Genomic DNA, 57,671 nt, shown 5'->3' with positions numbered 1-57,671 from the left:
ATTTGCAAACAGTTAGGATCAGCTAAAAAAAGAAATTCGAAAACAGCAATTACCGGGATGTGGCCTTTGCTAAATAATAAGGCGTACAGATATGGTATAAATTGTCATATTGTGTAGGTTTTATTTAATAAACAGTAACTAACAGCGGCTAAATTACTAACAAGCAATTTGTTATAAATGAGAATAACCCTTATTAATTACCGTAAAAATACGGGGGTATCAAAATGCAAAAAATACCTAAAGGTAGGTATTTTTTGCGCGCCCATACTTATATCCAACCTTCATTAATAGCTTTACTTACAAGCTCTACCGGGGTTTTGGCAGCAGCCTTGGCTAATATATTTTTACGGTGGGTGCTTACGGTGTGCAGGCTTATAAATAACCGCTCGGCTATTTGCCTGGTGTTATTACCTTCTACTATACATTTTAAAACTTCGCGCTCGCGTTTGGTAAAAGGATCTGCCGATCTTAGGAGCAAACCGGGGCTCTGAATATTGTAAAAAGAAGGTTCGCCATCTAAACCGATAAGGGAAAAACAGGGTATGCCTTCGGGTTTGATATGCGATATATCGGTATGGACGTGGAAACTGTGGTAAAAATTCTCGCCGTCATAATTGGAGGCCACATATTGGATAAGGATACGGTTATACCCATCGCTTTTGTTCCTGAGCCTCAGGTCGTACTGGGCCTTGTAGTTCTTGATCTTTTCTACAGGCAATCGCTTAAAAAAAGTAATGGCCTGTGCTTCGAATCCGAGGAAATAGGGCTTATCATCGGGATGAATGCGATCCATAAAACTGTATATATCAACCTCATCGGGCCGATATCCCAAAACCTCTTCTACTTCGGGGCTAACGTAGGCGATCTGGCCTTCGTAAATATTGAACAATAGGTAGTAATAGTTGCCGGCCTGGAAAATATTGAGCAGCCGCTTATAAAATCCGATGCGCTGTTGTAACTCGGCAGTATCAGACGCGTTGGCCTTCCCAACTGTTTCCCATAACCTTTTTGCAGAGCCATAAAAATCCGGGGGCGTGGTTTTCATAGTTTTTAATAATAAGATCAGATCGGTTTAGATAATAATTTGTGTTGTAAGATAATTTATTATTTCAAATAATATATACGAATAAATAGGCGACCGGATCTCTATCACCTATTTGTTACGCACGCTCCTGCCGATACCTCCGTTAAATAAAAAAGGCCGATAAAATGCATTATCACATTTTACCGGCCTATGCTACTAACAATTGCCTGTCCGAATTATTTGTGCAGTTTGCGCGCCCGCAAAAACTCTATCATTTGTTTGGGGCGGTCGGTTTGAATAAAAGTAGCACCATGGTTTATCAGCCATTCCCAGCTATCTTTGGTGTTGCCATCCTCTACGGCCAAGTCGTCTTCGTGCCCGTTGTTCAGTGATGCCCAAAGCGAGTTAAGCCAAACCCGCGAACCCTTATCAGTAATGAATTTGTTATTGGCCAGTACCGATGAAGTATCCGACCTGAAATTCATTTCGAAAGCGTATGGCTTCATATTCTGCAGGTAATCTACTATGACCTGTTTAGCTTCAGGCTTATCCAGGTTTACTATAGGCATGTAAATGATACTGTCTATCAACGTTCCGTATTTCTGCTTCAGCTCACGGTAAGTAACTTCTGCCTTAAATATGGCTTGCTTTACTGTGCCTGTTTTTTGCAGCACGGCCAGCGCCTCGCGATAGTATGAGTAGCTTTTATCCAGATTCACCTTTACGGGTTTACCTTTCAGCGCCAGCATTACTTCTTCCAGCGTGGGTATTTGGTTGCGCGTTACGCGGCCAAGCCCGTTGCGCAAACCGAATTTTCTGATCTGCTCGAAGGTATAGTCTGATGGTTTGCCTTTGCCGTTGGTGGTACGGTCAATCGTTTGGTCGTGCATGATAACTACAACGCCGTCGCTGGTTTTGGCCAGGTCAAGCTCTACCACATCTACACCCATTGCTGCGGCACTTTCAAAGGCACGCAGGGAGTTCTCGGGGTTGTTGCGCCAGTCGCCGCGGTGGGCCACTACCATTATTTTGTTTTGCGCCAGCGCCACGGTAGCATTTACCATAAGTGCAGCTAATATTATCCTGAATTTCATTTTTGTTTCTGTTAATGTGTTATTTCATATCTGCCGACGATACCCATTGGTTAGTGGTACCCCAGCTCGTATTTGGCTTGCTGCCTGCGCTTAGCACCAGCGTTCCTCCCTGCATAATTTCTTCATGCGTTAGCCAGTTGCGGCTAAGCGGTTTTCCGTTCAATGTTGCCGACTGAATATACCGTTTACCGGCACCATAATTAGCCACTTTTATAGTGAAAGCTTTGGTCCCACCCTTAAAAGACACCTCCGGAAATAGTGGTACGCTGAGATAGTAAACCGGCCAACCCGAACATGCCGGGAAAACACCTGTTGCCGCAAAAACATACCATGCCGACATAGCGCCCGCATCATCATCCATGGTGCGGATATAGGTATCAGGCGCGTTGCGGTATATCACATCCACAAAAGGGTCTATCCCGCGGCTATTATCGTTAAAGTAATATTGCACCACGGTATCGGCAGCGTACTTCTGCACCAGGTTTTGCGATTTATAGGGCTGCTGCGTAAAGTTGTACATCAACGGTGCCTGTATATCGGGCTCGTTGGCGTGGTTATAATAGTCGTTATCAAAAAACTCATCCAGCTGTTTTAGGTAGGCATCCTGCCCGCCGGCCAGTTCCATCAGTCCTTTATTATCAAATGGCACCAGCCAACGGTACTGCCAAACGGTACCCTGGTACATACCGCGCGCCGATACACGGTCGACATCGTTTTTGGTCAGATCCTTAAAATCCTTATTCCAGTACTCTTTATATTCCAGCGCTTTTTGCAGGTATTTACTGCTCAACTCTTCTTTACCCATGATGTGCAGTATCTGCGATAGCGCCCAAACATCGTAGCTCGATTCGAGGGCTTTATCGGGATGGGTAAAATCAAGCTTATTTACTTCGGCAGTGAGGGAATCAATTATCGGCGCGAACTCTACTTTATAGCCTTTGCGGTAAGCATCCAGCAATACCACAATGGCGTGTTCGGTACGTACCGTGTTAGATGGCTCGTGCTGGGTAGCATAATCTTTTTTGCTGAATTGGTACATGCGGGCTATAGAGCTCACCATATCCTGGTAACGTTTGGGGTACAGCATAGCCAGCAAAGGCAGTTGGGTGCGGTAATTATCCCAAATGGCCCATCCATTGTAGGCGGCGCCATTGGTATGCTGCAGGCTGCCATCGGTAGCGCGGTAGCTGCCATCGGTTTCGGAGATCAGATAGGGCGATTGCAGCGTGCGGTACATCAGCGAGTAAAATAGCTTCTGCTTCGCAGGGTCGCCTTTAACAGCGATCTGCCCAAGCACATTATCCCATGCTTGTGTTGCGCCTGCCGGAGTGGCCGACAAAGCTGCTAAAGCATGCTCTGTATCAACACTCGATATACCGACTATAATTTTGGCCTGAGTAGCATTATTGCTCAATTGCGCCAACAGTTTATGCGGGGCAACTTCTTTCAGCTGCACATCCGCAGCAAACTTTATAGCGTAATAAACACGGTATGTACCCACATTACAGGTAGTGCGCGAGTCTATCCAGCCACTGATGGTTTGGGCCGATACAGTGTGCTCTTCGGCAACAAAGCGATTGGCCAGCGTGTGGCTTAGGTCGATAGCGAAGCCTTTTGCCACATTTGCCGGGAAAGCATATTGCTCGGTACCGGTGTTTTTATTTACGGTGATCTGCGTTTTTATGCCGTTGGCAAAAGCAACTTTGTAATAGCCCGGGCCTGCGTTCTCTGTACTCTTTTCCAGTTTGCAGGCTTCGGCGTCGGTACCTGTAAAAGGCTTTATCAAAATATTGCCACCGCTGCCCTGGCAGCCTACGCCTTCAAAACGGTTATGGGTAAAACCTAAAAATATTTTGGCCTTATGCTCATAACCCATATGCAGTTTGGGGTAGGTTTGCGGGCCGATGCTTAACAAGCCGAAGGGAGAAGACGCCGCGGGCGACATTTGCCCATGATCGCCGCTGGAACCCATAAATACGTTCACATTTGCGGCTTGCTGTGCTTTAGAGGCCACGCAAACGCATAGTAACGCAGCAAGTAGTTGTAGTTTCATGAATATAAAATAAGTAAAAAGGAGGAAATTTCTTCCCTCCTTTTCTATTTGGTTTTAGTAACCGTCGTTTTGGTACATCTTCACCGGGTCGAGTTTGTACTCGTCGAATGGTATAGGGAAGTACCTGTCTTTAGTAGTAAAGTTGGCCAGTTTTGGAATACCGAAATCGGCCTGGCTTTTAGCTTTAAAGTACGCAACTAGTTCTGGCGTAGTAAAGGTGCGCAGCAAGTCGAACCAGCGGTGGTGCTCAAAGGCAAGCTCCACGCGGCGCTCGTGCAAAATGGCCAGTTTCAGATCGGTGTATTTGCTGCTGTAGGCAGGGTTGGCAGAGGCAACTGCGTAAAGCGGCATACCGGCACGGGCACGCACCATATCCAGGTACTGGATAGCGCCTGCGGCATCGCCAAGGTAATTGCTTACTTCGGCCAGGTTCAAGATCACATCGGCATAACGGATCAATATCCAATCGTTACCGCCGTAACCTAAGTTTGAGGCAGCAGCACTGGCATCCCTAAATTTGGTGATGAAGTAATCTTTCACGATAGGGTCATTAGCGTATTTAACCGAAAAGGCCATACGCGGGTCGCCGGTTTCGTAATCTTTGATCAGATCCGGCGTAACGTTACCACCCGACCCCGCCGATGGTTTCAGCGAGTTGATGGTTTCGCCCTTGGCCTGGTTGTTGGCCGCTATAGACGAGCTGTAGCTTGGGTCGCCTTGTTTGTTTACGATCTGCCAGATCAGCTCGGGGCAGGTAGATTTTTTAGCTACATCAAATACATCAGTATACGGGATGCTGCTCAGCGCGCCGAACGTGCGCACATTGTAGGCTGCCAACAGTGCATCTTTAGCTGCCGTAAGGTTAGCCGTACGGTTAGCCTGATCCTGCGTGGTGGCCATAGTTAAATAAACCTGGCCCAAAGTAGCGTTGATAGCTGCTTTTGAGGCGCGGCCAATACCGGCACCTGTTTGCAGGTTGGGCAGGTTGCTGTTCAAAGCATCCTTCAAGTCGGCAACGATCAATGCATAAACCGTTTCTTGTTTCTCGCGGAAGGTGTTAGCATTCAATTCATCAAGGTTGGTGAACGTAGCAGTTACCAGGGGTACATCGCCCCATGTACGCACCAACTCAAAGTACATTACCGCGCGTAAAAATTTAGCTTCGGCAATGTATTGTTGCTTCAGGTTGGCATCGGCAAAAGTTACCTTATCAATGTTATTAAGCACTACGTTGGCACGCGATACCGTATTGTATAACGATACCCAATGGCTTTTTAGGTAAGTGTTGCTTGGCAACAGCGAGAAGTCGCCGAATTGGAAGGGCTCGCCCGCGTTAGATTGGTTATCGTTACGGCCTGTATCATCAGAACGCTCATCGGTCCACAACCCGCTGTTTTCGCCAATGTTGTTGCTGCTGCGTAACGATTGGTATATACCATTTACAGCAGAAAGCACATCCTCCGGCGTGCGGAAAGCATTATTAAGCGCTACCGAGTTCGGCGGCGTTTGCTCCAAAAAATCTTTTTTACACGATACTATGGGTAACGATAGCAGGGCAACGCAGCTTATCGTAATTATATTCTTTTTCATCTTCAATTTCGTTTAAGTGGTTATTAAAATGTAACTCTCAAACCCAGGTTGTACGAGCGAACAAGCGGGTATACACCATAGTCAACACCAGGCGCAAGGTTTGTTGGCTGCGTGCTGTTACTGCTTCCGCTGGTGTAGTTATAATCTACCTCGGGGTTGTAACCTTTATATTTTGTGATAGTGAAGGCGTTTACAACCGTAGCAAAAATGCGCACATTGCTGATGCCTAACTTGGTATCAAGTATTTTTGGCAGGGTGTAGCCCAACGTGATGTTGTTACAACGCAGGTACGAACCATCTTGCAGGTAGAAGGTTGATAAACGGGTGCTGTTGCTTTGTGTACCACCCCTTGATGCACGGTAAACCACGCCATTGCCCGGTTGGGCAGCATTGCGGTAACGGTTAACTACATCAGCATATTGGTTGCCCGAGCCTTCCATGTTGTACAGGTAGTAGTCTTGGCCATCCAGTATCTGGTTGCCTTGCGAGCCGTTGAAGGCCGCGCTGAAGTCGAACTTTTTGTAAGTAGCGCTCAGGGCGAAACCGTAAGTAAAATCAGGGTAAGGGTTACCAATAACCGTTTTATCAAGGTCGTTCACTTTACCATCGCCGTTAGTATCTTCAAAATAAAGGTCGCCAACGTGCAGCGGGTTAGATTGTGAAGCCGAAGGAGCTACCTGGTTAATGTTTTCGGCAGTAACCATACCGGCAACTTTAAAGCCGTAGAACATACCCACCGGCTGGCCCTGCTGGGTAATATTGGTTAAGTACGAACGCTCGGCACCGTTAATAATGATGGTGTTGTTACCACTCAGTTTGGTAACCATGTTGCGGTTGAAAGAGATGTTACCGCTCAGGTTAAAGGTGAAATCTTTTTTGCTGATCACACGGCCATCCAACTGGAAATCGAAACCGGTGTTACGTATCTGCGAGTTACGCAGGTTGGTAAGCACGCTGGTAGAACCCGAAATTGCCGAGATAGGCTGGGTATACAATATATTGCGCGAGTTACTTAAGTAGTAGTTGGCCAATACTGATAAGCGGCCGTGGAATAAAGTAACATCGGCACCAAAGTTATACTGCGAGGTTGATTCCCAGCTCAGTTTTTCGTCGGCTATACCGTTAGAGTACGTACCCGATGCTACTGCAGCACTGTTGCCGAATACTACACCTGTAGGGCTCGATAAAGTTTGCAACCAGCCGTAGTTACCAATGTTGTAGTTACCGCTGCGGCCCCAGCTTGCACGTAATTTAACAGTTGATTGTTCGCCCAAAAGATCGTGGTAGAAATCTTCTTCCGACAGGTTCCAGCCGGCAGATACCGACGGGAAGTAACCGTATTTGTTTTGCGGGCCGAAACGAGATGAACCATCCACACGGAAAGTACCCATCAGGAAGTATTTGCCTGCATAGTTATAGTTTACACGGCCAAGGTATGATAAAAGCGTGAAGGCCGATTTACCTGTAGGCGCCAACCCGGTGGTACCTAAACCTTGTGCCAAACCTACGTTACCCTGGTACAGCCTGAAGAAGGCAGCATCAGCGCCTTTACCGGTGATCTCCTGGATGTTATCATTTTGAAAACCGGTAGCAATAACACTGATAATGTCATTGGTGTTCTTCTGCGCGGTGTAACCACCCAATACATCTAAATGGTGTTTACCAAAGGTTTTGTTGTAGTTAAGGGTGAACTCCGCCAATTGATCCAACATATCAGTAGTTTGAGCAGCAGCGGTAGCGGCAGCTATTGATTGCGGCGAGCCCGGAGGGTTGGCACCATTACTCAGGTTGGTTGGCAAGTAGTAGTCGTACTTTTCGTTGTACTTAGTAGCACCTACGTTTACTTTGAAGGCTAACTCCGGCAATATTTTGTATGTAGCGTTTGCATTGATCTGCGTACGGTAACCTTTACGGTTAATTTTAGTACGCGTTGCTAATGCTATAGGGTTCTCGATGCTTTGGAAACCATAAGCGGCCGATTGCGAGGCAGCAGCATTAGTGGCCAATGAACCATCGGCATTATAAGCCGGGAAGAATGGCATGTAGATCAGCGCACCCAATATAGGCCCGTGGTCAAAACGGCCTTCCTGTATTTCGCGGTTCTCGTTTTGCGTGTAGGCCACGTTAGCGCCAACGTGCAGTTTCTTGCTTACGTCGCCATCAACATTGGCGCGGAAGTTATAACGTTTTTGGCCCGATGATACGATGATACCATCCTGGTTTTGGTAACCACCGCTGATGTAATAACGCATATTTTCGGCACCGCCCGAGAATGATAAGGTATGGCGCTGGTAGAAAGCATTGCGGTACAATTCGTCCTGCCAGTCGGTGTTAACGGTTTGATGTATAAGCGATGCAGTGGGGAAATCGTACAAATAAGTTGGTATTTGGACGCTGCCTGCATTACCTACGTTGGCAACACGGGTTGCGTTGGGGTCGCTCATCATGGCATCGTTCCATACGTGGCCGGTGTTTTCCCAAAGGTCGCGGTAAGCATTGTTACGGCCATCGATCACCAATTGGGCAAACTCGTCCGAGTTTAGCAGATCTACTTTTTTGGCCAACTGGCTTTGGCCGGTTTGTACATCGTACTCAAATTTGCCTTTGCCTGCTTTACCTTTTTTAGTAGTGATCAATACCACACCACCCGAAGCGCGCGAACCGTAGATAGCGGCCGAAGCAGCATCTTTTAATATGTCTATGGTTTCGATATCTTCAGGGTTGATGAAAACATCGTTATTAGCAGGATAACCGTCAATAACGTATAAAGGGTCTGAACTTGCAATGAACGAGCCTACACCACGCACACGTATTTTTGTACCCTGGTAAGGCGCACCCGATGTTTGTGCGATCTGCACACCCGCAACTTTACCAACCAATGCCTGGCCAACAGTTGGCGCAACAAGGTTAAGCTCCGAAGCTTTTACGCTGGATATAGCGCCGGTAACATCGCTTTTACGCATGGTTTGGTAACCAATGGCCACAACCTCGGTAAGCATGTTTGATTGTGGCTTAAGCGATATGTTGATAGGGCCACCGGCAACGGTAACTTCCTGGTTAATATAACCTACAAAGCTAAATACCAATACAGCGCCGCTGTTAGCATTAATAGAGTAACGGCCATTAGCATCGGTACTAACGGCGGTAGTAGTACCCTTTACACGTACGGTAACACCCGGCAAGGGCTGTTTAGTTTCATCGGTAACTGTACCCGTAACCGTTTCGAATACGGCGGGCGTGTTTGAACGGGAAGCAGCCTGAACTGCGGAAGAAACTAACAACAGGATAATTAAGCTTAAACTGCCGAAAGTTCTTTTCAAAAGATCGAGGGTAATCTTTTTATTCATACTTTTAAATATTAGTTGTTGAAAGACTTATGCTGAGTTAATTGACAAGCGAATCACAGAACCGGACCATTGTTGGCGCAACTCCGGTTTTTGTGTTTTATGCCTGCCCTACGGAGAAAGATTTGTTGTAGTTTTTACATAGGCGAGTACTTAAAGGCGACGACGTTTTATTAATTTTTCACCAAAACAACACGCGGGGTATTTAAAAGATAATGTTGCCTTGAGTAGCTTGCAATAATGGCAACAAAAGTACCGCAGCTATCTTAACCCAATGGTTAATACAGGTTAATTTTCTATTAATAAAAGTTCGCCAATGTTAGCTTTGTGTAAATAATACACTATAGAGAAGAAACATTAAACGGCCCGGCAAAAACCCGGGCCATTTACTATATTACTGAAAACGAAAAGCTTGGTGATATACCAACTACCAGATGGTAGTAGTGTAGTTAACGTTGTTTTTGCGGGAAGATGTTACCGCGATACCTTTTGTTTTATCCAGGAAGGTGAAGCCCTCCAATTCGTCGGCGCGCTTATCAATATCTACCTGTTTTAGCACCTGCATCTGCCCTGCTTCAAGGGATCTTGCCATGTCGACATAAGTGAAGCGCCATTTGCGGCCTTCTATTTGGTTTTGGATGAGTACCAGTACGCCCTTATCGGCTATCCAGTGCAGGTTTTGCACCCATGGCGAGCAACTGAACTTTTTAACCAACACACCCGGCTCCGACGTTTTTTTGCAGGTGGCCAATTTTTCGGGGTCGTATAAACGCACCTCGTTGGCTTTGTTGCCATAGTCGGCAGTGGCCACGTACCATTTGTTGTTGTATTTTACATATTCGGGGCGGGTGCCTTGTATGCAGGCATCATCATCAATGGTGTTTATCAGGTTGCCATCAAGCGTGCCGGTCTTTTGCAGCCCTTCCCAGTTCACGTTATAAATAACGGCCTTCCATGCGGTACCTTCTTTATTTAAACGCACCGAGTTGCCAATAAACACCGGATCTTTGCCATTGTAGGCTATACCTGTTGGGTGGCCAATTACATCCTGCCCGTTCTCGGTAAGCTTTATTTGTTTGTTAAGGTAAACCAGTGTATCATGATCAAGGCGGTATTCGCGTATCATGCCTACTTCGCGGTCGCCGTATAAAAATATGCGGTTGCCCTGGCGCGATACGCCCTGGCATGCGCCCAGCGAATCTACCGAGGTTTCGCGGTCGAGCGTCATGCTTATTTCGTTACTTACAAATGCCGAGAGGGCAACCACTGCCATTGCGGCAGGTAACATCATTTTCCAATTCATCTTCATCTCTTATCGCTATTCATCATGGGTCCATTGGCTCATCGGCATCAATCTGCATCGATATGGCCAGCGGGTAAAATTCAAGTTCGGTATCTGATAAGCGTTTGCCCAGCGTGTATGGCACATACTTAAGCTCGTTCATGCAGCGCTTATCCATAGTGGTAATAAAATCGTTCTGGTACTTATCGGTAACAATAAGGCCCGGTTTGCTGAAAGGCATACCATAGCGGAAAGCCAAACGCGCATCGTTACGCAGGTTGGTGGTGGTATGGCGGGCATGCGGTTCAATAATAATAGCGTTGGCCGGGATGTGCAGGCGCTCGATCATGTACTTCTTCATCTCCACGGCCTCGTTGTACTTGGTTTTGTACGGATGCACATTACCTCCGGATACTACAATGAATGGCGCTTTACCCAGCAAGAATTTACGTGCAGCAGTACGGCAGCGCAGCATACCTTCACCGCTTAATGGCGTGCCGGGAACATCAGGCCCCGCGCCGGGCACCAATATGTGGGTATAAGGATAAGCCGCCCATTTAATAGTTTTTACCCTATCAGCAGCGGGCTTGTTTACGGTGGTTGCCATTGGTTCGTAATCGGCAGCGTTGCGGCGTTCGTTTACCTCGAGGTAGGTTAGCGCAGCATTCAGCGCAGGTTCGAAGAACAGGCTATTGGTGGTAAGGTTGTCAATTACCTCCGTAGTGCAATCGTACATCAATATGCCGTAACCACGGTTCTTCACGTTAAAGCTGATAGAATCGATAGCGGGGTAGTTCGCTTTTTTACCTTCTGCGTAAACAGCAATGGTATGGTTTACGGCAGCTGCGTCCTGCTCCCAGGCTTTTACTAATAATTCGGCACCGGTTGCTTTATACAAACCGTAAGTACCAGATGGTAGCAAATGAGCCGACACCAATTTACCCAGCGCATTACCGGGTTTGTATAAGGCGGTAAGCCTGTCGCTTACCAGTTTGATATCTTCGTCTGATAATCTCAGGGCAACTGGAAAACACAAAGCATCTTTGCACTCGGCCAGCGAACGGCGCACAGCATCGGCTCTGTTTTTAGAGAGGGTGGCTAAAGCTCCATCAGCCATTAATAATTTGGCAGCCTCTTTATCTTGCTTAATGAGTGTGAGCAGGTAATAGTTCTTGGCCATCACCCAATCGCCGCCCGATACAATTTTGTAGGCGGGGCTTGGCTCCTGTGCCTGTGCGGCAGTGTTGATGCAGAACGATGCTGCAAGCGCAGCACATAGTAGAAGTTTTTTCATGGCGGTGTTTTCCGGGTGCAAATAAGGCGTTTACTTATTAAATAAAAGTTAAGGATAGATTATTAACCGCACAAGGCCCGGAAGCATCAGGCAGCGACCATAAAACCATATACCACAAAAAAAGCGGGCCAGCTTTTCAGCCGACCCGCCCCTCATTTTAAATCTCAACTCTCTCTCAGTTAAGCTCTTTTTTGCCTGTTAAGTTAGGCAATTTATTTTACTACAGGGAAGGCAGATATACGCAGCCTTGCACCGCCCATAGGTACCAGTGTTAATTTTGTTGCAGCCTTATCGGTAGCAACAGGGCTTTGCGGTAACACGGCGCATAAGCCGGTTTGGTCAATAGTCCAATCGGGTATTTGCTTGCCTGTAGCAACCAATTCAATTGGCGCACCTGTATTAGTGAAAGGATTATTATCCTTTGGCCAGGCGCGGCGTACTACCTTAAACGATTTCTCGGGACGTTGCTCATCCAGCAGCAAACCGTAGTTCCATGCCGAAGCGGGGTGTATCTCGAAAGATGGCCACTTCTCCGGGTCGGCACCTGCTTGCCAGCGCGAATCGCCAATGGCGGTTTTCTTGCTATCTTCTTTAACGTATTTCTCGTCTATCTTCAACGAGTAGGTTAGCGGACCGTAGTTTACGCTTACGCTGTTTTTGTTTTTTGCCCACTCGCGCACCTTTATTTCCATTGGTAACTGCAGGGTTACCACATCACCGTTCTTCCAGGTCTTAGCCAGTTTCACGTAATCGCCCGCGGCATCAGCAACCTTTACTACCACGCCGTTTACTTTTACCGATGCACCTTTGCTCCATGCCGGTACACGCAGGTATAAAGGGAAGGCTACCGCTTTGGCAGTATTTACAGTAAAGCTAATTTGCCCTTCAAAAGGGTATTTGGTGGTCTCGGTTAGCGTTACTGCAGTACCATTACCCACTTTTGCGTTTACTTTACCTTCAGTGTAAAGCGTTGCCGCTAAACCATTATCAGGCGTAGCCATCCAGCTGTTCTCGGCATAATATACCCAGCCTGCGGCGTGGTTATGCTGGCAGCAGCGGCTGCTAAAGGGGTTCATCATCAGGAATGGCCCGCTGTTATCAATACCCGGGTTATGGTTTTTGCCATCGCTCAGCACCATGTTAGGAGCGGTTAAATAGCGCAGCGAACGGTAATCGGGCATAAAGGCAGCCGAAAAATCGTTAAAGGCTACATCTTCGCAATTCTCGGCCCAAAAGTTATCGCCGGTTATGCCCAGCAGCATTTGGTCTGATGTCATTTGCTCTACCATGCCGCAGGTTTCTACCGCCTGGCGCGGGTCATCATAACCTTTACGGGCATTTTCGTCGGCACCAAACATTCCGCCGGGTACCTGGCCATATATGGTACGTATCAGCTTAAAATCGTTATAGGTTGCGGCAAGGTCCTGCGGGTTTTTGCTTTGCAGGAAGAACTGTGCAGGCTCGCGGAAGCACTGCGCAACGTTTACATTATGCCAGTTGGGCAGATTGGTAGCCTGGCGCCAGTTGGCCGTATTTTTATCCAGTTTCTCAGCCAGCTCCAGCAGGAATTTATCGCCGGTGCGGTTATACAGCCAGTACACGCTGGAGATATTATCGCCGCCGCGGCTATTCTCCCAGTAATCTTCCAATAATTTACTATCAGGCAGGGCCAACTGGTATTTAAAATATTTGGTCATGAAGGGCAGCACGCGTGCATCTTTACTGTACTCGTAGTACGATTGCAGGCACCACAGCATCGGCATATTTGTCCACAGGTCGCGGTTACCGTTGTGTTCTACCGCAGGGCCAAAGTCGCCGTTATCACGCTGATTGTTCAGCACGGCATCTATCCAAAACTTGGCTTCGGCAATCATCTTTTTATCGCCCAGCATATAGCCGATGTTGGCGTAGCCTTTAAGCCAGTAAGGTAATTCCTCCCAGCCATACTCGCCTTTGCCTTCTTTGTTGAGCCAGGCATTATTGGTTTTTGATAGCCAAATGCTTATTTCGCCCAGGTTACCGGTGAGGCCCGCACGCTGCAATTCCAGCGCTTTTTTCAACCATCCGCCTGCTTGTATGCTACCTGTGGGCAGTTTAACCAAATAAGCGTTTTGCAAAGGAGCGCGGTTACCTACGTAGTTTGCATTTACAGCGCTGTTATCAATCTTTTTTACAGCAGCCGCTTTAACGGACTGAGCCGAAGATGTTTCCATCCCGGCCCAGTTTAATAATATCGATAAACCAATTAGCTTACCTATGTTATTTAAATAATTCATTCTTTAGTCTTATTTTGCTAATTCAGGGTTGTATAGCTTTATATTTTCGGCACGCAGCTTTTCTACCGGCATTTTTATGAATTTACGGTCGTAAGTAATAAAGCCATTCACTTCACCCTCAACATCGGTTGTTTGCGTGTAAACAGCTGCCGATAAACCCAGCTTTATCAATTGTTGTAAACGATCTGTAAAAGTAGTGTAGCGCTTCAACACATCTTCGCCATTCTTGAAGTTTTGGTAACCCCAGTTTTTGTTAGACTGCCAGTTATGGCCCTCTACCGGCCAGCCAAGGCCGCCAAACTCGCCCAATACTACTGCTCTTGTTTTGCCAAACAGTTCAGGGTCCGGCATGGCGGGGTGCGGGTAATTGTGCAAATCCACAATATCGCCGGTCACATAAAAGTTACCGCCGCTGGCGCTGTTAATTAATCGCGAAGGGTCGTTCTTCTTGGTCCATTCGCTTATTTCAACAGTTTTAAACTGGCCCCATGCTTCGTTGAACGGTGTCCATACCACAATGCTTGGGTAGTTGTGCAGTTCTTTCATAATTGCAGCCCACTCTTTGCGGTAGTAACCTTCAGATTCGGGCGTACGGGCTTTATCGCTACCCTTGTCTATTATACCGGGGCGGTTTTCCCAACCGTTGCCCAAGTCGCCGCTTGGCATGTCCTGCCAAAGCAGCATACCCACTTTATCGCAATAAGTGTAGTAACGCGCAGGCTCCACTTTAATGTGCTTGCGTATCATGTTAAAGCCCATAGCGCGTAGCTGGTCAATATCGTATATCATCGCCTCTTCTGTTGGCGGGGTATACAAACCATCCGGCCACCAACCCTGATCCAACGGGCCGTACTGAAACACAAATTTATCGTTCAGCATCATGCGCTGTATACCGTGCGCATCGGGCGCCATTGATATTTTGCGCATGGCAAAATAGCTTTTCACCTCGTCAACCGGTTTATTGTTGCGTACCACGCATACCTTCAGATCATAAAGGAAGGGGCTGGTTGTAGACCACAGCTTAGGGTTGGCAATGCTTAATACGGCGGTTGCACCGGCGTCAACAGTTTTCTCGTCAACTACGGTTTTGCCATCGTAAGCGGTAATTTTTAATTTGTCGCCGGCTTGTGCGTTAGCAACATCGGCAGATATGGTTAAGGTTTTATCGTCAATGTTAGGGGTTTGTTTAGTAGCGTCGATGTGTGTTTTGGCAACGCCTTCCAGCCAAACTGTTTGCCATATACCGGTAACCGGTGTGTACCAGATGCCTTCAGGTTTTTTTACCTGTTTGCCGCGTGGCTGCGGCCCATCGTCGGTTGGGTCCCAAACGCTGATGGTGATATCCTGCTTACCGCCTTTTAGGTAAGGGGTAATATTAAAAGTAAAGGGGTCGAAACCGCCTTCGTGTACGCCTGCGCTTTTGCCGTTCACAAAAACTTCGGTGCGCCAGTCAACAGCGCCAAAGTGCAGCAATACATCTTTGCCTTTAAGGGCTTTATTTAGGGTGATGCTGGTTTTATACCAAAGCATGCTATCCTTACCAACGGTTTTGCCAACGCCCGATAGTGCCGACTCAACAGCAAAAGGCACCAATATTTTGCCGGAATTAACGGCGGGAAATTTTTGATCTTTCGGAACGATGGTGTAGTTCCATAAACCATTAAGATTTTGCCAGTTGCCCCTTACCAGTTGTGGCCTTGGGTACTCAGGCAGCGGTGCTTTAGGATCAACTTTTTCGGCCCAGGGAGTAATAATTTTGTCTTTTATTACATGCCAGTCGCCTTGCTGGGCGTTGGCCTGCAAAAAGGCAGACAATGCGAGAGATAAACAAAGTGTAATTTTCTTCATTGCAGATAATTAGCGGTTATTATTTAAAGATTTTTTTGGAGAAAAAGAGGGGGCAGAAAAAAAAGGGAGGCCGCTCCCGCAGAAAGCAGCCTCCCGAAGATAAGTTATTGTACTGTTACTTTTGCAACAGGTGAGAATATCATATCCTCAACACCATCTATTTTAACGCCAATACGGACGAAATAATAGTTTTGGGCCGGCACAAGCTCCGGTGCGGTTATACTCATACTGATGTTGTTCAGGCTGGTAAGTGCAGAACCGGCTATAGATGTTACAATAGGAGTACCATCCGGAGCCGGTAATGAATATGCAGAGGACACAAACTGCGTTTTGCTCATATAAAGGTAAACGCGCTCGATGTTTTTTGCATTGGCATCGGTAATTACTTTCTCTAAATTAAAAGTTGCGTTGATTTTACGGCCTGCCGCTGCTGTAAAAACAGGCTGGCGAACCATATAAAATGGCGTTACTTCCAAATCTACAGTTTGATCGCCGGTTAAGTTAATAGCAACCGTGTCGCGCTTGCCCGAACCAAGTTCTTTCCAAAGAAAGGGGCCCTGGTTGGCCGACATAGTTAATTTGTAGTTACCGGCAAATGTTTTTACAGAGTACTTGCCATCCTGGTCGAAATTACCTTCAATAGGCTTGTTTAATTGAAAGCCGCTTTGGAACAGCAAGAAAGGCACGCGGCCAAATTCCACGTTCACGTTCTCTCCCTGGTAAACAAGGTGCCCGCTAAGCGTTACATTTGGTGCCTCATAGTTGTCCTTTTTGCAGCCGGTAGCTGCAAAAAGGAGTGCGATGATTATATAATGAAATTTTATTTTCATGATTTTTTTAGTTGAAATATGGCTATTGATTTGGTTGTCTTATGATTTTTGGGTTAGCCGATAAAACGTTATCGCCTATCTGCGAATAATAATTACCCAACTGGAACCTGTTAGCACCCGTAACTGCAGCCGGTTTTACTTCCTTAAATATCCATTTGCCATTATTTGCGTTACCAGGGTTAGAGTATTTATATGGCCATAACCCGAAAGGCTGGGTATTACGTTTACGCGCATCGCCAATATTTGTTAGCAGGTCGGTAGTACCCATTGCAGAACCATCCCAAACAATGTGTGCAAGCCTCCAGCGTTTCATATCAAACAAAGTATGGCCCTCAAACACCAGCTCCACACGGCGTTCGTGCACTATCCTGTCAAAATCTACAGTAGCAAGCGGGGTAGTAAAGCCGGCACGCGAGCGCACCTGGTTAATATACCCGGTAGCCGCGCCAACATCGCCAAGTTCAAATGCAGCTTCGGCAGCGTTCAGTAAAACTTCGGCATAGCGGTAACGAATAAATGCAACATCGCTACCACGGCCACGACGGCCCGAACCTACAGTTGGGTCTAAATACTTCCGGATAAAGAAACCGGTTTGTGTACGGTACTCGAGGCCGTTAGCAATACCATCTCTACCAATTACCTGTACCCGGCCCAGGCCCGGAACATCTTGCAGAAGTGTTGCATCGCCGCTGGTAATTACAGTACCATCTGCTAATTGATAACCTGCATAAACTTCGGTGCGCTTGCCTTTAAATAAACCGTTAGGTAACAATACCGTACCTGCAAGCCTTGCATCCCTGCCGGCAAAAGCGTCAAGCTGGTCAGCGTAATAAATAAAGTCGCCACCGGCAGTTTTAGTAGCTATTGGCGCGTAGGTATTGTCCAATTTCTCATAAGCCTCAACCAGGTTAAGCGACGGGTTTAAACGGCCGGCATCCAAACCTTCGTCTGATATAGAGTATGGCTGGTTGTTAGTGGTAAAGCCGTGTGTTTTACCTGCGTTAACTTTAAAATCTTCTATAAAGATAGATTCAGAGCTGTTTTTATCCAGGAAAAGGTTGGCGTAATTGTCGCTCAGGTCAGGTAATTGCCTGTACAACGAATACGTACCTGTAGCTATTAATTCCTTAGCAGCGTTAAGCGCTTTAGTATAATAACCGGTAGCCATTGATGCTGGTATACCAACTTCGCCGCCAGACAATGATACCGTAGGCGTAGTTGCGCCGTATTTGGCAATTGACGCAGCATATAAGGCAGCCCTTGCTTCCATAGCTAAAGCAGCACCTTTTGTTGCCCTTGATTTATCGGAAAGGCGTGAATCAAATAAGCCTTTGATAGCTTCCGCCTCGCTTATAACAAAGTCATAAATTTCAGACTCCTTGTTGCGTGGTTTTTGCAGCGCGGCAACGTTACCGGAAAAATCATAATCAAGCGGCTCGGTGATCAGCGGCACACCGCCCATCCTTTTTACCATTTCGAAATAATAGCTGGCACGTATAAACCGGCCTTCAGCAATAAACTGTTTTTGTAGAATCTTCTCTTCATCTGTAACCGCAGGAGCAGCTGTTATGCGTTGAATAAACAAGTTAAGCTCGCGGATATAGGTGTAATCCCATATGCCCCACTCGCCATAACCCCAGCCGTTACGCGTAACAAAACCAGAGCTTCCGTTTTCAGAAGGAAACGCTTCGCTAAAATCAACAAACGATGCCCAGCCGTTATCAAGGCTCGAAAAATCGACCATACGGTTATATAGGTCGCCTAATACGGACAATACCAAGTTAGGGTCGGTAAAAGCAACGTTCGCGTCAATGATAGATTTGGGCGGTACGTCCAAAAATTCACTGTCTTTTCGGCACGAGCCCGTGATGAACAGGCCTGCGCACATTAATATAATGGTTATTTTTTTCATGTGTTTAAACTTAAGGGATTAATTAAAAAGTTAAATTAACACCGAAGTTGAATACTTTACTTTGAGGGAACTGTAACCCGTTATCGTCTGTGGTTTCAGGGTCAACAGCATATTCTTTCAGGTTATCAAACGATAACATGTTGTAACCATTTACGAACACCCTCGCTTTTTTCATTTTTACTTTTGCAAGCCATGCGGTTGGCAATGAGTAGCCCAGCTCTATGGTTCTTGCCCTTAAATATTTCACGTTGTGCAACCAGAAAGACGAGTTACCACGGTAACTTGAAATATTTGGCCCGGGGTTATACCTGGTTGCAGGGTATTTGCCTGGTATCCATGCACTGTTCAAGTCGTACATATTCTCGCGGTGGTACCTGTCTTCAAATATAGTATTAAAGTTACCGCCGTTTTGGAAAGCCCAGCGTGTTTCCCAGTTCTGGAACCAGGTGTAACCTGCACCACCCGAGAAATCGGCATGGAAATCAAATCCTTTATAAGCAGCACCTAACGAGAAACCGAAGTTAATATTTGGTTGTTTACCATAACCATAACCAATTGGGCGGTTATCGGCACCATTTATAGCTCCGTCGCCGTTTTGGTCTTTGTAGATCAGGTCGCCCGGTAGTAATGTCCTGTTACCCTCACCATCTACGTTCACCGGGTAATTGTTTATCTCTTCGATCGATTTAAACTGGCCTACTACCTCGTAACCCCAGTCGATATTAGCATACCGGTTTATACGCGAACCAAAATATTGGTCTAACGAGTTACCCCAGCGTTCATTATAAATGCTCACTGTTTTTTGGCGGCTGTAAGAGAATGTACCGCTAATGTTATAGCTCACATCGCCCACGCGGTTGTTGTAGTTCAGCGCCAGGTCGAAGCCCGATTGCGAATCGCTGTTCAGGTTTTCTAAAGGTAAACCAAAACCAACTTCTATAGGTAATACCACATCGTCTTTTGCCTTAAGCAAGCCGGTACGTTTACGATAGAAATAATCGAAACTACCCGATAACTTATTGTTCAGGATGGTGAAATCCAAACCAACATCGGTCATCTTACTTTTCAACCACGATATATTAGTAGTAATTAAGCCTTTATCAGCCGATGTAACTAATGGGTTGCCTCCTATAATTGCCGTAGGCCTGTTGTAGTTGTAGCCCGGCAAGTATGCATAAGGTGCTACAATCGGCTGCGACGCGTTATCAGGATTACGGTCATCACCCAATATTGCGTACGATGCGCGCAGTTTCAAGTCGTTCAGGAAACTTCTGTCGCCCATCAGTTTCTTCATCCAACCTTCCTGGGTAATACGCCATCCTACCGAACCGCCCGGGAAGTAACCCACACGTTTATCAGGAGCAAACAGGTAAGATGCATCGCGCCTTCCCGAAAACTCCACGTAGTATTTGTTATCGTAATTGTAGTTAACACGGCCAATGTAACCTATACGTGCTTCTTTGTCATCGCTATCCTGGTACTGGTCAGCAGTTGGAAAATAGATCAACGGCAGGTTGTTAGATACCGGCGAAGAGTGTATCCAGTTACGCAGGTGTTGTAACTCTATACGCTCGTTAACCAAAGTTGCAGCAACCGAATGTTTACCAAAAGTGTTAATGTAGTTTAACTGTATCTGTTGAGTTTTGGCAAACTCTTTCTTCTGCTCGCGCTCCCTCCAGGGGTTTGAACTACCACCGGTAACATCATATGTATCGGTAGCCGGCTTGTAAGTGTAAGATTTGTAAGTGTATTCCTGGTTATTCAGCAAATAATCTGCAACGTAGTAAGAGTATAAACCTTTAGCGGTTAAGCCTTTTATACCCGGTATTTGGTACTCTGCACCAAAGTTGGTTTGCAATACGCGCCAGTCGCTATGGTACAAGCCCGATAACTTCTTGTTCAGGAACGCGTAGTTAGATTCGGTGTTGTTCAGCGTATTCAGGTAATCAGGGTTATCATTAGCATAAGGTCGCTCAAGCGGCGTATTCCTCAATACGGCAAACCTGGCCAGGAAATAATCATCCTGTCCCGGCACACCGGGGTTTTCGCGGGTTTCCACGCGGCCGTTAATGTTTAAGTTAACTTTTAAGCCGTTGGCCACTTTTAACGATACGTTAGATTGTATGTTAGAGCGCCCGAACTTGTACTCTTTACCCAATTGCGAAGATTGGTGCAGGTTAGTTGCCGATACGTAGTAGCTAACCCTGTCGGTAGCACCTGTAAAGTTGGCATTCACCGAGTTGATAGGTGCGTTATTATTTGCACCCAGTACATACTCGCGCCAGTCGAAGCTGCGGTAAGCAGGGTCGGTACCGGCTTTGTACTTGTCAAGCTCGGCCTGGGTAATGCTTGTGGTATGGCTATTACCATTCAATTCGGCTTCTGCCTTGAAACGCATGTAGTCGTAAGAGTTATTAGCTACAACAGGGAAACGGTAAAAGTTTTGGAAGCCCTGGTAAGCATCAATATTGATGCGGCCTTCACCACTACCTTTTTTGGTAGTTACCACCACAACACCGTTTGCAGCACGCACACCGTAGATAGCGGCCGAACCGTCTTTCAGTACCGAGATGCTCTCGATATCGTTTGGAGCAATGTTGTTAAACTGGCCTTCGTCCTGCTGTATACCGTCGATAACGTACAGCGGCGCACCCATGTTACGGATCTGGATAGATGCACTTGCACCCGGGCGGCCTTCCGACTGCCTGAACGTAACACCGGGGATTTTACCGGCCAATGTGGTACTAACGGTAGAACCGCCGTGTACACGGTCGATATCCTTAGAAGTTACGCTGGAGATAGCGCCCGTTAACGATTCTTTACGCTGTTGGCCGTAACCTGTTACTACAACCTCCTGCAGGTTGGTGTTAAGGGCCTTCATCCTTACATTAAAGTTGGTTTGGCTGCCAATGGAAACTTCCTGGCCGGCAAAACCTACATAGCTAAATACCAGCGCGGTGCTTCCGGCCGGTACTGTTAAAGTAAACTTACCGTTTACATCTGTTGTGGTACCCGTAGTGGTGCCTTTTACCTTAACGGCAACGCCCGGCAACGATAGGCCTGTGGTATCCGAAACGGTACCCGTAACCTTTTGCTGCGCAAATGCACTGCCCGATAATAGCACGCCCATAATAACGGCACACATAACAATTAATGATTTGGGGTAACGTAAGCCGTACAGCCAATGCGTACGCACATACCCCTCCTGTGTGGGAAGTAAAGATTTTCTCATACGTGAATTTGTTGTTGGTTAAATTAGTTTTAAAGCTGGCGGGAGTGCCCTCTTTAATTATTGTCAAAGAAACATGTTTTAATTTTCGGCGATTAATCAAATCATATCAATACTTAGTCGAATTGTATCAATGTGCTTTTGGCCTAAAACCATGCTGCAAATGGAGTATATTTGTTTTAACCCGACTGATTTGAAACCGCTTTACCTGATCTGTTTAACTCTTTTGCTGCCAATATTTTGCGGTGCGCAAACCTATTATTTCAAGCACTACCAGGTAGAGCAGGGGCTATCAAACAACACGGTTTATGCGGGTATACAGGATAAGAGCGGCTTTTTATGGCTGGGCACGCGCGATGGGCTTAACCGCTTCGATGGCTACAGCTTTAAAATTTTCAGGCACGATTCTACCGACCCCAAAACCTTATCAAACAATATGGTGCATTGCCTCAGTAATGATATTGATGGCACCCTTTGGATAGGCACCGACCAGGGCGTTGACCATTACGACCCTAAAACCGAAACTTTCTCGCACCTTAATATAGGCGGTTTTGATGGCGTACGCTGTATAGTGCAGGATGCCAATAACGATTGCTGGTTTATAGTAGGCCCATCATTAATGAAATATGATAAGCGCACAAAAAAAATAACCAGCTACCGCCCCTACCAGGATTTTGAAGCCACTTCCATAGTATTCAACAATGGCGACCTGTGGGTATCTACCACCGCCGGCGACCTCAAAAAGCTGAACAAAGCCAGCCGCACCTTTACCACTTATAACATGTTCGGGCATTCGGGCCAGGCGGCCTCTCATTATATCGAAAAGATATTTGGCGCGGGCAATAACAAAATTTTTGTAGGAACCACCAATCAGGGTTTTAAGGAGTTTGACTGCCTTACCGGCGATTACCGCGACATGCTGATTTACAATACCGACAAAACGGAGGTATACGTGCGCGACTTTGCCAAATACAGCGATAACGAGTATTGGCTGGCTACCGAATCGGGCTTGTTTATTTACAATGTAAGCGCCGGTACGTTCACTAATATCAAGAAACATTACAACGACCCCTACTCGCTATCCGATAATGCCATATACCTTTTATATAAGGATATTGAAGGCGGTATGTGGGCCGGTACTTATTTTGGCGGCGTAAATTACTACCCTAAGCAGCATTCGCTGTTCAACAAATACTACCCCGGCGAACGCAATACCCTGCAGGGTAACGTAGTGCGCGAGATATGTAAAGATATGTATGGCAACCTGTGGCTGGGTACCGAAGATAACGGGCTTAACAAACTCTCGCCCGACAAAAGCATCTGGACACATTACAACCCGGGGCTTACCAATGCCATCTCCAACACCAACATACACGGACTACTGCCCGATGGAAATAAGCTTTATATAGGCACCTTTGAGCGCGGATTGAATATATTCAACATAAAAACCGGCAAGGTTGAGCAACTGCTTATAGCCGGGCCCGGCGAAAACCAGTTAAAAAGTAATTTCATTGTAGGTTTCCTGAGGACGCGATCTGGGGCAATTTTAGTGGGCACCACGCACGGTTTATACATTTTTAATACCGAAAAGCACGATTTTACGCTGATAGACCGCATCCCCCCATGGGATTTTGTGTATTCGATGATAGAAGACCACAACGGCAAAATTTGGGTGGGTACCGTTAGGGATGGGATATACTGCTACGATATTAAAAACAATACAAGTTTTAAACTACAGGATACTTATAAAGTAAAGGATGCCCTGAAGATATCTATCATCAATGGCATTTTTGAGGATAGCGACTTTAACCTTTGGTTCGCTACCGATGGGCTGGGCCTTTGGCGATATGACACCGACCGCAAAACATTCAAATACTTCGACTCGAACAACGGACTACCGAGCAATTATATCTTTAAAATACTGGAAGATGACGACAAGAACCTTTGGGTGAGCACCACCCGCGGGCTGGTATCTTTAAGCCTGAACGATAATGGCATAAAGGTTTACACCAAAGCCAATGGCTTGCTTAGCGACCAGTTCAACTACAACTCGGCCTTTAAAGATAAAGATGGCACCATGTACTTTGGTTGCGTGCGCGGGATGATAAGCTTTAACCCTGCCCACTTTACCCGCAACGATTTTATTGCCCCGGTTTATATTACCGGCTTCCAGGTGCATAACAGCGAAATATCGGTTAACGGGCCGGATTCTTTATTGAAGCGGTCTATCATGTTCACCAAAAAAATCGAACTGAACCACGACCAATCTTCCTTCAGTATCGACTTTGCCTCATTGAGCTACCCTGCGCCCGAAATGACGCAGTATAAATACATGATGAAGGGGCTGGATAAAGGCTGGATAAACCTGAAAGCCAACCGGAAAGTATATTTTACCCAATTGGCACCCGGGCATTACACTTTTATAGTCAAAGCCGCCAACAACAACGGCACCTGGACCAACAAGGAAACCTCGATAGAGATAGATATTGCCCCACCCTGGTGGAAAAGCATGTGGGCCTATGCGGTTTACCTCATTTTGTTCGCCATTTTCAATTACTACGCGTTCAAATTTTACCACAACTATATCAGGCAAAAGAATTTGCGGCTGATACAGCGCCTGGAGAACGATAAAGAAAAAGAACTGTATAATGCCAAAATAGAGTTTTTTACTAACGTAGCGCACGAGATACGCACCCCGCTTACGCTGATAAAAGGCCCTATGGAAAAGGTGATACGCAAGGCCAGTGAAGTGCCCGAGATACAGGGAAGCCTGAAAATGATGGAGCGTAATACAGACAGGTTGCTGGATCTTACCAATCAACTGCTCGATTTCAGGAAAACAGAAACCAACGGCTTTAGCCTCAACTTTGTAAAAACAGATATCAGCGAGTTACTGTCCGATATCTACCTGCAGTTTAATGCCATGGCCGAGCAGAAGAATTTACGCTACGAACTTAAGCTGCCGGGCAAGCCTTTGTATGCCTATGTGGACCTGGAAGCTTTTACCAAGATCATCAGCAACCTGATAAATAATGCCCTAAAATATGCCGAATCGGTAGTAGAGATAGAGCTGCCTGAACACACTAACCTCGACGAATCTTTTAAATTCATTATCCGCAACAATGGCTATTTAGTACCTGCAGAATTGCGCCAAAGGATATTTGAACCGTTTTTCAGGATAAAGGAGACCGAGAAGCAAACAGGTACAGGTATAGGGCTATCCCTATCACGTTCGTTGGCCGAATTACACAAAGGTTCACTTTTTTTAGACGAACCGGTGGATAATTTTAATATCTTCACGTTAATATTGCCAATACACCAGGATAAGGAGTTCGACCTCCAGAATACGCCCGTTGATTACGAGCACCATGGTGTTGTAAACCGCGACGATAATTTTGACTTTATGAAGCCAATTATACTTTTGGTAGACGATAATCCGGAGATACTGGATTTTGTTGCCGATGAGCTATCCGAAAAGTATTCGGTAGTGAAGGCCTTAAACGGCCAGGAAGCGCTTGATATGATAGATATCGAGAATATCCAGTTGATCATTTCCGACGTGATGATGCCGGTGATGGACGGTTTTGAATTGTGCAAAAAAGTTAAAACCAACTTCGACCATAGCCATATCCCTATAATTTTGCTTACCGCAAAAAACACCCTACAAAGCAAAATAGAAGGTTTAGAGGTAGGTGCCGATGCTTATATAGAAAAACCATTTTCGCCCGAGCACCTGCTGGTACAGGTGGCCAACCTGCTCATCAACCGCAATAAAATAAAAGATTACTTTGCAAGTTCGCCGCTGGCCCATATTAAAACCATGGCCTACTCCAAGCCCGACGAAAGCTTTTTGGATAAACTGAACGCCGTAATTTACAAGAACATCCAAAACGCCGACCTTGACGTGGAGCACATTGCCAACTTTATGAACATGAGCAAGCCCACACTGTACCGTAAAGTGAAGGCCATATCTAACCTTACCATTAACGAGCTTATCAATATCACCCGCCTGAAAGCCGCCGCAAAACTACTGGAAGAAGGCGATTATAAAATTTACGAGGTGGCCAATATGGTGGGCTACAGTTCACAATCGCACCTGGGCCGCAACTTCCTTAAACAGTTTGGCACCACGCCAACCGAGTACCAGGCCAATAAAAAGGCTGCAAAAGTGAAGACGTTTTAGTATAATACAACACCACGTCATGCTGCTTTATTTCAGCACCCCACACGGCAGGTAGTGCCCATGGAAAGCGGCTTTGCATTGTGGCTTGCATGATGGGGTCTTGAAACAAGTTCAAGATGACGATTGGGGTTATCCCTACTTCCTCGTTTTCAACTTCGTCAACGCAAACTCCCCTATTCTTCTGCCTTCATCTACACCGTTCACTATAGATGGCATATAATGTATACCCCCATAAAAACGGCTGATAGAGGCTTCATCAGCAGCTGCTTTAAAAGATTTAAACGAACGTGCCGGAATATCAAATTGCACTTCGGTAGAATCGGTAAAGGCAGTATTAGCGCCAAAGAGCTTGCTCATCATTACTGCCGAAGCATTTGACACTACGCTGTGCCCGCTGGTATACTCGGGGAAAGGCGGGGTTTGCAATAACGGCGCCCAGCGTTCATCAATGTATTGATTGATATACGTTTCGGGGCGTATTACTTTGCTTTTGTATTTCTCGTCCCAGCAGTTAATAAAAGCATCGGCAATTACAACCGACATACAAGCGTAGGTTTCGGCAGCTTTTACATAGTCGGCTTTGTTTTGGCGGCAAACCTGGGCGGCTATGTTTATCCAATGCCCTCCCGGCGATATTTTTTTGATGGCAAACATGGTATGCCCGTTGTTATTGACCTTGAAGGGGTTATCGTCCCAAAATGTAGCTATCGTTTTTTGCTCCTCGGTTAAGTGCAGCCCTGTATCGCGCACGGCAAGGGCAAGTTTGTAAAAATAGCTTTCGGGCTTTTTAGAAAAATCCATCGCCTTGCCTGGCTTAAATTGCTGTGCCGAATCGAGCAAGAAAGGTCGGATGTCATTCCAGTGAGGCTCTACGCCCTTCATATAGGCAGGTGGTGTTGGCTTCCAGGTGGCATCGTCGGTTTGCACATCGTACTTGGCCAGCGAGCGCGTTTGTTTGTAGTTATCCTTGCCTGCCCATTTCAGTATACGGTCTGCTATTAGTTTGCCGTATTCTATCGAGTTATCGTAAACCTCCTGCGGCATGCCGGTCTCTTTAAACTCTGCCATCATTTTATCGTGATAGGCCTCTATCCGCCCTTCGGACATGATGAGGATTTTGCCGATAATAAGGGCGGCATGCGAAGCCGCCATGGTATAGCAGTATTGTTTGCCGGGCGTAGGCTTCGGTACCGAATCGAGCCCGTTCAGTTGCCCGGAAAGGGAGATATATTTTTTGTTGCCGTTAACGGCAGCCTCATAAGCAGCAACGCTTACGTAAGAGTATATGCGACTGGCCACGGGCGGCGAATAAATATCGTGCACCATTACATCGGTAACCTGCCTTATCGAACGGTGGATAAACTCGGGGTTCTCGGCAGCCTTTTGCCAGTTGCTTTTATTTTGGCACGATGCGAGTAGTAGCAACACCGCAAAGGCACCGTATATCTTCTTCATAAAATCAAGTACAAATTATCAGGTTTATCCGGCGGGCAGAAGCCCTTTGCGGAACTATCAGGCAAATATAAATTCTTAAAAGTTGATTACAGGCACCGATACGTTTTCACTAACTTTTGAGATTATTTGACGAAAGCAGTTTTTTTAAAATACATTTTCTTTACATTTAAATACCAATTATTTACAGGGCAGCAAAAGCGTTATTTAAATAGCGCCTAAGAAGCATTAAAGCTTACCCCACTCAAATTAAGATATTATCGATCAAATGTTTACCCTCAGGCCAACCCCCTACGTAGCGCTGATAAGTGCGGCTTTGCTATTGTTTACCGCGTGCTCAAAAAAAGAAAATTCTGATACCCTTTTTAAGCTGTTGCCTGCCGACGAAACCGGCATCGAATTTAAAAATACCCTTACCGAAAGCGACAGCCTTAACATACTTACCCACCCCTACCTGTACAATGGCGCTGGTGTTGGCATAGGCGATTTTAACCGCGACGGCAAACCCGATGTTTACTTTGCAGGCAATATGGTGCCCGGCAAAATGTTCCTGAACAAAGGGGACCTAAAATTTACCGACATTACCTCCGCTGCCGGCGTTAGCAGCGATGGCAAATGGTGTACAGGTGTATCGGTAGTGGATATCAATAACGATGGCTGGCCCGACCTTTATGTATGCGCTTCGTTCCGCAAAGATCCGGCTCAGCGCAAAAATATGCTCTTTATAAACCAGGGCTTAAATAAAGAAGGCGTGCCTACTTTTAAAGAATCGGCAAAGGCTTATGGGTTGGATGATGATGGCTATAGCACCCAAGCCATATTTTTCGACTACAACCACGATGGTTATCTGGATATGTACCTGCTCACCAATTTTTTGGGTAAAGATACCCCTGTCGCTTACCGCCCGAAATTAATGGACGGCAGCGCCATTAACAACGACCGCCTGTACCGCAATAATGGCAACGGCACTTTTACCAACGTTACCAAAGAAGCCGGCATTTTGATAGAGGGTTACGGCAACTCGGTATCGGTATCGGATTTCAATAACGATGGCTGGCCGGATATTTATGTAGGTAACGACTTTATATCAACCGACCTGCTCTACATCAACAACCAAAACGGCACCTTCACCAACCGCTCCTCGGAATACTTTAAGCACACAGGCTGGTCGGTAATGGGATCGGACGTGGTGGATATTAATAACGACGGGCTTGCCGACCTGATATCGCTGGAGATGCTGCCCGAAGAGAACCTGCGCAAAAAAACCATGCTGATGGGCGATAACTATATCACCTACATCAACAACGATAAGTATAAATACGACCACCAGTACATCCGCAACGTATTGCAGCTGAACCGCGGGCAGGTGGCCGGCAGTAACACCCAATTCAGCGAGATAGCCTACATGAGCGGCGTTTACCAAACCGACTGGAGCTGGACACCGCTGGTAACCGATTTTGATAACGATGGCTACCGCGATATGCTGATGACCAACGGCTACCCCCGCGACATTACCGACCTTGACCACGCCCTTTACACCAACGACCAGGGCCGCACTGTGAAAGAGAACACCACGCTTGCCGCTGCAGATTCGTTCCCGGTAGTAAAAACAGCCAGCTACGCTTTCAGGAATAGAGGTGGTTATATGTTCGATAACGAATCGAAAAACTGGGGTATTACTAAGCCAACCTTCTCTACCGGTGGCGTATATGCCGACCTGGATAATGATGGGGATATGGACCTGGTGATCAACAACATTAACGATTACGCCTTTGTTTATGAGAACACCCTGAACAGCAAAAGTAAAGTAAACAAAACCAACAATTACCTTAAAGTAGCTTTGGAAGGCGACGACAAAAATAAGGGCGGCATTGGTGCCATAGTTCGCATCTACTACCAGGGCAAACAACAATTGTACGATCAGCAGCCCTGCCGCGGCTACATGAGTACTGTTGATGCCTTGGGGCATTTCGGTTTAGGCGCTACCACAAATATCGACTCGTTACGCGTGCGCTGGGCCGATGGTAAAACGCAGTTGCTAACCAACTTAAAAGCCAACCAAACCATAAAGCTGCAATATAAGAACAGTTCGGGCAGCTATCCCGCAGGCATTCCCGCCTTTGCTAAACCGGTCTTTCAACCCGTTAATACACAAACCGGCATTAATTATACGCACGAGGAAAAAGATGCTATCGATTACAACATCCAACCTACACTGCCGCATAAATTGAGCCAGTACGGGCCTGCTATAGCCGTTGGCGATATTGATAAGAATGGCTTCGATGATATGTACATCGGCGGAGCAGCGGGTAAAAAGGGCGTATTTTTTATGCAAAATGCCGGCGGGCATTTCGCCTTGGATAACAACCGCTTCCTGAACGAAGAATTCAAGGACGAAGAAGACATGGGTGCCCTGCTTTTTGATGCAGATGGCGATGGCGACCTGGACCTGTACGTGGCCAGCGGAAGTTACGAGTTCCCAAAAGGGCACACTTCCGCTACCGACCGCCTCTATATAAATAACGGCAAAGGGCAATTTACACGCAATTTAACTGCATTACCAATTGATTACGATAATGGCTCCTGCGTGCGCGCCGCCGACTTTGACGGCGACGGCGACCTCGACCTGTTTGTGGGCGGCCGCTCGGTATCCGGCGCGTACCCTACCTCACCGGCAAGCCGTATACTTCAAAACAATGGCGGCAACTTTGCTGATGTTACCGCACAGCTTTGCCCTGCATTAGCTAAAGGCGGTATGATAACCGATGCACTTTGGAGCGATTTTAATGGCGACGGCAAACCCGACTTAGTGGTAGTTGGCGAATGGATGCCCATAACTTTTTACCAAAACACCGGCAAAGGCTTTACCAATGTTACCGAAGCAACAGGCATTAGCAGCCACGTGGGCTGGTGGAACAGTTTAGTGGCCGGAGATTTTGACAACGATGGCAAAACCGATTACATTGCCGGTAACCTTGGGCTAAACTCAAATTATGTTGCATCCGCAGAGCACCCCATGACCATTTTGGGTAAGGATGTGGATGGCAATGGCTCCTTTGATGCTATGATATTCTGCTACATGAAAGCCGAGGACGGCACGCAAAAACCCTTCCCGATGCATACCCGCGACGACCTTATTAGCCAGGTAATAGGTATCCGCAAAAAGTACCCTACCTATAGAGGTTTCGGTGCCGCCACCATGCAGGATCTTTGGAAGGACGCGGATAAACAAGGCGCACTGGAACTAAGTGCAACCGATATGCAAACCAGCTTTGTTAAAAATAACGGCGGTGGTAAATTTAGCATATCGCCTATGCCGCTTGGTGCGCAAATGGCACCGGTATACGGCATGGTAGCCGAAGACATTGATATGGATGGCAACCTCGACCTGGTAATGACCGGCAATGATTTTGGCATGGAACCATTTACCGGCCGCCACGATGCCTTTATGGGCCTTTATATGAAAGGTAACGGCAAAGGTGGGTTCAGCGAGGTGAGCATGGCGCAAAGCGGCCTGTTCATTAACGGCGATGGTAAAGGTCTTGCAACTGTGCAGTCGGGCGGTAAAGAGCTGTTTGTGGCCACGCAAAACCAGGGCCCGGTAAAAGTTTATCAAAAAACCGCTGCCGATGGTACCAAATGGATAAAACTAAACCCTGCCGATTTTTATGCGGATGTTACTTATAAAAACGGCAGCAAAAAACGTGTAGAGTTTTATTACGGCTCTACGTATCTTTCGCAATCGTCGCGTGCATTTAAGCTGGATGCAGGTGTGGCCAAAGCTACCATCACCGCATTCGATGGCAAGAAAAGAGAAATTACGAACTAACGACGGCAAACATACGGGGATATCGGTTGGATATTCCCCGCTGTTGTTAAAAACATATACCTTATGAAAATTACTACCAAAGCTGTGCTGTGCCTGTTGGCAACGGCCATGGTGCAAAACCTTGTACAAGCACAAGCCCCGCTGTTACCCACCAAATGGACCGAACAGGCCATGAAGGCCGAAGTGCCACTGTCAGAATACCCACGCCCGCAACTACAGCGCGAAGACTGGCTATGCCTCAACGGCAAGTGGGATTATATGGGCGGTAAAAACGCACCCAATGCTTTAGCTCCGGCAACTGTTGCATCATTTGATGGCGCTACGGCAAAAATACTGGTGCCCTACTGCCCCGAATCGGTACTATCGGGCGTGCAAAAGAAACAAGAAATAAACATGTGGTACCGCCGCACGGTAGAAATACCATCGGGCTGGCAGGGCAAGCAGGTTATTATGCACTTTGAGGCCGTGGACCATGATGCCACCGTGTTTGTAAACGGCAAAAAAGCCGGCAGCCACGCAGGCGGATACGATTCGTTCTCGTTCAACATTACCCCTTTCCTTAAAAAGGGGAGCAATACCCTTGTAGTTGCTGCTTACGACCCTAACGACGGCCGCGCCCCATCGGGCAAGAACGGCCCGCGTGGCGATTATACCTTTAACTCGGGCATCTGGCAAAGCGTATGGCTGGAACCCGTGAGCAAAACCTATATCAAAAACATTCGCATGCTGCCCGAACTGGAGCAGAACCGCCTGAAAGTGATCGTAAATGCTGATGGTGCCGCCAAAGTTTCTGCCGAGGCACTGGATGGCAAAAAAGTGGTAGCGCAGGCAAACTCGACCGCAGGCACTTACTTTTATTTGCCGATAGATAAACCAAAGCTATGGTCTCCGGATGAGCCCTTTTTGTATGATCTGAAGTTGACGCTTTACGATGACAACGGCAAAACTACTGACGAGGTAAAAAGCTACTTCGGCATGCGCGATATTAAACTGGGCAAGGTAGATGGTGTGCTGCGCCCGCTTATTAATGGCAAATTCGTGATGCAATTAGGCCTGCTCGATCAGGGCTACTGGCCCGATGGCGTGCTTACCGCTCCGACTGAGGAAGCCTTGAAATTTGATATGGAGTACACCAAGAAAGCGGGCTACAACCTCATCCGCAAGCACATGAAAACCGAGCCGCACCGCTTTTACTACTGGGCCGATAAAATGGGCCTGTTGGTATGGCAGGATATGCCGGCCATTTGGTACCAAAACGAAGACACCCTGAAAACCCGCAAAGTTTTTCGCCAGGAACTGAAGGCCATAATGGACGACCATTATAATTCGCCATCCATCATCACCTGGGTGCCTTTTAACGAGAACTGGGGAGCCTTTGATGTGAGGAACATTACCGACTGGGTAAAACAGTACGACCCATCGCGCCTCGTGAACGGCAACTCGGGCTTCAACAACAACCCCGATTACCAAAAAGCCTACGGCGACCCGATGAATGGAGACTATGTAGATACACACATTTACGTTGGACCATACGGCGCCTCAAAACCCGACGGCAAACGTGCTGCGTCGCTGGGTGAATTTGGCGGCGTGGGCCTGTTCGTCCGCGGGCATATGTGGCCGGTGGAGAACAACGCGTACGATTACGCCGCAACTACCACCGCCCTTACCGACCGCTACGTATTGCTGTTAGACAAGGTAGAGCAACTGATGAAATACCAGGGCCTAAGCGTTGCCATTTACACCCAAACCACCGACGTAGAGCACGAAGTGAACGGCGTACTTACCTACGACCGCGCCGTTGAAAAAATGCAAACCGACAGGATAAAGGAAGTGAATGAGGCCGTGATAAAAGCGGGGTATTTGTTGAATAAATAATTGGCACAGCTTACAAGTTTAGCAACGCCTGGGATGTAGGAGTATTGGTAAGCCGGCAGTTATCATCATAATTTTTTGCGGGGTCGAGCCCGAAGGCTGTCATTAGTTCATCGCGTATTTCTTTGTTAGACGGATTGCGTAAGTCGAAATGACTCTTAAAGTCTGCCTGCTGATTATTGTAGGGTTGATTATTGTTTTCTATAGCAGCCTCAATTTGATACAAGTAGCAGTTATGCGGATGAAACCCAATGCTGTAATATCCGTACGGATTTGTTACCGGGCAGGATGGCCGGTCTTTTGGAGCAAATGGATTATCAGCGGCAAAATACTTATTGAAGACGCTTTTAGGCAGCTCTTTATGAATTAAACCCCATTGAAGAAAGGACGTTAATCTGCCTGAGCTAACATGGCTACCATAGGACATCGGAAAATCCATCTCGTCCGGTGTCAATTCACTATGACCAATCACTTCGTATTGCCCGTATAGCAGCAAATTATCCATCATATAATCCGACGGTAATGCCGGGGCATTTTTCAAAACATCTATATCGATATATTTGTGGTCCGATAGATATGCATAAACCTTTACCAATACAGGCTTAGCCATCAGGAAGCCTATGCCATGCTCTTCTGAAAGCACGTTTCTCTTTTTTAGCAAATTAATATCAACCAACACTCGCCCAAAAGCGTATTGAGTTCGGCTTATTTTGAATGCAAAAAAATCGCCGGTTTTAAACTTCTGATGCTTTCGCCGAGCGTGCTTAAACTCCGCAATCTCGGTAAGATGGTTAAGGGGCGAGTTTTTTATAAAGCCATTAACAAGGCGTTCTATCGATTGAGCGAGTGTATCTTTTTTAAATGGATACTCCCACCGAGCATTGTAGAAAGTTGTTTGCGTATCGTAGTTACCTACAATTGTGCTTCCATCAGACCCTATTATACAATAAACCCCTACTGGTTGGCGAGACTCGAGTACCGAGGCAGAGAGTTTCTTTTCTTTTCCTTTGCCTGTTTTCGGCAACAGTACAATCCTGCCTCGTGTTAGATCATCGTATTGGTGTTCCTCGTATTTTAAATCTGTAGAAACTATTTGCCTTTTTATAACATCACCTTCAAAATAAAGGATACTTTCCGATCTGTATGCATCGCCTTTAAGCACAACTTTTTCCCAATGAGGTAGTACAGGTTCTAAACCAAAATAAGCGCGCTGTTCGTTTGATAGTTCGAATACCATTTGCTGCAAATTATGCACCTAAGTTAATCAGAACCTGACACCGCACCAAAATCAATAACTTTCCTATCCCAATTTTTTCCGCAACCATTTGCGCACCGGCTCATCATACCATTTCAGGGTGATGTAAGCCAGGATAATTGAACCTACTAAGACAGCCAAGGCAACCGGCCATGCTTGTACAATGGTTGTGCCTTTGTTGTTGCTTATCCAGGCCACATAGAAATAAACTATGGCATAATGCACTAAATATAGAGGGTATGAAATATCCCCAAGGAACTTGCATATCTTGCTTTCAGTAGCTCCCGCAACAACACCGCTTGCGCCAAGGTATACGATAAGTGGGAATACGATAATGATACAGATGGATTCGTAAACGCCGTTCATCCACAAATGCTCGGCACCGCCAATGCGGGGCATATACAGCACTACCGCAACCAATATACTGCACCACAGGAAGGCGTTTTTAATACTTCCCGGTTTAACCACGCGAGACATTAATAATCCTGCAAAAAACGGGTACATAGTACGGGTGATGCCCACACGAACCTGCTCTACATTTAAAGTCCAGCCACCGCTTACATCGCCATTTGTTATGGCTAATTGTGCAAGGGCTATTGCCGATATAGCCACCAGTATGGCTAATGCAGTTTTCGAGAATTTTCGTATCCAAACGGCGTAAAGGATATTGGCGATATACTCGAAGAATAACGACCAGCCTACGCTGTTCAGCGGGTGCATTTCCTGCCAACCACGTATATCCAGCGAAAGCGGTATGGGCAAAATGGTACAACCTATAACGTATACCAGCAGCATCTTCCAAAGCGGTACTTCGTGGATGAGTGGCCATATCGCCGAATCAGTGTAGTAAAAGCCGATGGCGCCTAATGTCATGCCCAGTATTACCATGGGCTGCAGGCGCTCTATGCGTCGTTTAAAAAAACTGCCAACGGTCATCTTGTTCCAGCGGTCGTCATACGCATAACCTATAACGAAGCCTGATAACAGGAAAAAGAAGTCTACCGCAAGGTAGCCGTGGTTAACAATAATATCAAGGTGCCCGGTGCCCAGCGGCTCGGTAAGGTGAAAGGTGACTACAATAATTGCTGCAACACCGCGCAGGCCATCCAGTATAGGATAGTGCGGCTTGCTGGCCAAAGTGTTATTATTCATTTATAATTAGGTATGGGTTAAGCAACGAGGGAAATTGCAAAAAAACGCGCTGAAACCAAACAGATCGGGGGCAGATCCGGCTTCTCACACAAAGGTAAAAGCGCAACAAAAAAGTACAAAAAAGCCCCGGGCCAACCAAGATCCCGGGGACTCAAACCAACTAAACCTATCGCATATTTAACCTATCCGACAAGAGCTTCATATAAAACCCGCCCACAACGCTACGCGCCTTAAAGTTGTCGCGTATGCCTGTGTTAGAGTCATAAAAATCGTTCAATGGCACGCGCGATTCTGTTTCTATCGAGTGCCTGTACACCGGTTTCACCAAAGCTTCAAACTCGGCCTGTGTTGGCGCGAATGCTGCCGTCCACAATATCCAGTCGTTTTTAGTGTAGGCTTTGCGGCTATCCAGCGGTATACCAAATTTGTTGTTCTTGGTTAAGTAGTATTTTGTTTCGGTATCGTAAACCTTCTGCGGAAACAGGTTCAGGTTTAGCACCTTGTCCCAAACCAGGTTATACTTTTGGCTCCAGGTATCCTTGTTGTCAAAGGTTAGGGCGTAGTGGTCGCCGGCCTCGGCCATGCCGATCCATTTTGGCACCATACTCTCGGCAATGGCGCGGTATTTTTTGGCAGTATCGGCCATGCCCAGTTTCTCGGCCATTTGCGCATAGCAGGCAATACCTACAATAGCTTTTACCGATAAGTTGGCATTACGCGCCAGGTGGCCCGCAAAGTCGTCGGTGCAAAGCTGTGTTTTAGGGTCTAAACCTTCCTTCACCAGGTAATCTACCCAAAGGCTCAAAGTCTTCCAGTGCAGTTTGGCAAAAGCACCATCGTTTTGGGCTTTGGTGATGGCCGCGGTAAGTATGATCATATTGCCCGATTCTTCTACCGGCATTGGCTCGCCATAAGTTTGGCCGTTGGCACGCGGGTAGGTACCTAAGTCGTGCGCTGCCCATGGGTGCGGATATTTGCCGCTCTCGCTGAAGTAGAAGATGCCGTTCAGCATGCCCTGCATCAGTTTGGGGTTATAGATAAGATACAGCGGCGCTGATGGATAGGTCACGTCCACGGTGTTGATGAACCCGCCGCTGTTATTCTCTTTTGATAGCCAAAGTATTTCGCCTTTAGGGCTTTTCACCAAATTGTGGGCTGCAATACTTTGGCGGTAAGCCAACATACACAGGTGAGCATACTCTTTACCACCCGATTTTAACGCCGCGGCATAAATTTCTTTGTTGAAAGCTGCACATTGTGCCATTACGGTTTTATAACCGGTAGCCGCTGCTGATAATTGGCCATCGAAGGTAGCCTTGCCAGAGTTGTTCCACCATGGGCGCAGGTTGGTGCCGAAATATTGGATGGCGTATATCTCATCGTAACCCAGTTCAACAAAACGCTCTACAGCGGTTTTGCCAACGGTGCCGAAAGGGATAACGGTATTTAACGATAGGGATTTACCCTTTGATGCGGTTGAAACTGTGCTGCCGGTTTGGAAAGCACCCGCCGCGCCGCTGCCCGAGGTAATAAATTGCCTAGCACCACTTGTTTTTGGCGCAGCTACATAAAAGTAGCCCCAATCTATACGCATATCGTCCGCACCTTTTTGCAGGATAGGTTGCTCTACGGTACCGGTTTTCAGGATAGAAAGGTTATTGGCGCTGTATTTGGTGGCGGTAACTTCCTGCGACGGACGGAATACAGCGATATCGCTCGATGCCCCGAGGAACACCTTCACGGCATGGCTTTTACCATCGTTAGCTTTTACGCTGTAGGTAATGTATGATACCGGGCGCGACATTAGGCTCAGATCCTTCAGTAACAGCGGCGACGTAAAGGTTAAGTTTAGGTCAACCTTGCCGCAAGTAAAATTATATAAGGTTTGGGTGGCAGTTACGTCTACGCTGTTCTCTTTGGCCAGTTCTACTTTAGCACCTTTTTCTTTCTGTTTATCTGCTAAGCCAAAATCGAGGAAACGGCCGCCGGCAGTATTGGCCAGGTGGATAGCTATAATATTCTCACCTGCTTTCAGGTCGCCTTTGCTAATAGGGAAATATTGCAGGGTATTGGTCCAGCCTTTTTTCGAATACACTTCTTTGCCGTTCAGGTATAGTTCGATGTTGTCATCGTGGTCTATCTTCAAAAACAGTTCATTAATGGCAGATGGATCGGCTACGGTGAAAGTACGCCTTACCCAAATATTATCGCCTTTCCATGGTGTTTTTACGGTGCTGGGGTTATCGCCAAGCGGCATGGCGCCCTGTTTCCAATCGGCAGCAGCGTAGCTTGCAGCTTTCCAATCACCTGTGGGTTCGGTTTCGGTATATTTTACAGAGTAGGGCGTTTCGTCGGAAGTGCCCAGTACAGGGCTGTAACGTACTTCTTCTTTGCCCATAAAGCGGTAGATCTTGCCATCTACATTAATAAGGCCCAGCAGCGAATGATCGGAACCTGTCCAGTGCGTGGTGGTCGATTCCTGGAGTTTATCCGTGTTAGACCATATGCTGAAGTTGGGGTTATGCGTAATAAGCGGATACGAGGGTGCCGTGCGTTCCTGCGCCTGCGTTTGCCCGAACGCAAAGAAACAAGCCAGCACACCCGCAAATTTTAATTTAGTAGAATAGTTCATACAGTATTTAGTGCAGTATAATTGAAAGGTAAAAGTAAGGTATGAGAATTTTGTAGTGCCCACGTTTTGTATCAAGCTTTCGTTCATTCGTCTCATTTTTAACTACCGGTTTTAAATAGCTACTTACTAATTGAGCCGTACAGGCAAGTAAATTGAGCCGTGAAGGTAATCGGCTCCCCGCCCCGAGCACGATATTTGTGTTATCAATTTATAAGAAACAACAATGGAAAACATCAAAAAAATACAACTTGGCAACAACGGCCCGTTGGTATCAAAACTGGGCCTGGGCTGTATGCGCATGTCATCTGTTTGGGGCAGCAAAGCGCAGGACGAAACCGAAAGTATAGCCACCATACAGGCTGCATTAGATAATGGGATCAACTTTTTAAATACCGGCGATTTTTACGGTGCCGGGCATAACGAACTATTGGTAGGCAAAGCCATCAAAGGCAGGCGCGATGATGCTTTTATCAGCGTAAAATTCGGTGCTATATTCCACAACGGGCAATGGCTTGGGTTGGACCTACGCCCTATGGCCATCAAAAACTTTATCAATTACTCGCTGGTGCGTTTGGGTATCGATAACATCGACCTGTACCAACCCTGCCGTATGGATGGCAGTGTACCTGTTGAAGATATCATTGGCACCGTTGCCGACCTGGTAAAAGAAGGCAAGGTGCGCCATATTGGGGTATCGGAAATTACTGCCGAGCAACTACGTGCTGCCAATAACGCCTACCCCATCAGCGCGCTGGAAATTGGCTACTCCCTTGCCGACCGCCAGATAGAAGCTGACCTTCTGCCTACCGCCAAAGAGCTTGGCATAAGCGTAGTGGCATTTGCCAACACTGCCGAAGGCCTGCTCACCGGCGATATGAAAGCACCGCTGGCTGCTGACGATTATCATAACCACTTCTCGCGTTTCCAGGGCGATAATTTGGTGAAGAACCTGGAGAAAGTAGAGGTACTGAAAAGCATTGCCGCCGATAAAGGCGTTACGCCAACCCAATTAGCCATTGCTTGGGTAAACCTGCAAGGCGAGCATATTATGCCGTTGGTAAGCATGAGCCGCCGCACAAGGCTGCCCGAAAACATAGCCGCCATGAACATTACCTTCAGCGATAGCGAATGGGAAACCTTAAACCGCGAATTTGCACCAGGTGCTATTTTGGGCGGCACTTACCTGCAACGCTAAGCGCATAAAAAAAGGCGGTGTTTTATATATTTACACAATGGTAAACCCAACAGAAATTATCCCAGGGGTTATTTTCTACTCCTATCTTGCTACTAAAACCAAACAAACGGTGGGCTTTCTTAACCACAATAATTTGGTGATGCAGGTATCCGGGCAATTTCTGTTGGAAACACCTACCGAGAAGATCACCATGCGCGGTGGTCAAATGCTGCTAATAGGCAAAAACCAGTTGGGGCAAATTACCAAAACTCCCCTGCCCGATGAGGATTACGAGACCATCGTGATATCCTTACAAGAGGACCTGCTTAGGCAAATAGCGTTGGAAGAGAATATTGAAATGACCGAAAAATACAACGGCCCGCAAAACGTCCTGGTACCCGGGAACGATTTTTTGCGGGCCTTTTTCCATTCGCTTGTCCCCTACGTTCGCCATGCAGATGAGCACTTTGTTAACACCATGGGCATGCTCAAAGTACGCGAAGCCGTACATCTTCTGCTGAATGCCCTCCCCGAACTGAAGAATTTCCTGTTCGATTTTTCGGAACCGCATAAGATCGATCTGGAGAAATTCATGCTCAGCAATTTTCATTACAACCTGCCGGTAGAGAAATTTGCGAGTTTAACAGGCCGCAGCCTGGCAGGCTTTAAGCGCGATTTCCGCAAGATATTTGATATGGCCCCGCGCCATTGGCTGCAGGAAAAACGGCTTGAAGAAGCGCGCTACCTCATCGAAGATAAACACAAACGCCCGTCGGCCATCTACCTCGACCTGGGCTTCGAGAGCCTGTCGCACTTCTCGCATTCCTTTAAAAAGAGATTTCGGCAAAGCGCCTACGGTATAATGCAAAAAGCCACGGAGTATTTAACGCTCCGTGGCTTTTTCTATTGATACAAATAATTATTTATTCACCTTAAGGCTTTTGCCGGCAATATCTTCCCAGCGATAAAACTGGAAGGTTTTGTCGTCGCTCATGGCTACAAATAGTCCGTGCTTAAAATCATCATTCAGCGGGACGGATACCACGTCAGAACCATCGCTGTTACTGGTTGATACATGCACGCTTTTTACAAAGGCATTGTTCCCTTCGCGTGTAAACACCTTGAACTGCCCGGCCGACTGGTCCGACACCAAAACGTAGCCCGTGGTATCGCCGGTCTTATAAATGCTGATGCCCTCGTGGTCTTCAGCAAAGCCGGTTTGGCCGAAGAGGTTTAGTTCGGCATTGCCTTTGTCGGGGTCGGCATAATACTTGCGCACGCCAAATTGCTCGTCGGAATAGTATACATAGCCCATCTGGTTATCAACGGCTATGGCTTCTATTTCCTTTTTGCCGCTGTACTGGCCAAACTTGCGTTTAAGCGTAGCTTTAATATGCCCCGTGCCATCATCCTGCAACAAGTACTGCCACAGGTAGCCGCCGTTAGTTGGGCCGGTTTTGCGGCCCACTATAGCGTATATCTGCTTATCGGGCGCGGTGTACAGGGATATCCCCATCAGATCGCGCAAACCCGCGGCTTCGTTCTCACCCTCAAACACCGGGATGCCGCCATTATCGACCGGCTTCATATCCGGTAATGAGAATATCCGCAGCTTATGCGTTATCCTTTCGGTTGCCACGGCGATATCAACGGGCTTGCCGTTCAGCATCAAGCCATACGCAATATCCACGTTGTTGGGGCGCTGCAGGCCCGTTACTACTTTATCTTTTACTATTTTCCCTTTCAGGTCGAAAACATACAACCCGCCATTGGTATCCTTATCGGTACCAATAACCAGCGACTGTGCCGGATTTGCCGGGTTTACCCATATTGCCGGATCGTCGGTATCGAATTGTACGGGCTCGGTTACATACAGCGGTTTAACAATAGTATCAGCCGTTGCGCCGGTTGTTTTTTGTGCCGGGGATGGGCTTTGGCATGATGCTGCCGCCAGCCCGGTTGCGATAATAATTCCTGAAATTCCTTTCCTCATTATTTGCTAAAAGTTAAGGTTATCTCTTCTATTTCATCATCGTTATACTCGCCGGTTAGGGTAAGCACCAATTCTTTGCCGCTTATCTCAAAGCTGCCCGAATATTTAAACTCGGCTTCGGTACCATCTTCCTGCTCTATATCGTCAGCAAATTCAACATCGCCGCTCAGGGTTTTCAGGCCAAGTTCTTCCAGCCCGCCTTCTATCTCTATCTCCTTGTTCTTTTCCTCGGTTTCGCCACATTCGGTAACCATTTCGGTTTCTTTCAGCTTTATCACGGCCTTAAATTCGTCGTAAGCAAACTCAATGGTGATCTCGTCCACATCAGATGCCTTCAAGCCTTTTACGTCTTCGTTTATCAAACCAAATAACGCTATAAACTTGTTGAACTCTGCAGCATTGTTTACGTCCAGTTCGTACTCGCCGTGTATGCCTTCGTCATCTAAAACTTCGTATTTAAATGTATTGGCGGTATTCACCGTTACATCGCTTTCGGCATTGGCCAGGCCGGTTAGTTTTACTTCTAATGAGCGGTCGGTAGTGTTTAACACATCGTCATCAAATAAAGCATCGTTGGTTTCAAACTCTACTTCTATCTCTTCTACCCCTGCCGGGAAATCAACACTACCCTTGCCGGTATTCGCATCGAAAACCAGGTTAAGGCTAATGTTGGCATCTTCGGATGTGGTGCAATCATCTATCTCGTAAAATGCTTTGGCATCTTTAATATAATCCGATAGTTTGCTGAAGCCCTTAATATCGCCCACTTCAAAATTCACCTTAACGGTTTTCTTTAGCGGGATGATCTTTCCTTCTAACGATTCGCCGCTTGGGTCAACCCTGTCGGCCAGGTCAATCTTAAAGCTGAATTTATCTTCGTCTTCCAGTTCGCCGTCGCCTTCGTCGGCCAATTTAATAATTTGCGGGAAGGCATCGCCCACATTGGGCGTCACCACGTTATCGTTACGTTTATCGCAGGCGGTAAACGCCAATAGCAGGGCCAGCGATAAAATATATTTTAGTTTTTTCATGTCTGTAAATCGAATTTATCAACTGTTATAAATTGAATTTTAAACCCATACGCAGCCAGTACGAATAAAACTCGCGCTGTATGTACTGGTTAGGCGTACCCTGGTAAGCCTGCAGCGGCTGGTTGGTAAGGTTAAGCGCCTCTACAAACAAGCGGAACTTGCGGTTGATAGCGTAACCGGCGGTTGCATCAAGCTGAACACGGTTTTTGATGAAGATATCCTCATCTTTAGTACCGCCCAGTTCAGACAGGTAGCTGCCATTGAAGTTTACCGATAACCTTGCCGAGAACTTACGCCCCTCATAGGCCAGCAAGGTATTACCCACGTGGCTGGCTTGCCCAGGCAGCCTTATCTCTTCGGTTGCGTTAGCATTGGTTTCGCTGGCGTTGCGGCTTTGGATGCGCGCTTTAGAATGCGTATAGGTGTAGTTGAGGTACAAGCTAAAATCTTTCAGGAAAGAGATGAACGACAAGCGGCGCTGGAAAGCGATCTCCGCTCCCATTACATCGGCATCGTTACCGTTTTGCGATTGGGTGATATCTATCCTCGGGATAATTACCGTACCTGTAGTTGGGTATGGCGAGTTGAACACCGTGCGGCGGTAAATAAAATTATCCAGCTTTTTGTAGAACAAACCTGCCGAAGCTATACCCACCGAACCGAAGTAATGCTCGGCCATCAGGTCGTAGTTCAGCGCTTTTACCGGTTGCAGGTTGGCGTTACCAATGGTAGCTACACGGTCCTCGCGGTTTATTTCCTGCGATGGAATGATCTCTGAAAAGTTAGGGCGGGCATACGAATAAGTAATCGCTGCACGTAAGTTGGTCAGCTTGCTCAGGTCGTACTTAAAGTGCAATTGCGGTAATACAAAATCGTAAACGTTGCTCCCGCTTATGGGGCGGATGGCTTCCAGGTCGCCGTTGGCGGCAATTACTACGTCTTTAGAGTCGTAGCTTACCTTGGTACGCTCGTAGCGCACACCACCCAGTATCATCAGTTTTTTAATCTGCTGGCGGCCCATCAGGTAGGTGGCCAAAACATCTTCTGATGCCTTGAACGATTCCAGCGCTTCATCGGCAGCTTTATCGGCTATCTGCAGTTCGAACTGTGATGGGTTGGCGTTGAAGTAACGAATAAGGCTGCTCACATCAAGCGGATTGCCCATTTGGTAACGGCCGCCCATGAACTGGTTCTTCACCGGCGAACCTACAAATTGATCGAGGTTTGGCACACCGCCCAAATTCTCGTAAGTGTTTTGGTTGATGCTGTAGTTCTTATTCTTCGACCTTACTTTGGCACCAAACTTTATGATACCATTGCTGCTGTTTATTTTGTAAGGGATGGTGAAGTTCATCTTCGCCGTCAGGTTTTTATCCTTGGCAATGGTGCTGCCCATACCCAGCTCATCAAACTGGTATTGCGAGTTGTTGGTGTAATCCTGATCGGTTGAGATAGATGGGTAGCGCGTATCAGTATAATTCAAGGTGCTTGCGTTGCCCGAGATAAAAGCCGCCTCGTTATCATAAGGCGTATTTTGCTCGGCGTAGCTGTATTGCGCCTCATAATCCAATAAGAAGCTTTTGAAGGTGTGCTTGGCACCTGCGTTTAACGATAGTACCGATTGCGATTCGTAGCGGTCTTTGGTCAGTTTTTCTATCTCCTCATCTTCCGGTTTAAACACGTAGCGCCTGCGCCATTCCCTATCGCTAAAGCGTGAGTAAAGGGTACGGAAGTATACTTCGTGATGGTTGTTGAAACGGTAATCTAACGATGAGCTTAGGCCCAAGCGTGTACGGGTCAATTCATAATCGCGCAGCTCCAGTTCGTTATCGTTGATAGCGCGCTCGATACCATCCGAGCCTAAATTATTTTGGTAGTAGTTGCTATTGAGCAATAAACCAAACTTCTGGTTTTTACCAAAGCGCTGGCCATATTGCAACTGGCCCTGCATATTGCCTTTGCGCATCAGGTTGTTGTAACCGCCGCCAAGCGTACCGCTAATTGCCGGGATATTGCTTTGTGCGCTACGGGTGATTAAGTTGATAGAACCGCCTATCGCGTCGCCATCCATATCGGGCGTAAGCGCTTTCGTTACCTCGATAGAAGCCAGCTGATCCGATGGTATCGCATCCAATGCCACATACCTTACATCCGCCTCAGGCGATGGAATTTGTTCGCCGTTCACGCTGGTGTTGGTAAACTGCGGGGCCAAACCACGGACAGACACATACCGGCCCTCGCCCTGGTCGCGCTCAATGGTAACGCCCGGTACGCGCTGCAAAGCTTCGGCAGCATTGGGGTCGGGGAATTTGCCTATCTGGTCGGCGGCGATAATGTTTTTAATGTTATCGGCATTTTTTTGCTGGTTAAGCGCTTTGGCCTGCCCTTCGGTGTAGCCGGTTATCACCACATCTTTTAAAGCCGACTGGCGGCTTTTCATGGTTACGTTCAGTACAGTTAGCTGCCCTGCGGTAATGGTTACGTTTATCACGGTGTCGCGGTAACCGAGGTAACGTACGGTAAGGCTTCTGCTGCCGGGTGCTACATAAAACTGGTAGTTACCATTAAGGTCGGCAGCGGTGCTGTTGGTGGTACCGTTTACCAACACGGTGGCACCGGCAAGTTGCTCGTTATCCTGCCCGGTTATTTTACCTTTAATAATTCCTTGCTGCGCCATGGCCATGCCACTGCCGCACATTAACAGGAAAAAAATGAGTAGTTGTTTAAATGTCATAAGGATGCCTTTTTTGTTGATTTGCACAAAGGTTGGGAGGGCCGGCGGTCTTTGCGCAAAAAGCATCGTTACAAAACATATACAGCCTTGTTACAGGCGTAAACAAAGCGTGAACAGGCGTATACAAAACAAATTAACAACCTGTAAAACAATACATTAAATAGCCAATTTAAAGCCATTAAGTTTGTGTTAATACCACGTTAGGAAATCTACATTAACGCCTATGTAACGTTTTTAATGAAAGATTGCAGGGTTTCGCCCTCGGGCAGGTCGAGCTTTTTGCGGAGGCGGTAGCGGGCTATACGCAGGCTATCCTGGGAGATACCCAGCATGGTAGCCATATCTGCCGAGCCTAAATTCATTTTCAGCAATGCCAGCATACGCATATCGGCAGCGCTTAAGCCGGCGGGGTGCTCTTTCAGTTTATCGAAGAAATTGTTGTGCACCTGCTCGAACACTACACGGAAATCTTCCCAGCTTTTATCCTGGTTGCTGTTCAGCTGTATCATGTTCAACAGCTTGTGCAGCTCACGGCGCTGGTCGCGCTTGTCATCCTTTATCATCGCCTTCAGCTTCTCTTTCAGTTCATCCAGCAGCTGGTTCTTTTGGATGATGTGGAGGGTGTGGCCGGTAAGCTCCTTGCTTTTCAGTTCGAGGGCTTCTTTAAAGTTGTGCTGGCTTTGCTCGTATATTTTTTGCTCGTTACGCAATTTTAGGCGCTGCCTGCTGATGAACGTTGCAGCAAGCAATACCACCAGGCAGGTGATTACCGTAGCACCCGTGGCAATAATACGGTTGATCATTTTTTCGTTCCGGAAACGGTCGATAGCATCATCCTTCTCCTCTATCTCGAAAAGTGTTTGCAGCAAGGCCAGTTGCTTCTCGTTATCTTCGGTAAATATCTTCAGGAACATATCTCGGCTGGCCTCGCTGTAGTAAAATGCGCTGTCGTTCCGGCCAAGCAAACTATAGGCTTTAGATAGGTCGCGGTAAGCGCTGCCCAATTGGTATTCGTCGTTTAACTTTCTCGCCAACGCGGCGGCTTTGTACGTGTATTTAAGCGACTCGCTGTATTTGCCCGATTTACGGTATACATCGCCCAGGTTGTTTATCACCTCTATTTGCGCCAACATATTATTGTTACCCGCATTTATCTGCTCTGCCAGGCTAAAGTATTTTAGGGCAGAATCCAGCTGCAGCTTATCCTCGTGAATGCTGCCCAGGTTCTCGTATATTTTGGCTATGCCACTGTTGTTGTTTGCCAGGCGGTAGTGCTGCAAGGCAAGCTGCTGGTAATGTATGGCATCGGGGTAGGCCATTGTTTTTTCGCCCACCTGCCCAATGTAACCATAAGCTTCGGCCATGCCATTATTATCCCTCTGCTGGCGGTAAAGTTCCAATGCTTCGTTAAAGGCCTTTGATGCCGCGGGGTATTGCCGAACATGGTAGTACGTTTGGCCAATTTTGTTGAGGTTAGCGGCCAGCTTAAGCGGCGCATTTATTTCGCGGTATATCCGTTCGGCCTTGTAAAGGTTATCTAATGCCTGCAGGTAAGCAGTTTGCAAGTAAAATAATTCGGCTATCTGTTGGTAGCAAACCGCTGCCGCCGGCTTATCATTTGCAGATAAGGCCTTAGTTAAATTTGCTTTGATCTTAACAAATTTTGCTTCGGCCAAACCGCTGTCGGCATGCAAAGCGAAGGTAGCGGAGTTTTGCTGATAGGCCGCTGCTTGCTTAGGAACAAAGAGCCCAAACAGCATAGCAATGCAATAGAAAACATGGGGGCTTCCAAATTTTAAATGCATAAGGGAGAAATAACAGCTAAAGGTAACGCGCCTGTATTAAGGGAATGTTAACACAGACGCATATTGCCGCCGGGTAACAACACTGTTATACTACTTCCTGTTTATTTGCGAGGTGATGGTGCGGTCGGTTATTTTATCATCGTCTGCCAGCAAAAACGCTTTCGATATTATTACCGATAACCCTGCATCGCCCTCGAATGGAAGGAATACATTTTCGGTTTGGCTTTTCTGGCTGCGGTCGGGTACTATACAGAGGTATTGGTCGTTCGGCTCCATCAGTATATTGGTGCTGCCTATGTGTATTTTGTAGGTACGCAATTTGCCTTTCACTACCACAAACTTATCCCTTATCTCGGCCACCTTACTAATTTTAAGGCGGGGCAGCAATCCCGTTAATATCTCTTTACGTGTTTTGGCTACCTCGGTTAAATCGCCGAATGAGTACGACTGCCAGTAAGTATTCAGCGCAGGCAAACCACCCGAATCCTGCCAGTTGGGGTCGTTACCTACACTGGCCACGCCCACAAACAAGTCTACATCGCGCAGTACTTCTGATAAGGCCAGCGGCGGTACTTCTATTAGTTCCACAACTGCGCCACTTGTACTGTTTACAAACCTTACCTGGTCGGTGGTTACGTAGTTCCAGATACCCGTAGTGTTAAAAGCATCATCGGCGTTTACTTCATTTACCCAATATTGTGCTTTTAAGCCATACTCAGGCAAATTAACTTCTGCCGTGCCGTTGTCCATGCCGTTATCAAAGGCACCCATTAAAGCGTATTTCCAACCGCGCACTTTGGCCAGCATATTAAACTGGTGCTGTTTTAGTACGTGGGCCGCCATGCGGTTACTGTAAGTGCGGGTATTCAATTCGGCCTCGGTTAACAGGTACACCTCGCGAAAGGCCTGTTTTAGCGGTTGTTGTATTTGGTGCTCCATTAAATACGCGCGCCAGGCCTTTACATCGGCAAGCGTTGCCAACGCGGGATGCCAAAGCGATACCACCACATCTTCAGCGGGCGTTACAATTTCGCCGGCACTGGTTCGCCATCCGCCATCTAACTGCATTGCAGATATAGTTTCGCCGGCAGTTGTAAAATTCCAGATGATGCGTTTGGCTAAAAAGCTTATCAGCCCGTGCTCCAAATAGTATTGGTTAAAGGCTCCCATGCTCCAGCTTCGCCCCGTTCTGAACATACGGTCAATACGGTCGCGCTGCGCAGCAGTGCCCTGGTCGGTTTGCTTTTGGGTATCTTTTATCTTCTTTAACTTCTCGGCATACTTATCCTTCACCGCCGCCGGTACCGATTTTTGCTGCGAACCATAGGCCTTAAACCAGCTTAGCTCAGATTTGCCCAGGCCTGTGATGGTTAGTTTGCAGGTAAAGTCATCAAGCACCCATTCGCGGCTGCCATTAACCAGTTTTAAGTCGTCAACAGCCATATCCTCTATCACATGGGTTGATACCCCTTGCGCGGTTGCTGCCTCGGCAATGTATTTTTCAATTAGCTGCTGTGTGCTTGCCTGTTTTACGCGCAGTTTTAACCGCGATAAATGCCCTATGCCATCCAACCCTTTTGAGCGGTACAAGGCATACAAGCAGGCATTACCAACGGCAGCCGCAGCCGGCCCCTGCCCCGGTATTTTCCTGAAGGACCGCTCGGCAAGTTTGGCTAAATTGTTAAGGGTGGCATTATCATGAAAGTTGGCGCACATCCATACAAAACCCTTTATGGCCTCTACGTTTATAGAACTCAGGAAAGTGGAGTTGTAATAGGTATAAACCTGCCCGCCATAAATTTGCGTGGTTTCGGTAGTTTCTTCTTTCAGGGCAATTACAAAAAGAAACCAATCGTTTACAACAGCCTTGAATTTATCGGTACCCAGTTGGGTGAATAGCTCCTTGCTTTCTGCCAGAAACTTCGCGGAGGGTTTTGAGCCGGTAGCTTTGCCTGCCTTGGTTATCAATTTATACCAATTTTGTTTATCAGCGGCAGGTTTACCCTCTATAATGGGGTTAGCGTAATCCGAGAACGGGTCTTTCCCCAAGAACAATGTTGGTTTTACTTCTTCGGGTGCTGCGGAGGCTTTAAAGATTAACTGATCTATCTTTTCCATCAGCTTCAGTTTATCTTTCTCAAAGCCGTGGGAGGTATCCTGAAAAATAGTTTGTTTTAGTTTGTATAGGGCTGTGTGCATTGGGGCAGGCAAGCCATCCTTACCATACAATCGCGACAGCTGGTTAAGCAGCGGGTTGATAGGCCATTGATAGTGGTAGCCCCAGTTTTTTCCCGCACGCATTGTAAAAGCATCCACCAATTGCTCCAGCGCCCCGGCATCGATATGCAGCTTAGTCCGGAATAACTGCCCAAGATAAGCCGACTGCACCATGTAATCTTTATAAGCGTCGCTTCGGTAATTGTAGTTACGCTTATCTTTAAAACGGATAATTCGTTCTACGCAATAAAGGATAAACTGAATTTTCTTTTTATCGCCCCATGCCACAACGTTTCCGGTATATTCGGTACAGGCAGAAATTTTAAGGTCGTAAAAGTAATTGGGATGGATTTTTTCCAGTTCGGTACGCGTGTTTGTAATTACCCTGCTAAATTCCCAATTCGCCAGCGCTCCGGGGGAAGTATCGATATGTGCCTCAGCACTATCAGGCTCTTTCTTTTCCTTTTGGAAAACGCCTAAAATTTTATCAAAAATGCCCATGCCTTAACCGCCTACTAATTGCGTCAATTTTATAAAACTTACGGCCATGCCCGAGTGCAGCAGCACCTCTTCGTCCAAATCTTCGGCCTGCGTATTATCTATCAATACAAAAAAACCATTATTCTGGAACGCATGCAGGGCAACGTAGGCTTGCTTTTCGGCATCAACTACTTTTTTGGGTTTAACGCCATTAAGCGTTTTTTCGGCATCGGTAGGTTGTACCAAACCGTTAAAGCCAAGGGGGGTCTTTTTGTTGTACTGCTCCACCTCCCGGTATACGCGCCGCATAATAATATCGCGCACGGTAACAGTTTCGGTTTTAAATTCCATCTCAAACTCGTGCAGTAATTTGCCCGTAGCGCTTTCGTCTTTTATAGTGATAACCATTTTATTTTACGGTTTTATCGATTTTTCAGGTTGAACTAAAGGTATGCAAAATCTTAGCTTGCCCGGCAGTAAATTTTAACAACAAAGCCACCGCGTTATGCGATGGCTTTGCGTTTTTTAGCTATGAGGCTACTAATATTTAAGAATGAGGTAACCGGCCTTTCTCTTCATCTCGTTACCCTGTTTATACTCGAGTACATAGAAATAAGTACCGGCCGCCAGCATGGCATTCCGCCCGCCCACATTGGCGTGCCCGTCGAAGGCATTGTTTTGGTTATCATACCTCGATGCTTCAAAAACCTTGTTGCCGCCTTTGTCGATAATCACCAGTTTGTTATCGGCAAAGTTGCCAATGTTTTCAATGGTAAACACATCGTTTATACCATCGCCATTGGGCGATAGGGCACGGTTTACTACAGGTTCGGCATCGTTGGTTTCAACTTTCATTATAGCGTCCGGCTTGTTCACCGCCGCAATATTGGCCGATGCAGGCTGGGTGACGGTTAAGGTACCGGCCACATAGCTGATGGTATAATTATTAGCGCTTGCCCCTTTTGCCGTAATTGGGTAGGTACCCACCGGAGACGAAGCCGTAGCCGTAGTACTAAGCGTTGGCTGGGTGCTTAATACCGATGTGCCCTCTCCGTTTTTAAAGCCGGTATAAGTTGCCGTTAATGTTGGGTTAGCTGCACCGTACACTTTGCTCAGGCTTGCTGCGGTTATTTTAAGCGCTGCTTTTGACACCGTGAGCAACCCATTAGTGTAGCTGATACTGTAATTAGGCGATGCCGCGCCCGAAACCGTTATGGCATAACCACCCGCAGGCGATGTTGCCGTAGCCGTTGTGCTTGCCTTAGCCTGAGTGGTAAGTGTGGTAGCGCTTTCGCCATTTACAAAACCGGTATAGGTTAAAGTAAAGGCGGGGTTGGCGCTGCCGTAGGCACGTGTAGCGTCGGCAACCTCTACCAGCAAGTCGGCAGGGTTAATTTTCAATGTACCTGCCACATAACTGATGGTGTAGTTTGGCGATGCAGCACCGGCTACCGTTACAGGGTATGTACCCACCGCCGATGCGGTTGTAGCAGTAGTAGTAACGACCGGCTGCGTAGTTAAAACCGCCGCGGTTTCGCCATTTTTAAAGCCCGAATAAGTTACCGTAAGCGCCGGGTTTGCCGAGCCATAGGTTTTATTGAGGTTTGGTGCCGTAACAGTTAACGCCGCAGGGTTTACCGTTAAAGTACCCGCTACATAGCTGATGGTATAATTTGCCGACGATGCCCCCTTCACAGTTATAGGGTAATTACCCACTGCCGATGTTGTAGTTGCGGTAGTGCTAATTATTGGCTGGGTGGTAAGCACCGTAGCGGTTTCGCTATTCTTAAAGCCGGTATACGTAAAGGTTAAAGCCGGGTTAACCTCGCCATAAACCTTTGTTTGGTTTGCCGCGGTAATTTTAAGCGCCGCTTTGTTTACCGTGAGTAGCCCCGGCGCGTAACTTATAGCGTAGTTTGCCGCTGTTGCGCCGCTTACGGTTATTGGGTACGCCCCGGCCGGCGATGTGGTGGTGGCTGTAGTTGTAACCATGGGCTGTTTAGTAAACACCGTTTGGGTTTCGCCGTTTACAAAGCCGGTATAGCTAAGCGTAAGCGCAGGGTTGGCCGAACCATAAGTTTTGCTCAGGTCGTTAGCCTCTATCAGCAATGGAGCTGCCCCCACCCGCAAAGTGCCGTTTACGTAACTAATGGTGTAATTTGATGACGCAGCGCCCGATACTGTAACAGGGTAGTTGCCTGCCGGCGATGCCGTTACTGCGGTGGTGCTCAACGCCGGCTGCGTGGCCAGCGCACTTTCTGTTTCGCCGTTTACAAACCCGCTATAAATAGCTGCCAAAGGCGGATTAGCCGCACCATATGTTTTGGCAACATCAGCAGCAGTTATGGTAAGCGACGCAGGCGTTACCGTGAGCGTACCTGCAACGTAACTAATGGTGTAGTTGTTAGCGCTTGCGCCTTTTGCCGTTACCGGGTAAGTGCCCACCGGCGATGTAGTTTTGGCCGTGGTGCTAATGGTTGGCAATGTACTTAAGGCCGATGCGCTTTCGCCATTTTTAAAGCCTGTATAAGCCACCGTTAAGGCAGGGTTGGCTGCGCCATAAACTCTGCTTGGGCTAACTGCCGTTATTTTAAGTGCCGCTTTTGATACAGTAAGCAAACCATCGGTGTAGCTGATGGCGTAGTTAGGCGAAGCAGCCCCTGTTACCGTTATGGCATAGCCACCGGCCGGCGATGTGGTAGTAGCGGTGGTGCTTGCCTTGGCCTGCGTTGTAAGGTTTGCAGCGTTATCGCCATTTACAAAGCCGCTGTAAGCAAGTGTTAAGGCCGGGTTTGCCGAACCGTAACTGCGGGTAAAGTCGTTGGCGCTTATTAACAGATCGGCAGGTGTTACGGTAAGCGTACCGCTAACATAACTGATTGTGTAATTAGCCGATGCTGCACCCGAAACCGTTATAGGGTAAGTACCCACCGGCGATGCCGTTACAGATGTTGTACTAACAGCCGGCTGGGTGCTAAGCGCTGTTGCGGTTTCGCTATTTTTGAAGCCCGCATAGGTTAGCGTAAGTGCCGGGTTAGCGGTACCATAAACTTTACTTTTGTTTACAGCGGTAATGGTTAATGCCGCCGGCGTTACCGTTAATGTACCTGCAACATAGCTTATAGTATAGTTAGCCGATACAGCACCGCTTGCCGTTACCGGGTATGTGCCCGCAGGCGATGCTATGGTAGCCGTTGTACTAACAGTTGGCTGTTTGGTAAGCGAGGCCGCGGTTTCGCTGTTTTTAAAGCCGGTGTAGGTTACCGTTAGGGCAGGGTTGGCATCCCCATAAACCCTTGCCGGGCTTGCCGCCGTAATGGTTAACGTTGCAGGGCGTACCGTTAACGTACCCGCAACATAACTGATGGCGTAATTAGCCGATGCCGCACCGCTCACGGTTACCGGGTAAGTACCCACGGGCGATGCTGTAACAGCCGTTGTGCTAACTTTTGGCTGGGTTGTAAGCGCGGTGGCGGTTTCCCCATTTTTAAAGCCTGTGTAGGTTACCGTTAGAGCCGGGTTTGCCGAACCGTAGGCTTTGTTTACACTGCCTGCCGTTATTTGCAAGGTAGCCTTTGTAACCGTTAATGTGCCCGCAACATATGTAAAAGTATACCTGGTAGATGATGCCCCCGATGCCGTAAGTGCGTAACTACCTGCCGGCGAAGCCGTAGTAGCCGATGTTGATACAGTTGGCTTGGTTGCGAAAACTGCATCGGTGTTATTGTTTTTTAAACCTGTATAGCTCACCGTAAAGGCAGGATTAGCATCTCCATACTCCTTACTTTGGCTATCAACCGTAACAACAACCGGTGCTTTGCTAACCACCAGCGCCCTCGTTATAGAAGTTTTGCCATCGGTAGCGGTGATATTTACGGTACCGGCTGTTATGATACGTATAAGCCCGGCAGAAGATATGCTTACAACCCCTGCAGAACTTAGCGAATAGGTTACCGCCCCATTGCCGGATGTAGCTCCGGCGCTGAAATCGGCATCGCCATAAGTTTTGGCCGCCAAAGTATTAAATACAAGCGGCGCTGTGGTCATATTAACATAAACTGTCACCACATCGGTAGTGCTCAGCTTGCCATCGCTCACCACCAGCAAAAACGAAAGTGTATCTTTCTGGTTGTTGTTGGCAAGTGTAAATGTAGGCGAAGCGGCAGACGGGTCGCTTAGCGTTATGCCTGCGGGGGCCGTCCAGCTGTAAGTTAGCGCATCCGAATCAGGGTCGGCAGAGGCCGAGCCATTCAGTTTTACCTGCCCTGCTGTTGTGGCTGTAATATCGGTTCCGGCGTTTGCTACCGGAGCCCTGTTATTATCGCTAACGGCCCAGCTAACAACCGCTGCAGTTGTGCCGGCAATGCCGCTGCTGTATTTGTTTAACGAAGCCATGTTTAACGACAGCTTATAATTCCCCGGCAATGAGCTTAATGCAGCCAAACCGATTATGTTGTAAAGCGTTTCGCTTTGCGGCTGAATGGTAAGCGACGACGACGGAACAACAACACCGTTGCGGGTTAATTGCAAAGCACCCGGGATGCTTGTGGCGTTCAACAATTTATCTGAGAAGTTTACCGCCATGGCATCAACTTGGGTAAATAAAGTTTGATTGTCGGCAAAATTCCATTTGGCGGTAAGTGGTATATCATCCACAAATAAAGCCTTCTCGGCTGTAGCAGAAAGCCCGTTTTTGTCGGTTGCTGTAATTACCAGCTTCATATCGCCGCCTTTTGCCAGCGTAACCGGTACCGAAACATCGCCCGCCGCCATATTGGTAAACGTCGCCAACGCCTGCTGCCCGCTGGCATCTTGCTGGGCAATGGTTAATTTAGATGCTACGGCACTAAGCTTCAGGGCCACATTAATTGCAAGCCCGCTGGTTATGCCGTCGGTGCTTGAGTAGCCTTTATCCGGCGTAACCACCAATTGCGATATAGCCACCAATGGCGTATGGCTAACTGACCATGTAAGCTGTTTGGTACCTGTACCGGCATTACCAACAGCATCTTTAGCCAATGCCTGGTTAATGGTAAGCACATAGCTGCCATCAACCAATGTTGCTATACCTAAATTACCCAAACGCCAGGCCTGCCCATCGGTACTGCTTAATTGCCCTATGGCCAGCGGAATTGTGGTGCCGTTGCGGGTGAGCTTCAAGGCCGATGTATTAAAGCCAGCTACAGGTTCGTTAAATTTAAAATTGACGTAGGTTACCTGCTGGCTTTCGAACCCTTCTTCGTTCGATTTTTCGAGCGTTAATACCTGCGGGCCGGTTTTATCAACCGTTAAGGTTACCGACTGCTGGGCCAGCCCGGGCTTGTTATCAGCCGATTTGATATTAGGCAGGTCGACAATAAAATCGTAATCCCCGCTTTGGATTAGTATGCTACCCAGGCCCGACAGGTAAAATAACTTACCATCGGCCCTTACCGAATCTATAACCACGCTGCCGCTTTGCACTACACCACCTTTTTTGATAATGAATCGCGCGGGCGTAACACCGGTTACAGGCAAGTTAAACAGTACCTGCATTGTGTTGTACGATGCTGCAAGGCGGTTATCCGGAATACCCTGAAATGCCTGAACTGCCGGCGTAGTTGGGTACTGGTTCCAGCTGGCTTGTTTGCCAACTAAACCTTTTGTGCCGTACATATCTGCAATACCTGCCGCCTGCACAGTAAAGGTATAGAAACCGTTACCGGTGGTAAGTGCCGAAATATCGATATTGAATGATGATGAATCTACCTGTGTTACCAATGCCGATGAATTGATAAGGTTTGACCCGCCCTGCAGGGTAAGGCTAAGGTCGGTATAATCAAAAGTAGCCGGATCGATACGTTTGTTGAATACCACCTTCAGCGTTTTTACAGCTGTTGCGGTAAGTTGCTGCGGTACATTGTAAATGCTGTCAACTTTGGGTACGTTAAGGTTTTTAGGTTTCCAAACTACATTGTAAGTTACCGGGGTAAGCGCAGTAAAGCGGTCAACAAAGTGGAAGTTATTTTCGTAAACCGGCTTTTGGTTTAGCGGCAGCGTTACGAAAGTTAGCCAGGCATTATCAAGCGGAATTACCTGCCCGTCGCTACGGATTACGCTTTGTAAATCGTAAAGGTTATTGCCGGGGTCGGGCAGTTTTATGTAATTGTAACCGGTATCAACCGCGGCAACGGTAAGTACATTTTTAAACGTTGGCGCAGCAACCGGTGCCGAGAAGCTGCCAGATTTGGCAGGGTTAACTTTGGCTGTACGATTGCCCTGCGAGAAGTAAATAATGTCGGGCACGCTATTTACGTCGAAGATATCGTTCACCAGGAAATCGTTAATGCCATCGTCATCGTTGCCGTACAATTTGATGCTTTTGGTAAGCTCGTGCAATTTCACACTGTTAATAAGGCTTAAGTTGGGGTTTCCATAGCTATCATCATGCACTACGTTGGCATCATAGCTCACAAATTTACCCAATAGCGAACTGGTGAAATACCATTGCCCTACACGGCTTTGCATTGCCGGTATGGGGCCAAAACTAATGTTCTCGACACCCAATTTTTGAGGCTGGCCCTGGAAGTTGGAGCCGGTAAGTTTAAACTCAATAGCCAGCCCCTTTTCGTTATCTACAATTTTAGGCTGTGCCGATGATATAGACATATTAACAGCAGCGCCATATCCCTGGTTTTGCACCATAACCACCAACTCGCCGGGTACCGAAGGTTCAATGGCAGCGGTAAGCGGGTCATCACCAAGAATATTCCGGTTCATGAAATAATGCAGCGCCAGGTTTGGCCCGGGGTTTACCGTAATAGGCACGGACGATAGTGGTAATGTTACCACCGCTTGCGCGTATGGGTCAAAATACGTTACAGAGCCACCAAAGAAGTAAATTTTAGGGGCTGTTGGTGCCGCAGCAAGTGTTGGTATAAAGAGGTAGTTAACACCGCCGGTAGCCTGCGCGCTTATTTGTCCGTTGCCCGAAACATCAGAAAGGTTATCAAGGCTTTTTTGTTCTATCTGGAACAAACCATTGCTGGGTATGCCATTTTCATCGGTAATACTGATATCCACCGAAAGTTGTTTCATAGCTTCGGTAGGGTGGCCGTTACTAATTCGAAGGTTGCCCTCAAATGCTTCGCGCGTAAGTGCAGCCTGCTGTTTAAATTGTACACTTACCGATGCGCAAACAGATTCTTTACCGGTATTAATTATTTGATCAAGGTCCTGATACGATTTGCTGTGCATATCCGCTATCGATTCGTAACCCTTACTTATAGCGTAATTATGCTGATCCACCAAGGTATCGGCATAGCTGTTTATTTTTGTCCAATTTATAATATTGGGGTATTTAGTGTTAGGAGCTAAAACATTCTCGTTAAGCGCAGTTATTGAAGTGTTCCATCTCGTAAAAAATGCATTTATTGCTGCAGGTTGTACATCATACCCGGCAAAAGCGGAAATGATGCTGTTTTGTGCGCTTGCAGGTATTGTGGTGCGGCTATCTATATATTGTTTAAACAAGCCCGTTTGATGCTGCCAGGCCTCATTCATAGCCAATTCGCCATAGTATTCGGTATTGGCTTTTATCAGCATATCAAATGTACTTTCTACAGCGCCCAAATTGGCAGCAATTTCTGCAAGGGCAGCATCGGGTCCGCTATCAACAGGCAACGAAAGGCTTGCAACCCCGCGCGCATTCGGGTTCTGAAACACTCCCCTTCCGCAGGTGTTAATAGCAGTTAAAGTATTTCTTAAGCATCCAAACCACGGAATGATTCTGTTCATCATGTGATCGCCGGCTGCATCTCGTAGACAATCAAAGTACTCGCGTGCTTTGGAATGCTCAAAAAACTTACCAAGCCCGCAAAGAAAAAGATCTGCGGCCAGTTTGTATTTATCATAAGCTTCTTTCACGGGAATGCAGCTAACAACAGCACCGGCAATACTGGTGAGGCAGGTGTTGCAACCTTTTTTTTCCGTCAGGAATGCGGGAATTTCATAAGGGTGTTCCGGATCTGCCGGATTTAAGCCGCCACAAGTTAAACAAATTGCTCTTGGCAGGGTAACGTTGCCTGCACCTCCTGCAGCAGCCCAG

28 protein-coding genes (1 of these 28 cut by a window edge) are annotated in these 57,671 nt (G+C 47.2%); 5 read left to right on the top strand and 23 right to left on the bottom strand.

The window, feature by feature from the left end; genetic code table 11:
• Nucleotides 1–268 precede the first annotated feature (268 nt).
• The 12 genes from BC343_RS31715 to BC343_RS25385 form a co-directional block, all read right to left on the bottom strand.
• The gene (locus BC343_RS31715) at nt 269–1,045 is read right to left on the bottom strand and encodes a LuxR C-terminal-related transcriptional regulator (RefSeq protein ID WP_143822348.1); all 777 of its coding nucleotides are present in this window, start codon (nt 1,043–1,045) and stop codon (nt 269–271) included.
• A 215-nt stretch (nt 1,046–1,260) separates the two neighbouring features.
• Nucleotides 1,261–2,118: a glycerophosphodiester phosphodiesterase family protein gene (locus BC343_RS25435; protein ID WP_078350629.1), complete on the bottom strand. Its 858-nt coding sequence runs from the start codon at nt 2,116–2,118 to the stop codon at nt 1,261–1,263.
• Nucleotides 2,119–2,137: 19 nt separating this feature from the next.
• Complete coding sequence (locus BC343_RS25430) at nt 2,138–4,171, bottom strand: glycoside hydrolase domain-containing protein (protein WP_078350628.1); 2,034 nt, start codon at nt 4,169–4,171, stop codon at nt 2,138–2,140.
• 54 nt (nt 4,172–4,225) lie between these two features.
• Nucleotides 4,226–5,761 (bottom strand): RagB/SusD family nutrient uptake outer membrane protein, encoded by a 1,536-nt coding sequence (locus BC343_RS25425; RefSeq protein ID WP_078350627.1) that lies wholly within the window; start codon nt 5,759–5,761, stop codon nt 4,226–4,228.
• 23 nt (nt 5,762–5,784) lie between these two features.
• Entirely contained in the window at nt 5,785–9,108 is a 3,324-nt protein-coding gene (locus BC343_RS25420) for a SusC/RagA family TonB-linked outer membrane protein (RefSeq protein WP_078350626.1), read from the bottom strand.
• A gap of 424 nt (nt 9,109–9,532) precedes the next feature.
• Nucleotides 9,533–10,414 carry a hypothetical protein gene (locus BC343_RS25415; protein WP_238381867.1) on the bottom strand — a complete coding sequence of 294 codons (882 nt, stop codon included), beginning with the start codon at nt 10,412–10,414 and terminating at the stop codon, nt 9,533–9,535.
• A 16-nt stretch (nt 10,415–10,430) separates the two neighbouring features.
• Nucleotides 10,431–11,681, bottom strand: a complete 1,251-nt coding sequence (locus tag BC343_RS25410) for a YdcF family protein (protein WP_078350625.1) — start codon at nt 11,679–11,681, stop codon at nt 10,431–10,433.
• 212 nt (nt 11,682–11,893) lie between these two features.
• Nucleotides 11,894–13,957, bottom strand: coding sequence for a beta-L-arabinofuranosidase domain-containing protein (locus tag BC343_RS25405; protein WP_078350624.1), 2,064 nt, complete (start codon nt 13,955–13,957; stop codon nt 11,894–11,896).
• Between the two features lie 9 nt (nt 13,958–13,966).
• Nucleotides 13,967–15,805: a glycoside hydrolase family 2 protein gene (locus tag BC343_RS25400; RefSeq protein ID WP_078350623.1), complete on the bottom strand. Its 1,839-nt coding sequence runs from the start codon at nt 15,803–15,805 to the stop codon at nt 13,967–13,969.
• Between the two features lie 104 nt (nt 15,806–15,909).
• Complete coding sequence (locus BC343_RS25395; protein WP_078350622.1) at nt 15,910–16,635, bottom strand: DUF3823 domain-containing protein; 726 nt, start codon at nt 16,633–16,635, stop codon at nt 15,910–15,912.
• 22 nt (nt 16,636–16,657) lie between these two features.
• Nucleotides 16,658–18,547, bottom strand: a complete 1,890-nt coding sequence (locus BC343_RS25390) for a RagB/SusD family nutrient uptake outer membrane protein (RefSeq protein WP_078350621.1) — start codon at nt 18,545–18,547, stop codon at nt 16,658–16,660.
• A 22-nt stretch (nt 18,548–18,569) separates the two neighbouring features.
• Nucleotides 18,570–21,779 carry a SusC/RagA family TonB-linked outer membrane protein gene (locus BC343_RS25385; RefSeq protein WP_238381866.1) on the bottom strand — a complete coding sequence of 1,070 codons (3,210 nt, stop codon included), beginning with the start codon at nt 21,777–21,779 and terminating at the stop codon, nt 18,570–18,572.
• Between the two features lie 190 nt (nt 21,780–21,969).
• Between BC343_RS25385 and BC343_RS25380 the strand changes: the two genes are divergently transcribed.
• Nucleotides 21,970–25,959: a hybrid sensor histidine kinase/response regulator transcription factor gene (locus BC343_RS25380; protein WP_162276942.1), complete on the top strand. Its 3,990-nt coding sequence runs from the start codon at nt 21,970–21,972 to the stop codon at nt 25,957–25,959.
• A gap of 135 nt (nt 25,960–26,094) precedes the next feature.
• On the opposite strand, the gene BC343_RS25375 is transcribed toward BC343_RS25380, so the two are convergent.
• Entirely contained in the window at nt 26,095–27,414 is a 1,320-nt protein-coding gene (locus BC343_RS25375) for a vanadium-dependent haloperoxidase (protein WP_078350620.1), read from the bottom strand.
• 265 nt (nt 27,415–27,679) lie between these two features.
• Between BC343_RS25375 and BC343_RS25370 the strand changes: the two genes are divergently transcribed.
• Together BC343_RS25370 and BC343_RS25365 are read left to right on the top strand one after the other, a co-directional pair.
• On the top strand, nt 27,680–31,240 hold the full coding sequence (locus tag BC343_RS25370; RefSeq protein ID WP_078350619.1) for a VCBS repeat-containing protein: 3,561 nt from the start codon (nt 27,680–27,682) through the stop codon (nt 31,238–31,240).
• A gap of 63 nt (nt 31,241–31,303) precedes the next feature.
• Entirely contained in the window at nt 31,304–33,115 is a 1,812-nt protein-coding gene (locus BC343_RS25365; protein ID WP_078350618.1) for a glycoside hydrolase family 2 protein, read from the top strand.
• A gap of 10 nt (nt 33,116–33,125) precedes the next feature.
• On the opposite strand, the gene BC343_RS25360 is transcribed toward BC343_RS25365, so the two are convergent.
• The 3 genes from BC343_RS25360 to BC343_RS25350 all read right to left on the bottom strand — a co-directional run bounded on the left by BC343_RS25360 (nt 33,126) and on the right by BC343_RS25350 (nt 38,151).
• Nucleotides 33,126–34,349, bottom strand: a complete 1,224-nt coding sequence (locus BC343_RS25360; RefSeq protein ID WP_078350617.1) for an immunity 26/phosphotriesterase HocA family protein — start codon at nt 34,347–34,349, stop codon at nt 33,126–33,128.
• A gap of 63 nt (nt 34,350–34,412) precedes the next feature.
• Nucleotides 34,413–35,519: an acyltransferase family protein gene (locus tag BC343_RS25355; protein ID WP_078350616.1), complete on the bottom strand. Its 1,107-nt coding sequence runs from the start codon at nt 35,517–35,519 to the stop codon at nt 34,413–34,415.
• A gap of 166 nt (nt 35,520–35,685) precedes the next feature.
• Nucleotides 35,686–38,151: a glutaminase family protein gene (locus BC343_RS25350; RefSeq protein ID WP_078350801.1), complete on the bottom strand. Its 2,466-nt coding sequence runs from the start codon at nt 38,149–38,151 to the stop codon at nt 35,686–35,688.
• A 223-nt stretch (nt 38,152–38,374) separates the two neighbouring features.
• On the opposite strand from BC343_RS25350, the gene BC343_RS25345 reads away from it, so the two are divergent.
• Together BC343_RS25345 and BC343_RS25340 are read left to right on the top strand one after the other, a co-directional pair.
• Nucleotides 38,375–39,346, top strand: a complete 972-nt coding sequence (locus BC343_RS25345) for an aldo/keto reductase (protein WP_078350615.1) — start codon at nt 38,375–38,377, stop codon at nt 39,344–39,346.
• A 37-nt stretch (nt 39,347–39,383) separates the two neighbouring features.
• On the top strand, nt 39,384–40,235 hold the full coding sequence (locus tag BC343_RS25340) for a helix-turn-helix domain-containing protein (RefSeq protein ID WP_078350800.1): 852 nt from the start codon (nt 39,384–39,386) through the stop codon (nt 40,233–40,235).
• A 9-nt stretch (nt 40,236–40,244) separates the two neighbouring features.
• Here the strand turns inward: BC343_RS25340 and BC343_RS25335 are convergent, their stop codons facing one another.
• The 7 genes from BC343_RS25335 to BC343_RS25305 form a co-directional block, all read right to left on the bottom strand.
• Nucleotides 40,245–41,318 carry a phytase gene (locus tag BC343_RS25335; protein ID WP_078350614.1) on the bottom strand — a complete coding sequence of 358 codons (1,074 nt, stop codon included), beginning with the start codon at nt 41,316–41,318 and terminating at the stop codon, nt 40,245–40,247.
• A complete protein-coding gene (locus BC343_RS25330) occupies nt 41,318–42,349 on the bottom strand; it encodes a hypothetical protein (RefSeq protein ID WP_078350613.1) in 1,032 nt (343 codons plus the stop codon). Before BC343_RS25330 ends, BC343_RS25335 begins: the two co-directional genes overlap by 1 nt.
• 25 nt (nt 42,350–42,374) lie before the next feature.
• On the bottom strand, nt 42,375–45,083 hold the full coding sequence (locus BC343_RS25325) for a TonB-dependent receptor (RefSeq protein WP_162276941.1): 2,709 nt from the start codon (nt 45,081–45,083) through the stop codon (nt 42,375–42,377).
• A 221-nt stretch (nt 45,084–45,304) separates the two neighbouring features.
• Nucleotides 45,305–46,843, bottom strand: coding sequence for a tetratricopeptide repeat protein (locus BC343_RS25320; RefSeq protein ID WP_162276940.1), 1,539 nt, complete (start codon nt 46,841–46,843; stop codon nt 45,305–45,307).
• A gap of 135 nt (nt 46,844–46,978) precedes the next feature.
• Complete coding sequence (locus BC343_RS25315) at nt 46,979–49,606, bottom strand: DUF4132 domain-containing protein (RefSeq protein WP_078350610.1); 2,628 nt, start codon at nt 49,604–49,606, stop codon at nt 46,979–46,981.
• 3 nt (nt 49,607–49,609) lie between these two features.
• Entirely contained in the window at nt 49,610–49,993 is a 384-nt protein-coding gene (locus BC343_RS25310) for a hypothetical protein (protein ID WP_078350609.1), read from the bottom strand.
• Nucleotides 49,994–50,125: 132 nt separating this feature from the next.
• On the bottom strand, nt 50,126–57,671 hold the 3' portion of the coding sequence (locus BC343_RS25305) for an MBG domain-containing protein (RefSeq protein ID WP_078350608.1). 8,864 nt of this gene lie beyond the right edge of the window; 7,546 of the gene's 16,410 nt are visible here — the last part of the coding sequence; its start codon lies off the right edge, out of view; its stop codon occupies nt 50,126–50,128.

The organism is Mucilaginibacter pedocola (genome assembly GCF_002013915.1).
GTDB classification, from domain to species: Bacteria; Bacteroidota; Bacteroidia; order Sphingobacteriales; family Sphingobacteriaceae; genus Mucilaginibacter; species Mucilaginibacter pedocola.
This window is presented reverse-complemented; position numbering and strand designations above follow the sequence as displayed.

What these genes read in the sequence shown, in the direction of transcription:
- BC343_RS31715 (WP_143822348.1), bottom strand. Translation starts at nt 1,045, where the DNA reads ATGAAAACCACGCCCCCGGATTTTTATGGCTCTGCAAAAAGGTTATGG.
- BC343_RS25435 (WP_078350629.1), bottom strand. Translation starts at nt 2,118, where the DNA reads ATGAAATTCAGGATAATATTAGCTGCACTTATGGTAAATGCTACCGTG.
- BC343_RS25430 (WP_078350628.1), bottom strand. Translation starts at nt 4,171, where the DNA reads ATGAAACTACAACTACTTGCTGCGTTACTATGCGTTTGCGTGGCCTCT.
- BC343_RS25425 (WP_078350627.1), bottom strand. Translation starts at nt 5,761, where the DNA reads ATGAAAAAGAATATAATTACGATAAGCTGCGTTGCCCTGCTATCGTTA.
- BC343_RS25420 (WP_078350626.1), bottom strand. Translation starts at nt 9,108, where the DNA reads ATGAATAAAAAGATTACCCTCGATCTTTTGAAAAGAACTTTCGGCAGT.
- BC343_RS25415 (WP_238381867.1), bottom strand. Translation starts at nt 10,414, where the DNA reads ATGAAGATGAATTGGAAAATGATGTTACCTGCCGCAATGGCAGTGGTT.
- BC343_RS25410 (WP_078350625.1), bottom strand. Translation starts at nt 11,681, where the DNA reads ATGAAAAAACTTCTACTATGTGCTGCGCTTGCAGCATCGTTCTGCATC.
- BC343_RS25405 (WP_078350624.1), bottom strand. Translation starts at nt 13,957, where the DNA reads ATGAATTATTTAAATAACATAGGTAAGCTAATTGGTTTATCGATATTA.
- BC343_RS25400 (WP_078350623.1), bottom strand. Translation starts at nt 15,805, where the DNA reads ATGAAGAAAATTACACTTTGTTTATCTCTCGCATTGTCTGCCTTTTTG.
- BC343_RS25395 (WP_078350622.1), bottom strand. Translation starts at nt 16,635, where the DNA reads ATGAAAATAAAATTTCATTATATAATCATCGCACTCCTTTTTGCAGCT.
- BC343_RS25390 (WP_078350621.1), bottom strand. Translation starts at nt 18,547, where the DNA reads ATGAAAAAAATAACCATTATATTAATGTGCGCAGGCCTGTTCATCACG.
- BC343_RS25385 (WP_238381866.1), bottom strand. Translation starts at nt 21,779, where the DNA reads ATGAGAAAATCTTTACTTCCCACACAGGAGGGGTATGTGCGTACGCAT.
- BC343_RS25375 (WP_078350620.1), bottom strand. Translation starts at nt 27,414, where the DNA reads ATGAAGAAGATATACGGTGCCTTTGCGGTGTTGCTACTACTCGCATCG.
- BC343_RS25370 (WP_078350619.1), top strand. Translation starts at nt 27,680, where the DNA reads ATGTTTACCCTCAGGCCAACCCCCTACGTAGCGCTGATAAGTGCGGCT.
- BC343_RS25365 (WP_078350618.1), top strand. Translation starts at nt 31,304, where the DNA reads ATGAAAATTACTACCAAAGCTGTGCTGTGCCTGTTGGCAACGGCCATG.
- BC343_RS25360 (WP_078350617.1), bottom strand. Translation starts at nt 34,349, where the DNA reads ATGGTATTCGAACTATCAAACGAACAGCGCGCTTATTTTGGTTTAGAA.
- BC343_RS25355 (WP_078350616.1), bottom strand. Translation starts at nt 35,519, where the DNA reads ATGAATAATAACACTTTGGCCAGCAAGCCGCACTATCCTATACTGGAT.
- BC343_RS25350 (WP_078350801.1), bottom strand. Translation starts at nt 38,151, where the DNA reads ATGAACTATTCTACTAAATTAAAATTTGCGGGTGTGCTGGCTTGTTTC.
- BC343_RS25345 (WP_078350615.1), top strand. Translation starts at nt 38,375, where the DNA reads ATGGAAAACATCAAAAAAATACAACTTGGCAACAACGGCCCGTTGGTA.
- BC343_RS25340 (WP_078350800.1), top strand. Translation starts at nt 39,384, where the DNA reads ATGGTAAACCCAACAGAAATTATCCCAGGGGTTATTTTCTACTCCTAT.
- BC343_RS25335 (WP_078350614.1), bottom strand. Translation starts at nt 41,318, where the DNA reads ATGAGGAAAGGAATTTCAGGAATTATTATCGCAACCGGGCTGGCGGCA.
- BC343_RS25330 (WP_078350613.1), bottom strand. Translation starts at nt 42,349, where the DNA reads ATGAAAAAACTAAAATATATTTTATCGCTGGCCCTGCTATTGGCGTTT.
- BC343_RS25325 (WP_162276941.1), bottom strand. Translation starts at nt 45,083, where the DNA reads ATGACATTTAAACAACTACTCATTTTTTTCCTGTTAATGTGCGGCAGT.
- BC343_RS25320 (WP_162276940.1), bottom strand. Translation starts at nt 46,843, where the DNA reads ATGCTGTTTGGGCTCTTTGTTCCTAAGCAAGCAGCGGCCTATCAGCAA.
- BC343_RS25315 (WP_078350610.1), bottom strand. Translation starts at nt 49,606, where the DNA reads ATGGGCATTTTTGATAAAATTTTAGGCGTTTTCCAAAAGGAAAAGAAA.
- BC343_RS25310 (WP_078350609.1), bottom strand. Translation starts at nt 49,993, where the DNA reads ATGGTTATCACTATAAAAGACGAAAGCGCTACGGGCAAATTACTGCAC.